Raw genomic sequence first — 56,616 nt, 5'->3', positions numbered from 1 at the left:
CTGTGCCCGCGTAGAGCCCGGGCAGGGAGCCCGGGACGGCGCGCACCGCCTGCGGGCCGTCGGCCGGCGAGGAGTCGCCGGGCCGGGGCGCGCCGGTGACGGGCGGTGCGAGGGCCGTGGAGCCCGTGAAGGGGTCGGGGCCCTGGTCCGCGGCGGGCTGGAGGAAGACCTCCGCGCCCGCCCGCGGGTCCGCCTCACCGCTGCCGCCGCAGCCGGCGACGCAGAGCGCCGCCGCGAGCGTGCAGGCCGTGGCGAGGGTTCGGGTGGCTGTGCGCACCTCGTCCTCCCACCTCATTCCGGACAATTCGCCACTATTGTTTGCTTCACCCTCTTGGGTTACGCAAGCGGAAGACGGATAAGCGGACAGTGACGGGAGGTTCGGCGCGCGACAGGATGACACGACGACAACGGGAGCGAGGAGCGCACGGCCGTGGACTGGTTCACCGCACCCGGGTACTGGCTGAGCCGGCTGGTCCTCCAGCGGGCTCTGGCCGGGCTGTACCTGGTGGCCTTCTTGACGGCGGCCCTCCAGTTCCGCGCGCTGATGGGCGAACGGGGCATGCTGCCCGTCCCCCGCCACCTCGAACGGGTGCGCTTCCGGCAGGCTCCGAGCCTGTTCCAACTGCACTACTCCGACCGCTTCTTCGCGGCCTGCGCCTGGACCGGCTGCGCGGTCTCGGCGGCGCTGCTCGCCGGGGCGGACTCCCGGCTCCCGCTCTGGGCGGGGATGGTGCTGTGGCTCGTTCCCTGGGCCCTGTACCTCTCGATCGTCAACGTCGGCCAGACCTGGTACGCCTTCGGCTGGGAGTCCCTGCTGCTGGAGGTCGGCTTCCTGGCGGTCTTCCTGGGCAACGACGAGGTGGCCCCGCCCCTCGTGATCCTCCTCCTGCTGCGCTGGATCCTGTTCCGGGTGGAGTTCGGCGCGGGTCTGATCAAGATGCGTGGGGACGCCTGCTGGCGGAAGCTGACCTGCCTGGACTTCCACCATGAGACGCAGCCGATGCCGGGCCCCCTGAGCTGGTTCTTCCACCATCTCCCACGGCCCCTGCACCGGGTCGAGGTGGCGGCCAACCACGTCACCCAACTCGTCGTGCCGGTCCTGCTGTTCACCCCTCAGCCGGTCGCCACGGCCGCCGCGTCGCTGATGGTCGTCACCCAGCTGTGGCTGGTGCTGTCGGGCAACTTCGCCTGGCTGAACTGGATCACCATCGTGCTCGCCGTCTCCGCGCTGGAACTCCCGGCCGGCGCACCGTCGTCCGTGCCGGCCGCGCCGCTCTGGTACGAGATCCTGGTCCTCGCGGTCGCCGCCGCGCTGCTCGCCCTCAGCTACCGCCCGGTCCGCAACATGCTCTCCCGCCGCCAGGTCATGAACCGCTCCTTCGACCCCCTCCACCTGGTCAACACCTACGGCGCGTTCGGCAGCGTCAGCCGGCTGCGCCACGAGGTGGTGATCGAGGGCACGGACGAGTCCGTACCGCGCGAGGACTCCGACTGGCGGGAGTACGAGTTCAAGGGCAAGCCGGGCGACCCGCACCGCTGGCCGCGCCAGTTCGCCCCGTACCACCTCCGCCTGGACTGGCTGATGTGGTTCGCCGCCCTCTCCCCCTCCTACGCCGGCGCCTGGTTCGGCGTCCTGGTCGAGCGCCTCCTCGAGAACGACCGCGCCACCCTGCGCCTGCTGCGCCGCTGCCCCTTCCCGCCCGATGCCCCGCCCCGCTACATCCGCGCCCGCCTCTTCCGCTACGAGTACACGAGCTGGCGCGAGCTGCGGCGGACCGGGGCCTGCTGGGAGCGGACGTTCGTACGGGAGTACCTGCCGCCCACCCGGCTGGCGGGGGCGGCTCAGAGGTCGTAGACGCGGGCGGCGGTGGTCCCGAACAGCCGTGTGCGCTCGGCCGGGCTGAGCCCGTCCGTCAACTCCCTTGCGATGCGGAGCACTTCGCCGTACGACGCCCGCTCCGTGCACACCGGCCAGTCCGAGCCGAACATCAGGCGGGAGGGGCCGAAGGCCTCCAGGGCGATGTCCGCGCAGGGGCGCAGGTCGGTGACCGTCCAGGTGGGGGACGCCTCGGTGAGGAGGCCGGAGAGTTTGGCGGCCGTGTTGGGCAGGGCCGCGAGGGCGTGGAGGTCCCGGGACCAGGGCTCGAGGGCGCCGGTGGCGAGCGGGGGTTTGCCCAAGTGGTCGAGGACGAAGGTCAGTTCGGGCAGGCTCGCGGCCGCCTCGGTGCAGGCCGGGAGGTGGCGGGGGAGGACGATCAGGTCGTAGACGAGCCCCGCCGCGGCCACGGCCGCCAGGCCGCGGCGCACGTCCGGGCGCAGCAGCCAGTCGGGGTCCGGTTCGGCCTGGACCTGGTGACGGATGCCCTTGAGGTGGCGGCCGCCGGGGAGTTCGCGCAGCCGGGCGAGTTCGTCGGCGACGTCCGGGCGGGTGAGGTCGGTCCAGCCGACCACTCCCGCTATCAGGTCGTGGGAGGCGGCCAGGGCCAGGAACTCCGGGGTCTCCGCGGGGACGGTGACCGTCTGGACGAGGACCGTGCGGTCGACTCCGGCCGCCCGCGCCCCGGGCTCGAGGTCGGCGAGCGTGAAGTCACGGCGGATCGGGCTGTGCTCGGGGATCCAGTCCTGGTCGCGGACCGACAGGTCCCAGACGTGATGGTGGGCGTCGACGGTCACGGCAGCTCCCAGACCACCGGCAGGCCGGCTGCCGCGCCCTCGCCGGAGTAGTCGTGCACCACCTCCAGCAGCTCCGCCATACGTGCCTGCCAGGCGACGTTGACCGGGAGCTTCTCCAGCCCGGCGAGGAGGCGGGCGTAGTCCTCGCAGTCCAGGAGGTGGAAGAGGTCGGTGCCGCTGCGCCAGATCGTCCAGGAGGTGGCGCCGGCCGCGCGGATCGCGGCCGTGAGCTCCTCGGGGACCTCGCGGTGGGCGGCCTCGTACGCGGCGACACGGTCCGCGCGGACCTTGGTGTGCAGGGCGACTCTCAACACGGCTCCTCGGCGGGGACGGGGGCGTCGGGGTGCAGGAGGCCGGTGGCGCGCAGTTCCTGCCAGAAACCGTCCGCCACCGGTGCGGTGAACTGCTCGGCGCAGTCGCGGACTTCGGCCGCCGAGCGGGCCCCGACCAGGACGCTCACGACTGCCGGATGCGCGGCGCAGAAGGCGAGGGCGGCGGCGCGCAGGGTCGTGCCGTGCCGGTCGGCGAGGCCCTTCAGGCGCAGGGCGCGCTCGACCAGCTCGGGCGGCGCCTGCGTGTAGTTGTACGTCGCTCCCGGCCTCGGGTCGGCCAGCAGGCCGGAGTTGAAGGCGCCGCCGACGACGACCGAGGTGCCGCGCTCCCGTGCGGCGGGCAGCAGGTCGCTGAGGGCGCGCTGGTCGAGCAGGGTGTAGCGGCCGGCGCACAGCACCATGTCGACGTCGGTGTCACGGACGAAGCGGGTGAGCATCTCGGCCTGGTTCATGCCGGCTCCGATCGCGCCGACGACGCCTTCCGAGCGCAGCTTCTCCAGCGCCGGATAGCCCTCGTGGAAGGCCTGTTCGGCGTGGTCGTCGGGGTCGTGGAGGTAGACGGCGTCGACGCGGTCGAGACCGAGCCGGGTCAGGCTCTCCTCCAGGCAGCGGCGTACGCCGTCGGCGCTGAAGTCCCACACGCGGCGGTGCGTGGCGGGCACGGCGAAGCCGTTGGCGAGGTCGTCGCCGCCCGCGCCGGACGGCTCCAGCCGGCGGCCGACCTTGGTGGAGATCGTGTAGGCGCCGCGGGGGTGTGCGCGCAGGGCCGCGCCCAGCCGTCGTTCGGACAGGCCGATGCCGTAGTGCGGCGCCGTGTCGAAGTAGCGCATCCCCGCCGCCCATGCGGCGTCGATCGCCTCGTTGGCCTGTTCGTCGCTCACCGCGGTGTAGAGGCTCCCGATGCCGGCCGCGCCGAGGCCCAGCGGGCCGACCTCGACGCCGCTCCGGCCGAGCCGGCTCACTGTCCCACCGGCCTCAGGCGCAGGCCCTGCATGCCGCCGTCCACGGCGAGGGAGGTGCCGGTGGTGGCGCCGGACAGGGGACTCGCCAAGTAGGCGATGGCACCGGCGACTTCATCGGCCGAGACGAGCCGGCCGGTGGGCTGGCGGGCCTGCAGGGCGGCGCGTTCGGCGGCGGGGTCGGCGGCCTGGGCCAGCAGCCGGCCGATCCAGGGGGTGTCCACCGTGCCGGGGTTGACGCAGTTGACGCGGATGCCCTCGCGGACGTGGTCGGCGGCCATGGCGAGGGTCAGCGCGTGCACGGCGCCCTTGGACGCGCTGTACAGCGCCCGCTGCGGCAGGCCCGCGGTGGCGGCGATGGAGCAGGTGTTGACGATCGCCGCGTGCCGTGAGGCGCGCAGCTGCGGGAGGGCGGCGCGGGTGACCCGCACCATGCCGAGCACGTTGACGTCCAGGACACGGTGCCATTCGGCCTCGTCGTTGTCCTCGACGGTGCCCTGGGCGCCGATGCCCGCGTTGTTGACCAGTACATCGAGTCCGCCGAGTTCGGCGACCGCGGCGGCCACCGCCGCGCGTACGGAGGCGTCGTCGGTGACATCGGCGCGGTGGGCGAGCAGCGGCTTCTCCACCGAGGAGGGGTCGAGGTCGAGGACGGCGACCTGGGCGCCGCGGGCGGCGAGGAGTTCGGCGGTGGCCCGTCCGATCCCGGACGCCCCGCCCGTCACCAGAGCCTTCAGGCCCTCGAAGTCCGTCATGCCGCCCGTCCTTTCTTCGCGTCGCGGTCGGCGGCCCAGAAGGCGCCGTCGGGGAAGGAGTACCGCGCGATCGACTCGGGCCGCATGGCGGCCGAGAAGCCCGGCGCGGTGGGTGCCGTGTAGTGAGCCTCGCGGATCACCACCGGATCGAGGAAGTGGTCGTGCAGATGGTCGACGTACTCGATGACCCGGTTCTCGACCGAGCCGGAGATGCCGATGTAGTCGAACATCGACAGGTGCTGGACGAGTTCGCACAGGCCGACGCCGCCCGCGTGCGGGCAGACCGGTACCCCGAACTTGGCCGCGAGCAGCAGGATGGCGAGGTTCTCGTTGACGCCGCCGACGCGGGCGGCGTCGATCTGGACGATGTCGAGGGCGCCGGCCTGGAGCATCTGCTTGAAGACGATGCGGTTGTGCACGTGCTCGCCGCTGGCGACCTTGACGGGGGCGACGGCCGCACGGATCGCGGCGTGCCCGAGGACGTCGTCGGGGCTGGTCGGCTCCTCGATCCAGTACGGGTCGAACTCGGTGAGCGCCTTCGTCCAGCGGATCGCCTCGGCGACGTCCCAGCGCTGGTTGGCGTCGATGGCCATGCGGATGTCCGGGCCGATGACCGAGCGGGCGACGCGGCAGCGCCGTACGTCGTCCTCCAGGTCCGCGCCGACCTTCAGCTTGATCTGCCGGAAGCCGTCGGCGACGGCCTGGGCGGCGAGCCGGGTGAGCTTGTCGTCGCTGTAGCCGAGCCAGCCGGCCGAGGTGGTGTAGGCGGGGTAGCCGCGCTCCAGCAGCCGGGCGGTCCGCTCGGCGGCGCCCTGCCGGCCGCGGCGCAGGATCTCCAGCGCCTCGTCGGGTGTCAGCGCGTCCGTCAGATACCTGAAGTCGATCTGCCGGACGAGCCATTCGGGGTCGGCGTCGGCGAGCAGCCGCCACAGGGGCTTCCCGGCACGCCTGGCCGCCAGGTCCCACACGGCGTTGACGACCGCGCCGATCGCCATGTGCATCACGCCCTTCTCGGGGCCCAGCCAGCGCAGTTGGCTGTCGCCGATCAGGTCCCGGTAGAGGGTTCCCGGGTCGGCGCACACCTCCTCGACGGACCGTCCGACCAGGTGGTGGCGCAGCGCCTGGATCGCGGCGACCTGGACCTCGTTGCCCCGCCCGATGGTGAAGGTGTAGCCGTGTCCCTCCGGCCCGTCCGCGCCCTCGTCGGATTCGGTGCGCAGCACCACGTACGCGGCCGAGTAGTCGGGGTCCGGATTCATCGCGTCGGAGCCGTCGAGCTCGCGCGAGGTCGGGAAGCGGATGTCGTGGGTGTCTACCGCGGCGATACGGCAGGCGGGGCGGGGCGTCGGGGACACGGATGGCCTTTCGGTCGGGGGCAGGGGCGGTCAGTCCTGGGCGCGGCCCGTGGTCACCCGGGCGAGGATGAGCGCGAGCAGGATGATTCCGCCGTAGATGGCGTCGATCCAGAACGACGGCACCTGGGCCATGGTGAGCATCGTCTTGACCACGCCCAGCAGGAGGACGCCGGTCAGGGCGCCGAACATGGTGCCCTTGCCGCCGTCGAGGCTGATCCCGCCGATCACCGCGGCGGCGAACACCGTGAAGATCATGTTCTGGCCCTGGTTGGCGCCGATCGCGCCGACGTAGCCCGTGTACATCAGGCCGCCGATCGAGGCGAGGACGCCGGCGACGACGTAGACGCCGAGGCGGACGCGGTCGACGCGGATGCCGGCGGCGCGGGCCGCCTCCAGGTTGCCGCCGATCGCGTACAGCGAGCGGCCCACACGGTGGTACTTGAGCACCAGCCCGGCGACGGCGAAGGCGGCGGCCGCCACCCACACGGAGAGTGGGATGCGCAGGAACGTGGTGGTGGCCAGCGAGAAGAACGAGTCGGGCATGCCGAACAGCGTCTTGCCCTTGGTGGCACCGACGAGGAGCCCGCGCAGGATGATCAGCATGGCGAGCGTGACGATGAACGCGTTGAGCCTCACCTTCACCACGAGGACGCCGTTGAAGGCACCGATGACCGCGCCCACCAGGGGAATGGCCAACAGGGCCAGCCCGGCGGGGAGTTCGGAGCCCCAGCCGGCCTGCGCGGCCGGCAGGACCAGGAGGGCGGCCACGGCCGGCGCAATGCCGACCACCGACTCCAGCGACAGGTCGAACTTGCCGGTGATCAGCACCAGCGACTCGGCGAGCACCACCATGGCCAGCGACGCCGACGAGGCCAGGATGGAGATCAGCGTGGCCTCGGTGAAGAAGGAGTCGTTCAGCACCGCACCGAGCAGGAGCAGCAGCAACAGCGCCGGAACCAGGGCCAGTTCGCGGGCGCGCCGCACCAGCACGGCCCGCGCCGACCGGACGTCCGGCACGCTGACCGCCTTCACCGGCGGCGCCTTGGTGTCAGCCATGGTGGTCCACTCCTTCGATGGAGGCGATCAGCTCGTGGTCGCGCCAGCCGGCCGGGTGTTCGGCGACGACACGGCCGTGGAAGAGGACGAGGACGCGGTCGCAGCGCCGCAGGTCGTCGAGTTCGTCGGAGACGACCAGCACGGCGGTGCCGTCCTCGCGGGCGCTGTCCACGCGGGCCAGCAGCGACTCCTTGGACTTCACGTCCACGCCTGCGGTGGGGTTGATCAGGACGAGCAGCCGCGGGTCGGAGGCGAGGGCGCGGGCCATGACGACCTTCTGCGCGTTGCCGCCCGACAGGTCGGACACCGGCTGGCCGGGGCCCTCGGCATGGATGTCGAGGCGGTCGATCAGCTCGGCGGCGACGCTGCGCCTGCGGTCGCCGCCGACGAACCCGAAGCGCCCCAGCCGGTCGAGGACGCTCATGGTGGCGTTGTCGCCGATGGTCATGCCGGCGATCAGGCCCTGGTCGTGACGGTCCCGCGGGACGCAGCCGACACCGGCCGCCAGCGCGGCACGGACGTCGCCGAACGGCAGGTCCCTGCCGTCGAGTCGGGCGGTTCCGCCGGTCGGTGTGTGCAGCCCCGCGAAGGCCTCCGCCAGCTCGATCTTGCCGCTGGCGGAGGAGCCGGCGAGCCCGACGACCTCACCGCGCCGGACCGTCAGGTCGATGTTCTCGTACGCCTGCGCGGTGAGCCCGCGGGCGTCGAGCAGGACGGGCGCGCCGTCGTCGACGGCCGCCTCCCGCACGCCCTGCCCGGCGATGGTCTCGATGGACTCCCCCGCCATGGCCTCGATCAGGGCCGTCCTGGGCAGGTCGGCGACCGGGGACGTGGTGATCCAGCGGGCGTCGCGCAGCACGGTGACGGTCTGGCAGACCTCGTAGACCTCCTGGAGGTGGTGCGAGATGAACAGGAAGGTGACGCCCGAGTCCTGCAGCGCGCGCATCCGGTCGAAGAGCCGCTCGATCTCGCGGTTGTCGAGCTGGGCGGTGGGCTCGTCGAGGATGATGAAGCGGGCGCCGAAGCTCAACGCCCGTGCGATCTCCACCATTTGGCGGTCCTCGACCTTGAGGTCGGCCGTGCGTGCCTCCGGGTCGACGCGCACGTCCCAGGTGCCGAGGAGCTCGGCCGCCTCGCTCCTCAGGCGGCGCCAGCTGATGAAGCCGCGGTGCAGCGGCTGGCGGTTGATGAAGAGGTTCTCCGCGACCGTCAGCTCCGGTACGACCGTGGGGTGCTGGTAGACGCAGGCGACCTTGCGGCGCCAGGCGTCCCGGTCGGCGAGCGGGGGCGCGGGCTCGCCGTCGAAGCGGACCGTGCCCGCGTCCGGCGCCTCCAGGCCGGTGAGGACGCGGACCAGGGTCGACTTGCCGGCGCCGTTGCGGCCGACGAGTGCGTGGGACTCGCCGGCCAGCACGGTGAGCCGGCCGTCCGCGAGGGCGGTGGTGGGGCCGTAGCGCCGGACGACGTCCCGCGCCTCGGCGAGCGGCGCCGACTGGCTGTCCTGAATGCTCATTTGACCGTGTTGCCCCAGAGCTTGGGGTCGTCGACGTTGGACTTGGTGACCAGCGGGGCGGGCAGCTGGTCCTCCAGGATGCCGCCGGGCAGCTTGACGATCGTCGAGTCGTGGTCGGTCGGGCCCGGCTCGAAGGTCTTCCCCGCCATCGCCGCCTTGATGTAGTACATGCCGTACTTGGCGTAGGCGTCGGCGGGCTGGGAGACGGTCGCGTCGATCTGGCCCTTGCGGATGGCGTCGTACTCCTGCGGGATGCCGTCGTTGGAGACGATGACGATGTGGCCCTTCTGGCCCGCGGTCTTGAGCAGGTTCTTCGACTTCAGGGTCTGCAGGGTGGGGGCGAGGTAGACGCCGCCGGCCTGCAGGTAGATGCCCTTGATGTCGGGGTTGGCGTTGAGCAGCGTGTCGAGCTTGGAGGCCGCGGCGTCGGACTCCCACTTGGCGGGGATCTCCAGGACCTTGAGCCCCGGGTACTTCTTCTTCACGCAGGAGCGGAAGGCCTCGGAGCGGTCGCGGCCGTTGACCGAGGCGAGGTCGCCCATGATCTGCACGACCTTGCCGCTGGTGACGTGCGCGCCGAGGTAGTCGCAGGCCTTGGTGCCGTAGGCGACGTTGTCGGCGCGCACGACCATGGCGACCTTGCCCTTGTCGGGTGCCACGTCGACGGCGACGACCGGTACGCCCTTGCGGTCGGCCTGGTCGAGACCGGCCTCGATGGCGGCGCTGTCCAGGGGGGCCACGACCAGGCCCTTCACGCCCTGGTTGAGCTGGTTGTTGATGTCCGTGATCTGCTGCGAGGGGTCGCTGTTGGAGTTGACCGTCTTCAGCGCGTCGACGCCTTCGGACTTGGCCATCTTCGGCACGTAGTCGTTGTACGACTGCCAGAACGGCGAGGTCAGCAGGGGCAGGATCACGCCCACCTTGCCGCTGCCGCCGCCTCCCGCGGCGCCGGCGGAGCCACCGGTGTCCTTGGTGCTGCCGCACGCGGCGAGCGCGAGCGAGGCGCAGGCGGCGACGGCCGCCACGCCGAGGATGTTGGACCTGTTCCGTTTCCGCACTGTCCTGCCGGGCATCTTGGCGGCTCCTCGTTGAGCGGGTTCGAGCAGATGACGGCATACTTATCAGACCACTTCCCCGATACAACACCCCTGTACCCCATATTTTGCGGCTCCGGACCCATAGTGGTCTGACCACTCCGCTGGTTAGACTGCGGCGGACCCGGTGACTGGAGGCGTGGCGTGGACGAGACAGCTCCGCAGAAGGGCACCGTGACGCAGCGGGCCATGGAGCAGATCAAGGCGATGATCGCGGAGGGGCGCCTGGAGCCCGGCCAGCGGCTGCCCACCGAGCGCGACCTCGCGGCCCGGCTGGGCATCTCCCGCAGCTCGATGCGCGAGGCGATCCGCGCGCTGACGGTGCTCGGCGTGCTGGAGGCCCGGCACGGCTCCGGCATCTACGTCACCCAGCTGGAGGCCGGCGACCTGCTGGAGACCTTCGGCGTGGTCGCCGACCTCTCCCGCGGCCCGCGCCTGGTGGAGCTCCTGGAGGTGCGGCGCGTCCTGGAGTCGACGGCGACCGCGCTGGCCGCCGCCCGCATCACGCCGGACCGGCTCGCCGAGGTAGAGAAGCACCTCACGGCGATGAACGCCACCGACGACCCCGAGGAGATCCTCGCCCACGACCTCGCCTTCCACCGCGAGATCGCGGCCGCCGCGGGCAACGACACCATGGCGGCCATCCTGGAGGGCCTGTCCTCGCGCACCTTCCGCGCCCGGGTCTGGCGCGGCTACCAGGAGGAGGGCGCCTTCGAGCGCACCCGCCGCGAACACGCGGCCATCCACCGCGCGCTGGTCGCCCACGACCCGGAGGCGGCCCGCGCGGCGGCGGCCGCACACGTCGGTGAGGTCGAGCAGTGGTTGAGGACGCAGCTGGGCTCGTGAGCCCGGGAAGGGGCCGACACGCCTGACGGCGGCCGTGCGGGGCCGGGCCCCGCACGGCCGCCTCGGCGGACCGTCAGGCCCTGGCCAGCCGGAGGGTGACCAGTTCGAAGGGGCGCAGCGCCAGGCGGATCGCGGTGCCGTCCCACTGCGGTGCGGCCGCGTCGGTGAGCGGGCGCTCCAGCAGGTCGGTCACGTCAGCTCCGGCCAGCGGGAATCCGGCCGTGAGCGTGGCCCGGGTGCGGGACCCGTGCGCCTCGTGCAGGCGGACGACCACGTCGCCGCTGCCGTCGTCGGCCAGCTTGACGGCCGTGACCACGACCGCGTCCCGGTCGACGGCCACCAGCGGCGCCACCTCACCCGCGCCCGTCGCCCGGCGCTCGGGCAGGTTGATCCGCCAGCCCTCGCGCACCGCGTCCGCGATGCCCGCGCCCGGCACCAGCGCATGCCGGAAACGGTGGACGCCCTGGTCCGTCTCGGGGTCCGGGAAGCGCGGGGCACGCAGCAGGGACACCCGCACGGTCGTGGTCGTACCCCGGTCGCCGTCGGTGCGTACGCCGCGGGTCACGTCGTGGCCGTACGTCGAGTCGTTGACGAGGGACACGCCCCAGCCGGGCTCCTCGACGTGCACGAAGCGGTGGTTGCACGCCTCGAACTTGGCCGCCTCCCACGAGGTGTTGGTGTGGGTGGGCCGGTAGAAGTGCCCGAACTGGGTCTCCGACGCGTACCGTTCGGCGTGCACGTCGAGCGGGAAGGCCAGTTTCAGGAACTTCTCCGTCTCGTGCCAGTCCACCTCGGTGTCCAGCACCAGCCGCCGCTCCCCCGGCGCGAGCGACAGCACCTGCGTGACGAGCGAGGCGCCGAAGGACCGCACGACCCGCACCGACGCGCCGTCCGCGCCGGGGGTCACCTCGTCGGCGTCCGTCAGGTCGGTGACGGTGTTGCGGTAGAACTCGTCCACGTCCCAGGCGTCCCACATGTTCGGGAAGTCCGGGTGGAGCTGGAGGACGCCTGCCGCCCGGCCCGGGGCGATCGTCTCCCGGTCGGCCGCGAGGTCGTAGGCCGAGACGACGAGGCCGCGGGCGTCGATCCCGATCCGCAGCAGACCGTTGTCCAGGACGTGGCCGCCGCCCTCACGCGCGGTGAGCACCGTCCGGCCGTCGGCGCCCGGTGCGGCGGCACCGCCCGAGGGGACGCCGGCGCGGGCGTGCGGGGCCGAGTTGAACACCAGCGGCGTCGAGCCCTCACCGGCCAGGGCGCGCTGGGCCGCCTCGATGATCCCGGTCAGCTCCCCGGCGAGGCGCGCGTAGGTGGCGCGGGCCTCGCGGTGCACCCAGGCGATGGACGAGCCGGGCAGGATGTCGTGGAACTGGTGCAGCAGCACCGTCTTCCAGATGCGGTCCAGCTCCTCGTAGGGGTAGGCGAATCCGGTGCGTACGGCCGCGGTCGCCGCCCACAGCTCGGCCTCCCTGAGGAGGTGCTCGCTGCGCCGGTTGCCCTGCTTGGTGCCGGCCTGGCTGGTGAGGGTGGCGCGGTGGAGTTCGAGGTAGAGCTCGCCCACCCAGACGGGCGGTTCGGGGTACTCGGCCTCGGCCTCGGCGAAGAAGGCCGCCGGGGTCTCCCAGGCGACGGTGGCCGAGCCTTCGAGGTCGCGCAGCCGGGCCGCCTTGGCGACCATCTCACGGGTGGTGCCGCCGCCGCCGTCGCCCCAGCCGGTCGGCGCCAGGGAGTGGCGCGCCCTGCCCTTGTCCTTGAAGTTGCGCGCCGCGTGGGCGATCTCGCTGCCCTTCATGGAGCAGTTGTAGGTGTCGACGGGCGGGAAGTGGGTGAAGATCCGGGTGCCGTCGATGCCCTCCCACTGGAAGGTGTGGTGCGGGAACGTGTTCGTCTGCGACCACGAGATCTTCTGGGTGAGCAGCCGGGTGGAGCCGGCCGCGCGGATGATCTGCGGCAGGCCCGCGGCGAAACCGAAGGTGTCGGGCAGCCAGGCCTCGTCGTTCTCGATGCCGAACTCGTCGAGGAAGAACCGCTTGCCGTGCACGAACTGCCGGGCCATGGCCTCCGAGCCCGGCATGTTGGTGTCCGACTCCACCCACATGCCGCCCGCCGGCACGAACCGCCCGTCGGCGACGGCCTTCTTCACCCGCGCCCACACCTCGGGCCGGTGCTCCTTCACCCAGGCCCACTGCTGGGCCTGCGACATGGCGAAGACGAAGTCCGGCTCGTCCTCCAGCAGCGCGGTCATGTTCGCCGTCGTCCGGGCGACCTTGCGCACCGTCTCACGCAGCGGCCACAGCCACGCCGAGTCGATGTGCGCGTGACCGACCGCGCTGACGCGGTGGGCGGAGGGCACGGCGGGCGCGGCCAGCACGTCGGCCAGGTGTGAACGCGCCTCGCCCGCGCTGCCGCCCACGTCCTGGAGGTCGACCGCGTCGAGCGCCCGGTCCACCGCGCGCAGGATGTCCCAGCGGCGGGCGGACTCCACGGGCAGCTCGGCCATCAGCTCACCCAGCACCTCCAGGTCGATCACCAGCTGCCACACCGTCTCGTCGAAGACGGCGAGGTCCATCCGGGCCAGCGTGTACTGCGGCGCGTTGCCGGCGGTCTCCTTGTCGCCCAACTGGGTCGGCAGGAAGGGGTGGTAGTCGAGGATGACGGGGTTGGAGGCGGCCTCGACGTGCAGCCGCACCTCCTCCCCGCCGGCGACGGGAGCGCCGATGCGCACCCACTGGTTGCGCGGGTTGAGGCCCTTCACCGGGGTGCCGTCGGGCCGGTAGACCAGGCCCTCGCACTGGAAGCCGGGCATGTTCTCGTCGAAGCCGAGGTCGAGAACGGCCTCCACCGTCTTCCCGGCCCAGGCCTCGGGGACCGTCCCCGTGACGCGGAACCAGCTGGTCCCCCAGGGAGCACCCCACCGGGCGCCCACCTCGATCGGCCCGGGCTCGGCCGCCAGTCCCTCGGCGACCGGCACCGGCTCGCCGGGCGCCTGCCACACCGCGACCTCCAGCGGCACGGACTCGGGGTACACGGCGGGACGGATGCGCTCGTCGAGGACACGCTTGAGACGGGCTTCGACCAGGCTGCGGTCGTCATGCATGCGGGGTGCTCCAAGGGTGGGTGCCGATGGCGGGTGTTACCGGCGGTGGGTCACGGTGACGGGGTCCGACGAGGTGTACAGCTCCCCCACCGCACGCACCTCCAATCGCGGGGCGGCCGCGGTGCCGGCGGGGAGGACGGTGCTTCTGGCGGGTGTCACGAGCTGGTGCCTCCTTGTGGGGTGGGGAGGACCTGTCCGGGAGTGACGACCTCGGTGATGCCGCGTGCGGTGAGGTGGTCCTTGTCGTCCGCGAGGGTGTCCAGGACGGTCGTGGGGCGGGCGCCGTCGGCGGTCAGCCGGAAGAAGGCGTCGAAGACCTCCCCGCCGGGGGCGCAGCGTGAGCGCCGGGCCGGGTCGGCGGGGACGGCCAGAGCGGTGGTGCGGGGGGCCGGCGGTGCCAGGGTGCGGGCGCGGGCGGCGGCCCCGGCGAGCGTGCGGGCGGTGTCCTTGGGCTGCCGGTCGTTGGTCAACAGGCCGAGACCGTATTCGAGTTCGGGGAAGTCGGCGAGATCGCGGGAGACGTCGTGAGAGCACCACCAGGTGATGCCCCACAGGTCGGGGCAGTCCAGGGCGTGGGCGACGGTGGCCTCGGTGAAGGCGGCCGCGTGCTCGGGCGGGACGAGCGGGGCGGGTGCGCCGACCTCCTGGAGCCAGACGGGACGGTGCGGGTCCTCGGCCCAGGCCTTGGCGAGTTCGACGAGGTAGGCGGCGTGGTGCTCGGTCGGTACGGCGGTGCGGCCGTGGCGCTGGGCGGTGCCGTTGAAGACCCAGGAGTGCACGGCCGTGAGGGCGCCGTGGCGGGCGGCCTGGACGGGGGTGAAGGGCTGGTCGTCCTGGTACCAGGTGGCGTCGTACTCGGCGTGCAGGTGGAGCCGGCCGGGGGCGCCCTGCTCGCAGGCGGCGAGCATACGTGCCAGCCAGGCGTCGATCTGCTCCTCGGTGGCCCGGTCGGGGTCCGGGTGCGGGCCGGCGGAGAACTGGTTGACCTCGTTGCCCAGGGTCATGCCGAGGAAGGTGGGGCGGTCGGCGAGGGCGGCGGCGAGGGTGCGCAGGTAGGCGGCCTGGCCGTCGAGGACGTCGGGGTCGGTGAAGAGGTTGCGGCGGTGCCAGGTGCGGGTCCAGGCGGGCAGGTAGTCGAAGCTGCTCAGGTGGCCTTGCAGGCCGTCGACGTTGACGTCGAGGCCGCGTGCGGCGGCGTCGTCGACGAGCTGGACGAGCTGCTCGACGGCCTGCGGGCGGATCAGGGTGCGGTTGGGCTGGAAGTAGGGCCACAGCGGGAAGACCCGGATGTGGTCCAGGCCGAGGGCGGCGATGGAGTCGAGGTCGGCGCGTACGGAGTCGGGGTCGTAGTCGAGCCAGTGGTGGAACCACCCCTTGCTGGGGGTGTAGTTGACGCCGAAGCGCACGGCAGAAGGCATGCGGTGTCCTGTGTCCTTGAACTCGGGTGCGGCGGTCAGCCCTTGACGGCCCCCTCGCCCACGCCGCGGAAGAAGTACCGCTGCAGACAGGCGAAGAGGGCGATCAGCGGTGCCACGGCGATGACCGTGCCCGCGGCGACGAGGCGTTCGTCGTTGGCGAAGGTGCCGTGCAGGTAGTTGAGGCCGATGGTCAGGGTGAACTTGGAGGGGTCGCTGAGCACGATGAGCGGCCACAGGAAGTCGTCCCAGGCGCCCATGAAGGCGAAGATGGCGACGACGGCGAGGGTGCCCTTCACCGACGGCAGGGCGATGCGCAGGAACCGCTGCCAGACGTTGGCGCCGTCGACGTAGGCCGCCTCCTCGATCTCGTAGGGCAGGTTGAGGAAGGCGTTGCGCATCAGCAGCACGTTCATGGCGGCGACGCAGCCCGGCAGGACGACCCCGATCAGGGTGTTGTTGAGGCCGAGCTCCCGCATGGTGGTGAACTGGGCGATGATGATGCCCTCCACCGGCACGAGCATCGCCAGGATGAACACGAGGGTGGCGACACGGCGGCCGCGGTAGCGCAGCCGGGCCAGTGCGTAGCCGGCCAGGGCCGAGCCGACGCAGTTGGTGACGACGTTGCCCGCGGCGACCTTCAGTGAGTTGACGGCGTAGTCCCACACCGGGATGGTGTCGGCGACCCGTTCGTAGTTGTGCAGGGTGGGGTGGGCGGGCAGGAACTTCGGCGGTGAGCTGAAGATGTCCTCCGTCGGCCCTTTCAGCGAGGTGGACAGCTGCCACAGGAACGGGCCCACGGTCAGCGCCAGCACGGCCAGCAACAGCACGTAGCGCAGGGCGAGTTCCCACACCCGGATGCGGCGGCCGTGCTCGTCGGTGACCCGGGACTCCCGCGCCGGAGCCGGTGCCTGCACGGGCCGTGCCTTCTCGATGACGCTCATGTCTCCTCCCTGCGGTCGGCGCGCAGCACGAGCAGCATCAGCGCGACGGTGACGACGAAGACGACGAGGGAGAGGGCGGAGGCGTAGCCGACGCGGCCGGTGAGGCCGGTGCCGGTGCGCTGGACCAGCATCACCAGCGTGGTGTCCTCGCCGGCCGGTCCGCCGCTGGGGCCCGCCATCAGGTACACCTCGGAGAACACCTTGAAGGCGGCGACCGAGGAGAGCGCGCCGACCAGGACCATGGTGGAGCGGACGGCGGGGACGGTGACGGTGAGGAAGCGGCGCACCGCGCCCGCGCCGTCGACGGCGGCGGCCTCGTGGAGTTCACGGGGCACGTTCGCCAGCGCCGCCAGGTAAATGATCATGTAGTAGCCCAGGCCCTTCCACACCGTCACGGCCATCGCGCTCAGCAGGAGCAGCCACTGGTCGCTGAGGAAGCCGACCCGGCCGATGCCGATGCCCTCCAGCAGGGAGTTGATCAGGCCGCGTTCGTCGAGCAGCCACACCCAGATCAGCCCGACGACGACGATCGAGGCGACGACCGGGGTGTAGAAGGCGGAGCGGAAGAAGGTGATGCCGGGGATGTTCTTCTGCACCAGCAGCGCGAGCAGCAGCGGCAGGATCACCAGCGCGGGCACCACACCGATGACGTAGAGCGTGCTGTTGCGCAGCCCGATCCAGAACATGTCGTCGTGCAGCAGCTCGCGGAAGTTGGCGAGTCCCACGAACTCGCCCGGGATCAGCGTCCGGCGGTCGGTGAAGGAGTTGACCACCGTGGAGACGAACGGGTAGAGGATGAAGATGCCGGTGATCAGCAGTCCGGGGGCGGCGAACAGCCAGGGGCTGGTGGGCAGTTGGCGACGGACGCGCCGGGTGCCTCCCGCTCCCGGCGCCCGCCGTCCGGACAGGGTGGACAAGGCCATCAGGGCGTCCTATCCCTGCTGCTGGAGCAGCGTGTCGCACTGCTTGACAGCGTTGTCGAGAGCCTGCTTGGGGCTCTCCTTGCCCTGCAGCGCCTTGGCGACCTCGTTGCGCAGCGCCGTCTTCATCTGGTCGCTGAACAGCACGGGCGTGTAGTTGACCGCGTTCTTCAGGGACTTGGCGGCGGCGATGCGCACGCGGGTCTCGTCGGTGCCGTCCTCCTTGGTGAAGTACGGGTCGTCGAGGGAGCCGGCGGTGCTCGGGAAGATGGCGACCTTCTTCGCGAACGACATCTGGTGCTCGGCGTCGGTGACGAAGTGCGCGAAGGCGACGGCGGCGGGCGTGTGCTTGGTCTTGGAGTTGACCATCACGCCCATCACGTACATGTTGACGTGGCCGGTGCTGGTGATCTGGTCGGTGATGCCGATGTTCTTGTACAGGTTGGGCGCCTGCTTCTTGAAGTTGCCGAGGTCCAGGGCGCTGCCGGGGTTCATGGCGACGGCCTCGGTGAGGAACTTCTTGCCCGAGGACTCGGGGGTGGCGGTCAGCGCCTGCGGGTCGAGCGCCTTCGCGTCGTACAACTCCTTGTACCTGGTGAGCAGTTCGACGCCCTTGGCGTCGTTGAAGGCGAAGCCGGTGCCCTGCTTGTCCATCAGCTCGACGCCGTAGCGGCCGAAGTCCTCGATGGTGGGGATGTTGGCGAGGGTGGCGACCTTGCCGTCGCTCTTCTTCGCCATCTGCAGGGCGTCGTCGAAGAGGTCGCCGTACGTCTTCGGCGGCTGCGCGGGGTCGAGTCCGGCCTTCCTGAACAGGGACTTGTTGTAGAACAGCGGCCCGGTGTTGAGGTACCAGGGGAAGGCGTACGTGCCGGTCATGCCCGGTATCTGGTGGCTGGCCCAGGCTCCGGCCAGGTACTCCTTCCTGTACTTGGCGGCGGCCTTGTCGAGGTCGAGCGCGAGGCCGGCCTTGGCGAGGGGGGCGACCAGGTCCGGGGAGACGTTGACGACGTCGGGCAGGGTGCCGCCGGCCGCGTCCGCGCTGATCTTGTCGGCGTACCCCTCGGCGGGCTGGTCGATCCACTTCACGTGGGTGCCCGGGTACTTCTTCTCGAAGTCGGCGACCAGGCCGTCGAAGTAGGGCTTGAAGTTGGCCTTCAGGTTCCAGGTCTGGAAGGTGATGTCGCCCTCGATCTTGCCGGAGGCGTCGGACGATCCGCTGTCGTCGCCGCCGGAACCGCAGGCGCTCAGCGGCAGGACGAGGGCGGCGACGGCGACGGCGGCGACGAAGGTTCTGCGGGATGTGGGCACGGTGACACGGCTCCCTCGGAGTGTCGTTGGCGGTGACGCCAGGGACCATGCCCGGGGCGTTCACCAGAAGTCAATGGATTGGCCTCCACTAAAGAAATTCATTCCTCATTAGTGCAGGTCAGAGCCATCGTGATCGAGAACTTGCACTTCATCACTAATGCGCTTTACCGTTCTCACGCTCAAGCGCATTAGCTCCGACTGCCGAGAAAAAGGTGAGCCAGGTGCCAGCCAGGCGTTCCCCGGCCCGCCGGCCGACGATGAAGGACATCGCGCAGCGCGCCGGTGTCTCCGAGAGCGCCGTCTCCTTCGCGCTCAACGGGCGCCCGGGTGTCTCCGAGGTCACCCGCGACCGGGTGCGCAGGGTCGCCGAGCAGCTGGGCTGGCGGCCCAGCGCGGCGGCGCGCCAGCTGTCCGGGGAGGGCGCGGCCACGGTCGGCTTCGTGCTGGCCCGGCCCGCCGACACCCTCGGCGTGGACTCCTTCTTCCTCCAGCTCGTCTCGGGCATACAGGAGGTGCTGGCGGAGCGTCATCTCGGCCTGCTGTTCCAGGTGGTGGAGGACGTCGCCGACGAGTGCGCGGTCTACCGCCGCTGGTGGGCCGAGCACCGCGTGGACGGCGTCCTCGTCGTCGACCCGCGCACCGACGACCCGCGCCCCGACCTGCTGGACGAACTCGGCCTGCCCGCCGTGGTGATCGGCGGCGCGCCCGACGAGCGCCACCCCGGCCTGTCGACGGTGTGGGCGGACGACGCGGGCGCGATGGCCTCCGTCGTCGACGAGCTGTACCGGCTGGGCCACCGCCGCATCGTGCACATCGCGGGCCTGCCGGACCTGGCCCACACCGAGCGCCGGGTGCGCACGCTGCGCGCCGAGGCCGGACGGCGCGGCCTGCGCGAGGTGGAGTCGGTGACCACCGACTACTCCGACGCGGAGGGCGCGGCCGTCACCCGCCGCGTCCTGGGCCGGCCCGCTCCCCCGACCGCCCTGATCTACGACAACGACGTGATGGCCGTCGCGGGCGTCGCCACCGCGGCCGAACTCGGTTTCACCGTGCCGGCGGACGTGTCGGTGGTGGCCTGGGAGGACTCGGCCCTGTGCCGCATGGTCCGGCCCCGGCTGTCCGCCCTCTCCCGGGACAGCGTGGAGTTCGGCCGCACGGCGGCCCGGGAGCTGACCGCGCTGCTGGACGGGGGCCCGGCGCGCACGGTGCGGGTGCCGGTGCCCCGGGTGATCGTGCGGGAGAGTACGGGGGTGGCACGGGGGGCATGAGCCAGCCGAGGGCCCGGACGATCGGTCGGCCCGCACAGCGACGAAGGTGAGAGCATCCGCCCCATGGACGAGGCAGACGGTCGCGGGACCCGATGGTGGGCGGCGCTGCGCCGGACCCCGGTGGCCGTCTGGGACGACGACGTCACGGACTGGGCCGCCGCGCTGACGTACTACGCCGTGCTGGCCCTGTTCCCGGTGCTGCTGGTGATCCTCTCCATCGTGGGGCTGACCATGCCGACCGCGCGGCCGGAGGTCATCAACCGGATGACGCAGGCCGCCCCGGTCGCCTCGCAGCCCCTGCTGCGCAGCACCCTGCAGCAGCTGGCCGGACAGTCCACGGCCGCGTGGACGCTGGTCTTCCTCGGCGGGGCGGGGGCCCTGTGGTCGGGCTCCAGCTATCTGAGCGTCTTCCGCCGGGCACTGCACTCCATGCACCGGGTCAGCGCGCACCGCCCCGTCTGGCGTACGGCTCCGCGCATCATCGTCACGGCCCTGGTGCTGATCTCCCTGCTGCTCACGTCCACGCTCACGCTGTTCCTCACCGGCAGCCTGGCCCGGCGGCTGAGCCGGGCGCTGGATCTGGGCAGCGGGCCGCAGGCGGCCTGGGACGCGCTGCGCTGGCCGGTGGTGGCCGTGGCCGCCGTGGCCATGGTGCTCGTCCTGTACCGCTCGGGCCCCGCCTCGTCCCGCCCGGTACGCCGGATGGCACCGGGCGGGACCTTGGCCGTACTGCTTCTGCTGGCCGTCTCGGTCGGGTTCGCCGTCTACACGTCCCACATCGGCGCCTACCACCGGCTGTACGGCTCACTGGCAGGCGTCGTGATCTTCCTGATCTGGCTGTGGCTGTCCAACCTGGCCCTGCTGATGGGCGCCCAGTTCAACGCGGAGCTGGCGAAGGCGGTGCCGCGGGTGCCGGCCGAACGGCCCGTACCGGTGACGGAACCGTTCTAGCGCTGCTTGCGACCCGGCTCTCCGGGTACAGCGTTGGAATATGAGGTGTGCCCGCAGGACCGGATCGTACGGAAAGTGATGCCTTCGTGACTCTTCCCGGCGGCGCCGACGACCGCGCGGAGGGCTTGGGCGACGTTCCGAGCGCCGATGCGCGAGAGATCGCCGACGCGGTGGAGCGCCTTGCGAACCTGTGGTCCGTGGCCGCCCAGGAGGCGGCCGTACGGCTGTCCCTGCACCAGCTGCGGGCGCTACGGGCGCTGGAGACGGCACCGGAGCTGAATCTCACCGGCCTGGCGGAGCGGCTGGACATCGGGCTTCCCACCGCCAGCCGGCTGTGCAACCGGCTGGAGGCCGCGGGGATGCTGGAGCGCGCGCTGCACCCCGGCAACCGCCGTGAGGTGCAGCTGACCCTCACGGGTCAGGGGCGCCGTGTGCTCAAGGACGTGGCGCGCCGACGCACGGAGGCCCTGGCCGGCGTCCTGGCCTCGATGGCGCCCGCTGAGAGGTCGGCCCTGGTCAGCGGCATGAAGGCCGTGCTGTCCACGCCGGACGAGGCGTTCTCGCGGCCGCCGTGGGAGCCGTAGGTCAGCGGTCGGGGCGCTCCTGCCGGGGCGCACCGGCTGCGCGGCCCGTCCAGTCGAGGCAGACCACGGAGGCGTCGGCGACGAGGTCCTGGCTGCCGACGTGCTCGATCAGCCCGGCGACCACCGAGCGCGCCGCCTCGTGCGGGGAGGTCTCGCGGGTCGCGCCCAGGATCTGGCGCAGGACGCCCTCCCCGAACATCTCCCCGCCCGCCGAGCGGGGGCTGTGCACGCCGGTGCTGAGGACGACCAGGCGGTCGCCCGGCTCGACCCGGAAGGTCTGCTCCTCGTAGGGGGTCTCCTCGAACATGCCCAGCGGCATCTGGGCCTCCAGCGCGACGTGTTCGACCGTGGTGCCGCGCTGCCGGTACAGCTGCGGGGACCCGGCGTCCACGGCGGACACCGACCCCGTGGCGAGGTCGAAGCGCAGCAGCAGGGTGGAGGCGTACTTCTTGCCGCCGTACTGGGAGAAGAGGGCCTGGTCGGCGAGGCAGGCCTGCTCGGCGAGGTCGACGCCGGCGCGGCGGGCGTTGCGCAGTGCGCCGACCGTGAGGCCGGTGAGCAGGGAGGCGTCGATGCCCTCGCCCATGCCGTCGGTGACGCTGAGCGTGAGGTGGTCGGCGGTCGTGGACCAGTCGAAGTTGTCCCCGCCGATGGCGTAGGCCGGCTCCAGATGGGCGCCGATGACGAATTCGTCGCGGGCGCATCCCCGGCCCGGGAGGAGCTGCCACTGCATCTCGGCGGCGAGGGTGAGCCGGCGGGTGCGGCGGGCCTGGAGGTAGAGGTCGGTGTCCCGGGAGGCCGTGGCCAGCTCGTGCCCCAGTGCGGTGGCGAAGTCGCCGAGCCGGAGCACCGAGGCCGGGTCGGCGGCGGTGTCGGGCACGTGCACCGAGAGCACGCCGAAGCGGTCGCCGCGGACGGTGATGGGCAGGTGCACCAGTTCCGTGGCCGGGTCGGCGGTGACCTCCAGCACCGGCTTCTGGGTGGTGAAGGCGGTGCCGGCGGGGCCGTCGTGGGCGGAGACCGGGTCGCCGGTGTCCGGAAGGTGGGTGACCGGCTGAAGCACCGAGAGCGCGTAGTCGGCGAGGAGGAGCGTCACGTCCACCGCGCCGAAGCGCTCCGCCAGCAGCCGACCGGCGGTGGCCACCAGGGCGTGGGGCGGGGCCGCCCGCAACTGGGCTTCCACGGACGGGACGGCGTCAGAGCTGTTCACGAAGTCTCCATCCTCTCCCCTTGCCGCCTCCACGCTATCGCGCGGGGCCGCGGTGCCGGGACGGGGTGGATCGCTGCGCCCGGCGCCCGGCTCACCCCTCCCCCGGACGAGGGGCGGGCACGCCGGCGATCCAGGCGGTGACGGTGACGACCGTGCCCCGGCCGGGGGCGGAATCGACGGAGAACTCGTCCATCAGCCGCTTGGCTCCGCCCAGTCCCATCCCGAGGCCGCCCCCGCTGGTGTAGCCGTCGGCCAGCGCCTGCTCGACGTCGGCGATACCGGGGCCGGAGTCGGCGAAGGCGAGCCGGAGCCCCCGCCGCGGGCCGTTGGCCACCGGGGTGATCCGCACCTGGCCCCCGCCGCCGTGGACCAGGGTGTTGCGGGCCAGCTCGCTGGCCGCGGTGACCAGCTTGGTCTGCTGCACGAGCCCGAAGCCGAGCTCGGCCGCGACCTGCCGCACCTGATGACGCAGCCAGGCGAGATCCGCGTCCGAGCCGATCGGCAGGCTCGTCGTGGTCGCGGGGTCGGACGCCGGCGTCACACGCCCCCCTCGGGACGGCCCGGGACCGGCTGCCGCAGCAGCTCGAAGGCGCGCTCGACGTCGAGCGTGGTCGCCAGGCCGGGCAGCGTCAGGCCGAGCTCGACCAGGGTGATCGCCACCGCCGGCCGCATTCCGCACAGGACGGTACGGGCGGCCAGCAGCCGGGCGTCGGCCGCGATCTCGGCGATGATCCGCCCCAGGAACGAGTCCACGATCTCGACGCCGGAGACGTCGATGACCACACCGGTCGCCGCGCTGCCGGCCACCCGGCGGGCGACGTCCTGCTGGAGGCGCTCGGCCGTGCCGTCGTGCAGCTCCCCCCGCAGGGAGACCAGCAGGACGTCCCCCAGCGCCAGGACCGGCACCGTGGCGACCTCGGCCGGAAGCGGGGCGGTCATCGCGGGTTCGCACCCGCCGCGCGGTGGGAGACCTCGACGCCCTGCCGGGTGAGCGCGTAGGCCAGGGCGTCGGCCAGCGAGCCGCGGGTGAGCACCGGGCTCAGGTCGATGCCCAGGTGCACGATGGTCTGCGCGATGGCCGGGCGGATGCCGGAGACGATGCACTCGGCCCCCATCAGCCGGGCCGCGGCGACGGTCTTCATCAGATGCTGCGCCACGAGCGAGTCGACCGTGGGCACGCCGGTGATGTCGAGGATCGCGTGGCGGGCCCGCCGCTCCACGATCGCCTGGAGCAGCGATTCCATGACGACCTGGCTGCGGGCGCTGTCCAGCGTGCCGATCAGCGGCACGGCGACGACGCCGTCCCACAGGCTGATCACGGGGGTGGCCACCTCGAGGAGCTGCAGCCGCTGCCGCGCGATCAGCTCCTCGCCGGCGGTGAGCGTCGTCTGCATGACCACCAGACGCAGTGTCCCCATCAGGACGGTCAGGGCCAGCAGAGCCTCCTGCGCCTCGCCGCCGGCCGGCCCGCGGCTCTCGTGGCGCAGCAGCTCGCAGGCCGCCACCCGCAGCGCCGCGGCCTCGTCCGCGATCTGGGCGGGGCCGGCTCCGCCACGGGCCCGGGAGGCGGCCATACGGCCCAGCTGCTCGCGCACCGAGTCGAACCCGGGCGCCGCGACGTCCTCCGGCCGGCCGCTGGACGCCACCTCGCGCACGGCGTCCACGACGGCCTTGCCCGCCTCCACGGCCTCGTCGCGGGAGACGGTGAAGACCGTGCGGAACAGAGGCGTGTCCGCCCACCGCTGGGCGATCTGCTCACGGCACCGCTCCAGGAAGGCCGCCACCTCCCGCGCCGCCGCCTCGGCCGCTACCTGCTCCGACACCCTGCATCGACTCCCTTCTTCGGCAATGACCGTTGCGCCACGTCCGGCACACTGCGGCAATTATTGCCGCATGGCAAGTATTGCTGATGAGCGAGCCGTGCGAACGACACCGCATCGGCACCTCCGCGGCTCGCGCCGCCGGCTCAGTGCCCGCGCCAGTCCAGGCAGACCACGAGCGCGTCGTCCTGCGGGGCGGACTGACCGCGATGGCCGGTCAGCTCCCGCAGCAGGGCCCGGGGCACCTCGGCGGCGGGCAGCAGACGGGTGGACGTGATCGCCCGGGCCAGGGCGGCGTCCCCGTAGGCCTCGCCCTTGGGCGAGGCGACGGCGTACACCCCGTCGCTGACGAAGACCAGCCGGTCGCCGGGCTCGACCTGGAACTCCTGGGCCACGTAGTCGGTCTCCTCGAACATCCCCAGCGGGAGCTGCGCGTCGAAGGCGACCCGCTCGACCACGCCCTCACGCAGCCGCAGCAGCTGCGGCGAGCCCGCGTCCACGACCTTCACCCGGCCCGTGGACAGCTCGAAGTCCAGCATCAGCACCGAGAGGTAGGAGCGGCCCCGGTAATGCGCGTAGACCGCCTGATCGGCCAGGGCGGCCTGGTCGTCGATGGCGATGCCCGCCCGCCGGGCGTTGCGCAGCGCGTTGATGGCGAGGTTCGTCAGCAGGGAGGCCTCTATGCCCTCTCCCATGCCGTTGGTGACGTAGAGCATCAGCCGGTCCGCGTCGGCGGACCAGTCGAAGTTGTCCCCGAAGATCGCGTAGGCCGGCTCCAGCTGGGCCCCGAGGTCGTACTCGGGCCGGGAGCAGGAGCGGCCGGGCAGGAGCTGCCACTGCATCTCGGCGGCCAGCGTCAGCCGGTCCTTGCGCCGCGCCCGCAGGTAGAGGTCCGTGTCACGCTCGGCCACGAGCACCTCGTGCGCGAGCACCTCGGCGACGTCCGCGAGCTCGCCCAGCAGGTTCCGTACGGCTTCGCGGTCCCGCATGGTGACCGACAGCACGCCCAGCCGGTCACCGCGCACGGTCACCGGCAGATGGACGCGCACCCCGTCGCGGACCCCCTCCAGGAACGGCTCCTGGGCGCCGAAGGCACGGCCGGCGGGGCTGTTGTGCACCGACACCGCCTCCGCGGTACGGGGCAGCTCGGACACCGGCTGCAGGACGGTCAGGCCGTAGTCGGCCAGGAACAGCTCGACGGACCGCGCCGCGTACTCCTCGACGAGCACGCGGCTCACGGCGTCGAGCAACTCATGGGGGGCCGCCCTGCGCAGGGCGCGCTCGGCGGTCACAAATCTGTTCACGATGGGAGATACACCATTCCTTCGTCGGACACACACGTGACGGGCCCGGGCGGCGGGCCGGCCCGGGCCGAGCCGCACCGGCCGTGCGAGCCATCTCTTGCCGCTTCGGGCACCTAGTACGCTGACGACCGTCCCAGTACCTGCGAGAGTGTGACGGTGACTGTCTTCCGCCCCCGCCCCGAGCCCGCCGAGGTCGCACGCATGACCTTGACGACGGTGGAGCTGCTGGAAGTGCTGTGGGGCAGGGCCTCGACCGCGCCGGCCTCCCCGTCCCAGCTGCGCGTGCTGTTCATGGTGGAGCACCAGGACGGCATCAATCTGCGCACCCTCGCGGACTCCCTCGCCTCCACTCCCCCGTCCACCAGCAGGCTCTGCGACCGGCTGGTGGCCGCCGGCTTCCTCGAGCGCGTCGTCAGCCCCGCCGACCGGCGCGAGGTGCGACTGCACCTCAGCAGCCACGGCCGCGCCTTCCTCGACGACCTGCGAGCGCGCCGGGAGCGGGAGTTGCAGGCGGTGCTGGAGCTGATGCCCGCCGCCAAGCGGACCGCGCTCCTGGAGGGGCTGGAGGCGTTCTGCGACACCGCGGCGCTGCAGATACACGACACCGCCTCGCACGCCTCTCGGGATCGGACGGCCTGAACACCGGGCCGGACCGCCGAGCGGCCCGACACGACGGGGCCCGGACGGCCGGCGCAGGCAGCCGCCTCCGCCCACCGCGACATCGCAGATCCTTCCCCGTGCAGTACGACTCGCCTACTTTGTTGCCTCACGGCCATAGTTGTCAAACGGCAACTGTTGTGCCGCGGCCTGTCCCGTCCCGGGTACCCCGGAACGCCCGGAGCCGGCTGTGGGGAACCTCTCGGACAGGAGCAGGCCCGGCCGCCCGCGGCCGGGCACGGCACCGCGGTGCGGCCGCGGGCGGACCCGGCGCCGCAGGGCTCTCAGCCGGTGGTGAGCATGCCCTCGCGCAGACCCGCCAGGAGGCGGGCGAGCAGCCGGGAGACGTGCATCTGGGAGACGCCGAGACGCTCGCCTATCTCGGCCTGGGTGAGTTCGTCGACGAACCGCCAGTGAATGATCTTGCGGTCGCGCTCGCCGAGTTCGGCGATCATCGGCGCGAGGGCGTGGAAGTCCTCGACCAGGCCGAGCGCGGCGTCCTCGTCGCCGATGAAGTCCGCGAGCGCGGCCTCGCCGTCCTCGCTGCCGTTGATCGCCGCGTCCAGCGACGCGGACTTGTAGCCGTTGGAGGCGAGTTGGGCCTCGACGACCTCGTCCTCGGGGAGGCTCATCAGCTCGGAGAGCTCCTTGGTCGTCGGGGTGCGGCCCAGCCGGCTGCGCAGTTCCTCGCCGGCGCGGGCGAGCTGGAAGCGGGCCTCCTGGAGCCGGCGCGGGACGTGCACGGCCCAGGTGGTGTCGCGGAAGAACCGCTTGATCTCACCGACGATGTAGGGGACGGCGAAGGAGGTGAACTCGACCTCGCGGGTCAGCTCGAACCGGTCGATCGCCTTGATGAGGCCGATCATGCCGACCTGGACGATGTCCTCCATCTCCTCCGGCCCGCGGCTGCGGAAGCGGCCGGCCGCGAAGCGGACGAGGGACATGTTCATCTCGATCAGCGTGTTGCGTGCGTACTGGTACTCCCGCGTACCCTCCTCCAGCACCGACAGCTGGTCGAAGAACAGCTTCGACAGCTCCCGCGCGTCCTTGGGCGCGACCTTCGAGGGGTCCTCGATCACCGGCACGTCCACCGTCTGCTCCGCAGCCTGCGCGGTCGTCGCCGTCATCTTGCGCCCCTCCCGGTGGGTTCAGTCCTGGCTCCGCCGGACCCGGAGTCCGGCAAGCACCCGGATACCCCGGTCGCCGAGCGGCATTCCTCGGCGTCGCTCCGCCGCCGCCCGGCTCCGGGTGCCGCGGGGTCCCTTCCTCAGTAGCGGGCGGTGCTCTGCAGCAGCGGCGGGTACACCGGGCCGGCGACGCCGTCCACCGTGGCGCCCGCGTACTTGAGCATGCGCCCGACCTGCTGGTTGAGGTCGTAGGGGAGGTTCAGGACGGGCGCCGAGACCTCGTTCAGCGTCGCGGTCTGCTCCGCCGTCAGTTCCACGTCGAGACCGGCGAGGTTGGACTCGAGATGACCCAGGGTGCGCGGGCCGATGAGGGTGGAGCTGACACCGGGCCGGTGCTGCACCCAGGACAGCGCGACGGCCGCCGGACTCGCGCCGACCTCCGCGGCGACGGCCGCGAGCGCCTCGATCACCGTGAACTGGGCCTCGCCGGGGCGCCCGAGGACGGCCGACCGCCTGGTGTCCGCGGGATCGGCCTGCCCACGGCGGTACCTGCCCGACAGGCAGCCGCTCTTGAGCGGGCTCCACGGCAGCACGCCCATGCCGGCGTCCTGCGCGAGCGGGACCAACTCGCCCTCGAAGGTGCGTTCCAGGAGGACCCTGCCCGCGATCACACCGATCCAGTACCAGAAGCAGATCCGTCTCCAGGAGGCCCGGCTGCGCCTGATGAGCAGCACCGAGGACGTCGCGACCGTCGGCTTCGCGGTCGGCTACGACAGCGCGTCCCAGTTCAGCCGCGAGTACCGCCGCCACTTCGGCCTTCCGCCGGGCCAGGACGCGGCCCGGCTGCGCGCCGAACCCGACGCCGCCGCGCCGGACTCCCGGGACCTTCGCTTGCGGGTCACAGCCTGAACAGCGCCCAGACGATCTTCCCGCCGTCCGCACGCGGGTTCCAGCCCCAGCCGTCGCTCAGCGCCGACACGACCTGGAGTCCGCGTCCCGACTCCGCGAGGTCCTCCGCCTCCACGGCCACCGGGGCCCGATCGCTCTCGTCGGTGACCCCGCACACCGCGCAGGACCAGCGGTCCCAGTAGGCGAGCCACAGCGCCGGCTGCAACTCGGCCTCGGCGCCCGGGGCCCGGCCGTAGCGGAGCGCGTTGCTCACCAGCTCCGAGACGGTGACCGTGACGTCGTCGATGCGGTCGCGGCCGACGCGGTCGGCGAGGGTCGTCCTGATGAAGTCGCGGGCGATGTGCGCGGATTGGGGCAGGGGCGGCACGACGAGGACCGAGCAGCGGGTGGGACCGTGACCGTCTTCGGAGGGGGGTGCGAGGGGGAAGGTGATCCCGGGTCCGGGTCGGCCTATGTGATCCACGGCTTGGCACAGCCACCGCCAAGTCGCCTCGATACGTGGGGGGTCGCCCGGTTCTGCGACTTGCTCTGCGGACATCGCGACCCCTGGGACCCCTGCGGAGATGACTGACGAGCGCTACACCTGTGCGAAGTATCGTGCTACGCCCGCAAGTCCGTACGCAAGTGCATCGGCAATTACCGCTGCAATTGCAGACGATCTTGCGGGTGGTGCGGGCCGGGCGCTATCGTCCCCGCATCACCCGCGGATGCAATTGAGGATGCAATTGCAGAGCCGGCAGCGCGACTTCATCTCAAAGAGGGTTCAGATGCAGCACGTGAGCAACGGCATACCTGCCACCCAGCTGAGAGGGGCGATCTGGCGCAAGAGCCATCACAGCAACCCCGAGGGCAACTGCGTCGAACTCGCCGCACTCCCCGACGGAAGTGTCGCCGTGCGCAACTCCCGTCACCCCGAAGGTCCGGCCCTCGTCTACACCGGCGCCGAGATCTCCGCCTTCGTCCGCGGCGTGAAGGACGGCGACTTCGACGGCCTACTCCCCGGTCGTTGAGGTTTCGCACACCCGCGGGCGGCCGGAAGGCGCAGGTCAACGGCGTGCGCCTTCCGGCCACTTCACGCACCGCAGCCGTTCGGCGCCACGGTGCTACCCTCCTTGGTTGAGTCCCGGAAAAAAATGCTGACGCAGCCGGCTCGGCGGCCGAGGGGATGACCATGACCGCAGTTCGACCCGATCCGATCGCCACGGGCTCCGACGTCCTCAGCCTCCGGCGCGGCGGGCCCACCGTGCAGCGCATCATGCTGGGCACACGCCTGCGCCGGCTGCGGGAGTCCCTCAACATCAGCCGGGACACGGCCGCTTCGGCGATACGCGCCTCGGACGCCAAGCTGTGCCGCATGGAGCTCGGCCGCGTCGGCTTCAAGCAGCGCGACGTCGCCGACCTGCTCACCCTCTACGGCGTCCATGATCCCGACGCGCGCCAGGAGTACCTGGAGTCGGTGCAGCGGGCCAACGAGCCCGGCTGGTGGCGTGCGTACGGAGACGCCTTCCCCAGCTGGTTCGAGCAGCATCTGGGCCTGGAGGAGGCGGCCTCCCTCATCCGCACCTACGAAATCCAGTTCATCCCCGGCCTGTTGCAGACCGCCGCCTACGCCGAGGCCGTCATCCGCCTCGGCCACCCCATCAGCTCGCCGGAGTCGATCCAGCGCCGCGTCGAGCTGCGCATGGCCCGGCAGGACCTCCTCTCCCGGCCGGACGCGCCGAAGCTGTGGGTCGTGGTCGACGAGGCCGCGCTGCGCCGCCCGCTCGGCGGGACCGCCGTCATGCGCGACCAGCTCGAACACCTCGTCGAGGTCGCCGGCCGGCCCAACGTCACGCTTCAGGTGCTGCCCTTCCACGTCGGCGGCCACGCGGCGGCCGGCGGCCCGGTCACCGTGCTGCGCTTCCCCGTGCCCGACCTGCCCGACGTCGTCTACCTCGAGCAGCTCTCCAGCGCCCTGTACCTGGACAAGCCCGAGGAGGTCGACCACTACCTCGCGGTCATGGACCGCCTCAGCCTGGTCGCCTCCCCCGCCGTGGACTCGGTGTCCTTCCTGGAACAGGTCCTCCGGCAGACCTGAGCCCGGCCCGGCACAACACCGGTGCCGCGCATGTACGCCGACCACCGCCTCAGCACGTCGGGCGGCCTGGCCTCCCCCGGCGTCGACGCACTGCGCTGGGTACGTGCTGCGGCGGGCCGCCGCCGGGGACCACGACGGCGGCCGCTGATCACACCGGCGTGGGCGGGTTGTCCATCAGGTCCTCGGCGTGCTCGCCGGTGACCAGGTAGACCACCCGCTGGGCGATGGAGACGGCGTGGTCGGCGAAGCGCTCGTAGTAGCGGCCGACCAGGGTGACGTCGACGGCCGTCTCCACACCGTGGTGCCAGCGGTCGTCCATCAGGTGCTGGAAGATCAGGCGGTGCAGCTCGTCCATCCGGTCGTCGTCGCGCTCCAACTGCAGTGCGGCCTCGACGTCCTGAGTCATGATCACCTCGGCGGCCTGCGCCATCAGCCGCTGGGCCAGCTGGCCCATCTCCAGGATCGTCCGGCGCAGATCGCGCGGCACCGCCTGGTCGGGATGGCGGCGCCGGGCCACGGTCGCCACGTGCTGGGCCAGGACTCCGCAGCGCTCGAGGTCGGCGCTCATCCGCAGTGAGGTGACGACCACCCGAAGGTCGGTGGCCACGGGCTGCTGCCGGGCCAGCACGGTGATCGTCTTCTCCTCCATCTCCCGCTGCATCGCCTCGACCTTCTCCTCGGTCGAGATCACGCTCTCCGCGAGGCGCAGATCGGCGTCCAGCAGAGCACTCGTCGCCCGCCCCATGGCGGACCCCACCAGGTTCGCCATGTCCACCAGGGCCTCGCTGATCAATTCCAGCTCCTTGTGGTAGGTCTCTCGCATCCGTCCCTCACCGTCCCGTCCCCAGCCTGCCTGCACCGACTGCCAGATTCGCACATGGTGCGCCGGACGTCTCCAGGGAGTCCCACGCCCCCGGGAGACGGTCACCGGAGCGCCGGCGCCCTGGTGACCGCCCGCTCTGCGGTCACCCCTGGATCCGTGAACGGTACAACTGAAAACGATCGAGCCGTACGGCCCCGCGCGCCGCCGTGATCCGCAGCCGCCACCGGCGGGCCCGGACGGGCGCCGGCAGGAGCAGGATGCGGCTCGCGCCGACCGTTCCGGCCCGGGCGACCTCCCTCCAGGCCCCGTCGCGGTACGCCTCGACCACACAGCCCTCGATCCGCTGACCGTGCCGGATGTCCTCCGCCAGCCGGATCCGGTCCACCTCGCGACCGGCCCCGAGGTCGACGGTGCGCTCGCGGGAGGAGCCGGTGACCCGTGCCCCGCGCGCCAGGTCCTCGGGCAGCTCGTCCTCGATCCGCGCACGGAACGCGCGCAGCCGTGCGACGTCGGTGGCGTGCAGCCGGCCGTCCGTGTCCGGCGGGACGTTCAGCAGGAGCACCGCGTTGCGGCCCACGGATCCGAAGTAGATCTCCGTCAACGTGTCCACGCTCTTGGGCAGTTGGTCCGCGTGGTAGAACCAGCCGTCGCGGATGGACACGTCGCACTCGGCGGGCCACCACTGCAGGTAGTCGGTGGCCGGCTGTGCCGTGACCAGCGCGTCCCGGCTGCCCTCGTCGGGAGTGTCGTAGGACAGGGCCCAGTCGGTGCGGCCGTACCGGTTCTCCTTGACCGGGACGACGCTCCACTCGTTCTCCCGCGCGAGGCCGCTCTCGTTGCCGACCCAGCGCAGGTCGGGTCCGGTGACGGCGATCGCCGCGTCCGGGGCGAGCGCGCGGACCAGGGTGTACCAGCTGTCCCAGTCGTAGTCCTCCACCGTGCCCGGCGGGATACGGCCCTGGGCGCCGTCGAACCACACCTCGTCCACCGGCCCGTACTCGGTGAGCACCTCGTGGAGCGTGTTGAGCATGTGGGCGCCGTAGTCGGTGGCGTCGAGGCGGTAGAACCGGTCCGGGGTGCGGTCGTCGCCCTCGACCAGGGTCGGGATGGTGCGTGCGGTGCGGGCGCTGCCGTTGGCGTACACGCCGTGCAGGTACTGGTTCTCGTCGGCGGGCGAGACGTAGACGCCGACCTTGAGGCCGTGGCGGCGCATGGAGGCGGCGAAGGAGCGCAGCACGTCGCCGCGGCCGCCCCGCCAGCTGCTGGACGCCACTGTGTGGCCGGTGTAGCGGGAGGGGTAGAGGACGAAGCCGTCGTGGTGCTTGACGGTGAGGATGGCGAGCTGGAAGCCGCCGTCGCGCAGGGCGCGGGCCCACTGGTCGGTGTCGAGGCCGGTGGGCTGGAAGACGTCCGGGTCCTCGTCGCCGGTGCCCCACTCCAGGCCGGTGAAGGTGTTCACGCCGAAGTGCAGGAACGCGGTCCGTCCGAGGGACTGCCAGGCGATCTGCCGTGCGGTGGGGCGGACCTGGGAGGCCTTGCGGACCAGGTCGTTCGGGGTGTCGTCGGGGCTGACGGGGATGCGGGAGCGGTCGGCCGGGACGGCCGTCGCGGCGGCGGCCGCGGGCAGGCCGGGTGCGCCGAGGGCGGTGGCCGAGGCGACGGCCGAGGTGACGAAGAGGCGTCTGGAGAGGGCCATGTGATCGGAGTCCTCGGAGTCGGAAGGGAATTCGGGAGGGATTCCGGAGGGGTTCCGGAGGGGTTCAGTGGGCGGTGAGGTGCCAGACGGCGGGCGGGCGCCGGTCCGGCGGGTACTGCACGAGACGGCCGTCGTCGCTCACGCTCAGCGCCATCTGCGTGATCGCGTCGACGAGTCGGTAGCCGCCGGACGCGCGGACGAGCTGCCAGCGCTGGACGGTGCTGGTGGCGTCGCACGTCTTCCAGCTCGCCGCCAGTCCGGGCTGGAGCGGAGCGTTGAGGGTGAGCTTGCCGCCGCTCATCTCCAGGCATCCGCCGGCGCTCCGGACGCTCGCGTAGCCGTCGGCGGTACGGGTGACCCGGGCGTCGAAGGAGCGCCCCGCCGTACGGAAGGTGTAGGTGCCGTCCGCCACCGGCAGCCGGGTGAGGTCGCGCCATCCGGGCGCGTGTCCGACGGCCGTGCCGCGCGCCGTGAAGTCGTCGTAGGTGGCGTCGGGGTGCGGGTCGCCCCAGGTGGCCTGCGCGATGTGCCGCAGGGCGGGCCAGAGTTCGACGGCGACCTCGTTCTCCGTCTCGCCGCGGCCGTTGTCCGGCCACAGGCTGATCTTCGCGCCGGTGATCCCCTTGCCGGAGGTCACCTTCTCGCCCTCGAAGCTGCGCGGGTCCCAGCTCTGGTCGTACAGGGCCCTGGTGTCGCTGTGGAAGCCGCCGCGGACCAGGTAGAGCGAGTAGGCGGCGTTCATCAACGGGTAGCCCTGGGCGAGGAGCCGGCTGGGCCTGGTGGCCACGTTCAGCCAGTGCTCGACCGTGGTACCGGCGGCGACCGGCACGGTGTTGGCCCCGGTCAGGCCGTCGTTCCAGATGCGCAGCCGCTTGCCCTTGCCCGCGGCGTAGGCGTGCACGCGGTTGACGAAGTCGATGTAGGCGTCCTGCGGGGTGGCGCTCGCGCCGTACCTGTCCTGGGCGTGGCGCAGCATCTGCGGGTACTTGGCGTAGTCGGAGCCGAGCATGTACTCGTCGGCGCCCATGTGCCAGGAACCGGCCGTGAACACCTGGGCGTACTCGTCCATCAGGCCCGTGTAGTAGTCGAAGGCCGCCTGCTGGGTGACGTCGAGCCGGGCGGGCTGCTTGGTGCCGTCGGAGTCGGTCAGCTGGAGATCCGGGCGGTTCTCGATCCACGGGTCCATGTGCCCCGGGGAGTTGATCTCCGGGATGATCTCGACGTGGTACTTCTCGCCGAGGGCGACCAGCCGGCGGATCTCGTCCTTGGTGTAGTAGCCCCAGGTGTTGGCCTCGGGGTGGGCGTCGCTCTTCACCTTCAGCTCCACCAGCAGCTGGTTGAGCTTGTCGTACGCCATCTCGCGGACGAGGTTCTCCAGCCAGGGCAGCGTGATGTGGATGTAGCAGGCGCACACGCCGACGCCGCGTTCCCGGTAGCGCGGGACGTCGGTGGTGCGTCCGGCGGGGATCCGGTCGCCCTGGGCGAGGAGCTGGAGGACGGTGCGGGTGCCGTAGAAGGCGCCGGTCTCGGTGGCGCCGGTCACCGTCAGCCGGGTGCCGGCGTGGAGTTCGTAGCCCTCGGCGCCGAGGGAGCTCCTGGACGGCCGGACGTCGATCACGATGTCACCGGCGCGGGCGCCGCCGCGCACGACCGGGACGCTGCCGTGGCCCGCCGCCTTCAGATCACCGGCGAGGGTGCCGGCGACCCGGCGCTCGGCCGCGCCGGCGGCGACCAGCCGCACCCCTGCGCCGTAGCGGTAACTTCCCTGCTGCGCCGTCCAGTCGGTGAGCGCGGGCACGGTGAGCGGCGCCGGGTCCCGGCCGCCTCGCGCGAGGGCCGGCGTCGGCGCCGTCAGCAGCGTCAGCGCCGCCACCACCCCGAGCAGCCGCAGCAGTCCCTTCCTGAACTCAGCCATGCCACTCCACCTTGAACACCCACACGTGCCGTCCCGCCCTGCGGGCCGACCGGGGCACGTCGATCACCAGCGCGCCCTTGCCGACCGTCCAGTCCAGCGGCCGGTCGTGGCCGAGCATCGTCACCCTGTCCCCGGGCCGGATCGGCACCGGCGCCTCCACGGTGAGCCTGGCGCCCGGTTCGGTCAGGGAGTGGATGTAGAAGGCCTGGTCCTGGCGGATCGTGAAGCGCAGGTCGTCGCCGAGCTGGGCCATGCGCGACCAGTACGTCGTGTCGTAGATCGCCTCCCCGTTGACCGCGAGCCAGGCGCCGGTCTCGCGCAGCCTGCTCTGCATGACCTCCGGGATGGTGCCGTCGGCGCGCGGGCCGATGTCGAGCAGGAAGTTGCCGTTCTTGGAGACGATGTCGACGAGGCTGTGCACGACCTCCTCGGCGCTCATGTAGGAGGCGTCCGGGGTCGCCCGGTTGTAGCCGTAGCTGAACGGGTCGAGGCCGCGGCTGGACTCCCACTTGGCGACGACGGTGTTGTCGTACGTCGTGTACTCGGGTGTCGTGAAGTCGTGGAAGGCGATGCCCGAGCGGTTGTTGACCGTGACGTCGACCGGACGGGCCCGGTTCTTGGCGTGGTTGAAGTACTCGGCGAGGACGTGGAGGCTGTCGTTCGCGCCGCCGATGTCGCACCAGATGATCTCCGGGTCGTAGCCGTGGATCAGTTCGAGCATCTGCGGGGCCTGGAAGTCCTTCACGTAGTCCTTGCCCGCGGTGTACCCGGTGTAGGGCACCGGCTCCAGCGTGTACGGGTTGCGCGGGGCGTGCCCCATCCACGGGTTGTCCGGGTTGAACCACTCGGGCATCGAGAAGTACAGGCCGCGGTGGAGTTCGGGCGTGTACCGGCGGGACGCGGCGAACAGCTCCTTGACCAGGTCCCGTTCGGGGCCGAGCTTGACGGCGTTGCGGTCGGAGACCTTGGTGTCCCACAGGGCGAAGCCCTCGTGGTGCTTGGAGGTCAGCACGTGGTACTGGGCGCCCGCGTCCCGGAACAGCTCCACCCACGCGCGCGGGTCGAACTTCTCGGCGGTGAAGCGCGGGATGAAGTCGTCGTAGGCGAAGTCGGCGCCGTAGGTGTCACGGTGGTAGGCGTACGTCGGGTTGGACGGGTCCTGCATCTGGTCCCAGTACCACTCGGCGTACTGCACGCCGACCGGCGCCCAGGCGGGCACCGAGTAGACGCCCCAGTGGATGAAGATGCCGAACTTGGCGCCGTTGAACCAGTACGGCGCCTGGTGGCCGGCCAGGGAGGTCTCGGTGGCCTCGTAGTCGGCCGTGCCCAGGGTCAGCGTGCGTGGGGCGGTGGCGGCCCGGGCTCCCCGTCCGCGGACGGTCACCGCGCCGTCCTGCCGGGTGCCGGGGGCGGTGCCCGCGCGGTTGCGGATGCCGACGCGGACGCGTGCCTGCTCGCCGGGGTCGAGGCGCCGTATGCGGGCGGGTTCGACGGTGCGGGCGCCGGGGACGTCGACGTGGACGGTCACCCCGTCGGCGGCCAGGATCGCGGCGGTGCCCGCGTTGACGACGGTGGCCTCGACGCTCTGGGCGCCGGTGGACTCCAGGAGGGAGGCGGTGGAGCGGGCGTCGCGCAGGGCCAGCGCCCGTCCCTGGGCGGCGGGTTGGAGGGAGAGCGCGAAGACGTGCAGCGAGGTCTTGTTCTCCTGCGCCGGGTTGGTGACCGGCAGGGTCAGGGCGACGGCCTCGCGCGCCGGGTCCAGCCAGACCTCCGAGGTGCCGATGCCGACGCTGTGCTCGTCCTTGGTGCCGTCCGGCTTGTAGCGGTACGGCGCCGAGAGCGGGCCGCCCGTGGCGTACCAGTCGGCGCCGCCGAGGCCGGCGGTGCCGGTCGAGCCGTCCGCGTAGTGCACGGTGGCCGTGCCGGAGGCGTCGCCGTAGCTGCCGGCGGTGAGGAACACGGCCGACAGGTAGCGGCCCTTGGGCAGGTCGAGGCGCTGGCCGAGGGCGACGACGTTGTTCCTGGCGCCCGCCGTGGCGGCCGGGAAGTCGAAGGCGACGCCGTCGACCTCGACGCGGCCGGCGGGGAGCTCCTCGCCGGGGAAGGTGTAGCCGGAGCCGTCGAAGTCGCCGCCGCGGGCGGTGGCGGTGTCGAGGCCGTCGTTGTCGTAGAGCGTGTCGAGCGGGACGGGGACCGGGTCGGGGACGGGGGTCCACCGGGGTGACGGGGACGTGCCGTCGCCGGTGGAGGCGGCGTGCGCCGCGCCGGGCAGCGCGAGGGGCAGGCCGGCCGCGGCGGCGGCCGCGGCGGCCGCACCGAGGACCTGACGTCTTGGATACGGACTCATGTTCATGAGCGGCTCCCAATTCATCGGATGTCTGATGATTGAGCGGGCCCAGAAGCCTGTCAATGGGGCCAGGATCAGCCAGAGTTGGGCCAGTCATCGGATGAGCTGCGGCCCTGAGGGCGGTGACCGAAAGATCCTCGCCAAAAGTCCAACAACAGCGCCGCGAATGTCCAAGGGCAGGGGCTCTCGACGTGCGGCCCGACGCGGGGCAGAGTGCTCTGCGTACTGACGAGTAAGCCCAGGCTTCGCATCCCCGAGGAGCACCCGTGACCAGCTGGGTCGGCCGGACCGCCGCCGAGATCGCCGCCGCCGTACGCGAGAAGCGGGCCACGCCGCGTGAGGTGGTGGCCGAGCACCTGGACCGGATCGAGCGGCTCGACGCGCGCGTGGGCGCGTTCCGGGTGGTGCGGGCCAGGGCGGCGCTCGCCGAGGCCGACGCGGTGGCCGACCGTGGCGATCTGGCCGAACTGCCCCTGGCCGGCGTGCCCGTGGCGGTCAAGGACAACCTCGCCGTACGCGGTGAGTCGAACCGGATCGGCTCCGCGGCGACACCCGTCACGCCCGCCGGGAAGGACCATGTCACGGTCGCCCGGCTGCGGGCGGCCGGCGCGGTGGTCGTGGGCCTGACCAACGTGCCCGAGCTGTGCGTCTTCGGCACCACCGAGGGCGTGCACGGCACCGCCCGCAACCCCTGGGACCCGACCCGCACCGCGGGCGGCTCCTCGGGCGGCAGCGCGGCCGCGGTCGCCGCCGGCCTGGTGCCGATCGCGCTGGGCAACGACGGCATGGGCTCGCTGCGCATTCCGGCCGCCAACTGCGGCCTGGTCACCATCAAGCCGGGGCACGGCGTGGTCCCGGCGGGCATCGGCGAGGGCGACTGGTTCGGCATGTCCGAGAACGGCCCGCTCGCCACGACCGTCGAGGACACGCGCCTGATGCTGACGGTCCTCGCGGACACCGACGCGATCCGGCCGTCCGAACCGGCCATGCGGAAGATCGCCGTCTCGCTGCGCAGTCCGCTGCCGGGCGTCACGATCAGCGCCCCGTACGCGGCCGCGGCCCGTGACGCGGGCGGCGTCCTGATCAAGGCCGGCCACCAGGTCCGCCGCGCGGACCCGCCCTACCCGCTGTCCCTGAGCACGACGTCCCTGACCCACTGGACGGCCGGCACGGCGGTCGACGCCAAGGACCTCGACCCGCGGCTGCTCGCCCGGCGCACCCGCGTCCACGCCGCCGTCGGCCGCCGCTTCGTCAACCGTGTCCGCACCGGCGACAGCCGCGAGCGGCTGCGCCGCCGCATGGAGCCGTTCCTCACCGAGTACGACGTCCTGCTCACCCCGGCCCTGGCCCGCCGCTCCCCCAGGTCGGTGGCCTGGCACGAGCGGGGCTGGCTGCCCAACCTGCTCGCCAACACCCGCTACTCCCCGCTGACCCCGCCCTGGAACCTCACCGGCTGGCCCGCCATGGCCGTCCCCTTCGGCACCCTTCCCTCCGGCGCCCCCACCGCCGTCCAGCTGGTGGGCCGCCCGGGCTCGGAGGCGATGCTGCTGGAGATCGCCGAGCAGCTGGAGAGGCTGCACCCGTGGGAGCGGACGGCCCCGATGGACCAGACCCCGGACGAGCGCCGTAAATCCGGCTGAAGTCCGGCCCGCTCCCGTGCTTGCATGGGCACATGCCGTCCACCGACCGACTGCTCGCCTTCGCGGCGCTGTCCTTGCTGCTGATCGTGGTTCCCGGGCCGAGCGTGCTGTTCGTGGTCGGGCGGGCGCTGGCGCAGGGGCGGCGGGCCGCGCTGACGACCGTCGCCGGGAACACGCTCGGGGCGTATCTGCTCGTCGTCGCCGTGGCGGTGGGCATCGGGTCGCTCGTCGAGCGCTCGGTGCTGGTCTTCACCGCGCTGAAGCTGGCCGGCGCCGCCTACCTGGTGCATCTCGGGGTCAAGGCGTGGCGGGCGCGCGGTTCGCTGCGGGCGGTGTTCGCGGGCGAGGCGGCGGCCCACGGCGGACTGCGCACGTTCTGGGAGGGGTTCGCGGTCGGGGTGACCAACCCCAAGACGATCGTGTTCTTCGCGGCCGTGCTGCCGCAGTTCGTCGACCGTGACACGGGACATGTCACGGTGCAGATGCTGCTGCTGGGCGTGGTGTTCAACGGCATCGCGCTCGCCTGCGACAGCGCCTGGGGCCTGGCGGCGTCCACCGCACGCGACTGGTTCGCCCGCTCCCCGCGCCGGCTGTCGATGGTGGGCGGGGCCGGCGGGCTGACGATGATCGGCCTGGGCCTGACCGTGGCCGTCACCGGCCGCAAGGACTGAACCTCCGGGACCGAGCCGCAAGAGCCGGGCCGGAGGGACCGGGCGGGCTACAGCGCCCGGTGCATCACGTGCAGTCCCACCCGCCCGTAGCGCGGATGCTCGTAGGCGTCCGGCACCGTGCCCAGGATGGTGAAGCCGAGCGAGAGCCACAGCTTGACGGCCGGGTTGGTCTCGACGACGGCGTTGAAGACCATCGCCTCGAAGCCGTCGGCCCTGGCCGCGGCCAGGACGTGTGCGGCCAGGGCGCGGCCGAGACCGCGGCCGGCCCGGTCGGGGTCGACCATGAAGCCGGCGTTGGCGATGTGGGCCGCGGGGCCGCCGTAGTTGGGCGTGACGTAGGCGGAGGCGACGACGGCGCCGGTGTCGTCCTCGGCGACGTAGACCCGTTTGGCGGGGTTCATCCACAGGGCCCGGGCGGCCTCCTCGGAGGTGTCCGGGTCCCAGGCGTAGGTCTCGCCGGCGGCGACGATGCGGTGCCAGAAAGGCCAGATCCGCGGCCAGTCGTCGGCCGCGGCTTCTCTGATCTGCATGGGCGTGAGTCTGGCACGCCCATGCGGTCGGCGATCGCGAGGGTCCTGCCGGGTGGCTCAGTCCACGCTGGGCAGGATGTGGGGCTCGGCCAGGTCGTCCTCGTAACCTGCCAGGCGGATCGGTGCGGAGCGGGCCCACACGTCCAGGCTGCCGATCTCACCGGGCCGCCGGCCGGCGCGCTCCGTGCGTTCCTTGGGGCGCTGTTCGCGATTCGTCTTCTCTGGTGTCACCGCGCACTCCTTATGTGTCGGGTCACCCTCGGGGCATGCCAGCCACTGTGCGGCCCGGCGCCTGACGCCCGCTCAGGTGTGAGTCGAAAGCAGTTCGGACGCGGTGGCGCCTGCAACTCGTCTGAGAACAGGCCGCTGTGAACCGGCTTGCCCCGGGACGGACGTGGGTGTGGGTGGGACCCGGTGGAGCTGTCCGTCCGCTCCAGATTAACCAAATGAGCGGAGGACCGCTCTATGGGGCTGAAAACTTGGGCTCAATGTCCTAGGTTATTCGGTTTCAGCCCTCTCTCATGTCACTCGTTCGGCCTACAGACGTACCGAAAGGCCAACACCCGTTCCATGCTGGGTCGGAGAGACACGTCCGGGAGGGGGACGTCATGGCGTCGGTGACCTTCGACAGAGCCACCCGGTACTTCCCGGGGATGGACCGGCCGGCCGTGGACTCGCTCGACCTCGAGATCGAGGACGGTGAGTTCATGGTCCTCCTCGGCCCTTCCGGGTGCGGTAAGTCGACCTGCCTGCGCATGCTCGCCGGGCTGGAGGACGTCGACTCGGGTTCGGTCCTCATCGGCGTCCGGGACGTCACCCATCTTCCGCCCGCGGACCGGGACATCGCGATGGTGTTCCAGGACTACGCGCTGTTCCCGCATTTGTCGGCTGCCGACAACATCGGGTTCGCCCTGAAGATCGCCCGCATGGCCAGGCCGCGGGCGAGGCAGCGGGTGCACCACGCCGCCGCCGTCCTCGACATCGAGCAGTACCTCGGCCGGCTGCCCGGCACGCTCGCGGGCGGCGAGCGGCAGCGGGTCGCGACGGGGCGCGCGCTGGTACGCGACCCGCGGGTCTACCTGATGGACGAGCCGCTGTCGAACCTCGACGCCCGGCTGCGGGCCCGGACCCGGGCGCAGATCGTCCGGATGCAGCACCACCTCGGCATCACCACGGTGTACGTCACTCACGACCAGCTGGAGGCGATGGCGGTCGGCGACCGTCTCGCGGTGCTCGAGGACGGGCTGCTGCAGCAGGTGGGCACGCCGAGGGAGGTCTACGCGCACCCGGCCAACACCTTCGTGGCCGGCTTCGTCGGCTCGCCCGCGATGAACCTCTTCCGCCTCCCGCTGTCCGCGGCCGGGGCCCGGCTCGGCGCCCTGGACATCCCACTGGCCCGCGGCACGCTGCGGGCGGCCGGCGCCCGCGAGATCGTGCTCGGAGTGCGGCCCGAGCAGTTCCAGTTCCTCTCCCGCGAGGACCGCGAGACCCCCGGCCTCGACCTCGTCGTCGACGCGGTCGAGGACACCGGCGCCGTCGTCTACCTGCATACCAGCGCGGGCTCCGGCCCGGACCGCACCGAGATCGTCGTCCGCCTCCCCGGACGCCCCACCTACGGCAAGGGGGCCGCGCTGCGGGTCGCGGTCCGCGCCGGGGACGTGCACTGCTTCTCCGCGCGGACGGGAGAGCGGCTGCCCGAGGACACGGCGCCCGCGAAATGAGCCCCGCCCCGGCGCACCGGACAGGCCGCGCAGTTCAGGTCCCGTTGGCTCAATCGCAAGGCGGCCATGATCTGCTGACGGACGGCAACGGCTTGTCCGGCGGGAGGACTGACGCATGGAGCTGCGCAGTGTCGAAGAGCTGATGGATCTGCTGTACGCCTGCCGGGGCTCATGGGACGCCCCGGGCCTGAGGCGCGGCCGGGTCGACCTGCACCAGCACGCGCTGCAGACCGCCGCGCTGCTGCGGCGCCGCCGCCCCGCCGACAAGGAACTCCAGGTGGCGGGCCTGGTGCATGCCATCGGCCCGCTGCTGCGGCCGGGTGACGCGGCCGCCCACCCCGCCGGTGCGGCCGACGCGGTGCGCGGCCTGCTCGGCGAGCGCGTCGCCCGGCTGGTCCGCGAGCACCACAGCCGCGGCGGGGCCGCCGACGAGGACCAGGCCCGCCTGCGGCAGGCGGACGAGGAGGGCCGGACTCCCGGTGTCGACGCGGGGGTACTGGAGGACTGGCGCACGGTCCTGGACCTGGTCGCCGCACGCAACTCCCGTCTCGGGGCTGTCGACTGACGGCCCGTCATGAGACGGTACGGCGATGACGTCGTCGTACGGGCTGAAGGGCAGGGCCGCCGTCGTCACCGGGGCGACGCGCGGTATCGGGCGGGCGATCGCCGGGCGGCTGGCCGAGGCGGGCGCGCGGGTCTGCGTGACCGCGCGGGATCCGGCCGAGGTGCGGCGCACGGCCGCGGAGCTGGACGGCGTGGGGCTGGCCGGCGACGTCGGGGACCCGGCCCATCCGCGGGCGGTCACGGAGCTGGCACTGGGCGCCTTCGGCCGGATCGACGTGGTGGTCAACAACGCGGCCACGAACCAGCCGTACGGACCGCTCATGGACGTCGACCCGGCGAACTGGCGGGAGGCGTTCGCGGTGAACGTCGAGGCGCCGCTGCGGCTGGTGCAGTGCGCGTGGCGCGCGTGGATGGGTGAGCACGGCGGCGCGGTGGTGAACGTCTGCACCGAGGGCGCGGGGCACGCCGGGCCGAACGTGGGTGCCTACGGGACGAGCAAGGCGGCTCTGCTGCACCTGACCGCCCAGCTCGCGGGGGAGCTGGCGCCGAAGGTGCGGGTCAACTCGGTCTCCCCCGGGCTGGTGCGCACCGAGATGGCGCGGTTCGTGTGGGAGCCGGGCGGGGAGAAGGTGGCGGCGGGGCTGCCGCTGGGCCGGATCGGTGAACCGGACGACGTCGCGCGGGCCGTGCTGTGGCTGGCCTCGGACGCCGCGGAATGGGTGACCGGCGCGGATCTGCTGGTGGACGGGGGGACACGCGTCAGGACGGCGTACCCCGGGCCGGGGTACGCCGTCGGTGACTTTCTTCGCTCATACGCACCACCTCGCTCCTGACGGCGGCTACGGCTCCCTCATGGGAACAGCGCGATGCCCAGCGCGATGATCAGGATGATGAACACGATGACGGCTACCGTGCCCCACGTCCGGGGGTGCTTGAACGGATCTCCCGTGGAGCCGCCGCGGGGCCGGTCCTCCGGCAGCGCGGACGGGTCCGTGCGGTCGTTCGCGTAGAACTGCTCATCGGTGGGGTAGCGGTTGCGCGGATCGTTCTGTGCTCGCGGATCGATGTTCTGCGGACTACCCATGATCACTCCCTGACGCGGTTGTCAGCAGGAGCCGGGGTCCCGACGGGCGCCGGGCCACGCGCACGGCCGTGGATCACCACTTTCCGGGCGCGTAGTCCTTCAAGAAGACGCCGTACAGGTCCTCGCCCTGTTCTCCGCGCACAATCGGATCGTAAACCCGGGCGGCGCCGTCGACCAGGTCGAGCGGTGCGTGGAAGCCCTCCTCGGCCAGCCGCAGCTTGTCGTAGTGCGGGCGCTCGTCGGTGATCCAGCCGGTGTCGACGGACGTCATCAGGATGCCGTCGGTCTGGAACATCTCCTGGGCGCTGGTCCGGGTGACCATGTTCATGGCGGCCTTGGCGGCGTTGGTGTTCGGGTGGCCGGCGCCCTTGTAGCCGCGGCCGAAGACGCCCTCCATGGCGGAGACGTTCACGACGTAGGAACGCCCGCTCGCCGCCTTCTTCGCGGCGTCGGCCATCGCTGGCCGCAGCGCGCTGATCAGGATGAACGGCGAGGTGTAGTTGCACAGCTGGGTCTCCAGCAGCTCCACCGGCGAGATCTGGTCGATGGTCTGCACCCAGGTGTTGCTGTCGACGACGTCGGGGACGAGCCCTCCGGCGTCGATGGCGGTGCCGTCGAGGTGCCGGGCGACGCTGGCGTTGCCCGCGACCAGCGCGAGGCCGGCGACCTGCTGCGCGTCCAGGCCGCTGGTGCCCAGGGGCAGCGCGGCCAGGCCGTCGACCGCGCCGGAGTTGAAGGCGCCGATGACGTGGTGGGCGGGCAGCTCCCCGGCGGGCAGCGGGGCGCTCTCGCCGTCGACGAGGGCGGCGTAGGCGGCGGGCAGCCGGCGTACGGTCTGCGTCGCGTTGTTGATCAGGATGTCGAGCGGTCCGGCCGCGGCGACCTGCTCGCCGAGGGCCACGGCCTGCGCCGGGTCGCGCAGGTCGATGCCGACGACCTCCAGCCGGTGGATCCACTCCGCCGCGTCGTCCATGGCCTTGAAGCGGCGGATGGCGTCCTTGGGGAAGCGCGTGGTGATCGTGGTGTGGGCGCCGTCGCGCAGCAGCCGCAGCGCGATGTACATGCCGATCTTGGCGCGGCCGCCGGTCAGCAGGGCCCGCTTGCCGGTGAGGTCGGCGCGCACGTCCCGCTTGACGCGGTTGACCCGGGCGCAGTCCGGACACAGCTGGTGGTAGAAGTAGTCGACCTCCACGTACCGGGACTTGCAGGTGTAGCAGGAGCGCGGGCGCTGGAGTATCCCCGCGATCTTGCCCTCGCCGGTGGCCGACGAGGGCAGCAGTCCCTCGGTCTCGTCGTCGATGCGCTGGGCGGAGCCGGTCGCCGTGGCCTCCGTGACCGCCTTGTCGTGGGCCGTCTTGGCGGCCCGGCGCTCCTGGCGGCGGCGCTGCTTGACGGTGCGGTAGACGCCCGCGGTGGCCCGGCGCACGGCGACCGCGTCCGGGTGGTCGACCTCCAGCTCGTCGAGCTCCGCCAGCACGCCGAGGCAGACGGCGAGCCGTTCGGGGTCGATGCCGGGCCCGAAGACGATCTCGTCCGTGATCGCCGAGCCGTTGTCTGTCACCGTCATGGCCGCTGCCGTTCCCTGGTCTTCCTCGCGGCGCTCCGGTCGCGCCCGCTTTCGAACGGCGAATTTTAACGGAGCGCCGGACCGGTCCACCAAACCCGGACCCTCAGGAGCCGCAGGCGGTGATCAGGGCCTGTACCTCCTCGGTGAGGGCGGCGGCCAGCACGTCCAGGTCGGGTACCGCCTTGGCGTCGGCGACCAGGCCGTAGTGGACCCGGCCGCGGTAGGTGGAGACCGCCACCGCCAGCGACTGGCCGCGGGCCAGCGGGGCGAAGGGGTAGACCTCGGTGACCGGGTTGCCGCCGAGCTTCAGGCCGATGCCGGGCAGCGGCACGCTGGTGACCAGGATGTCGAACCACAGCCGGGCGGCCTGGCTGACCAGCGGTCCGCCGAGCCGGTGGCCGAGCGCGGGCACGTGGTCGGCGAGCAGGGCGACGGCACCCGCGCCGCGGTTGGGGCCGGCGTCCTTGTTGCGGTCCATCGCGGTGCGGACCGCGTCGAACCGGCCGAGCGGGTCGGGGTCGTCCACGGGGAGCCGTATCAGGTAGCCGGAGAGCCGGTTGCCCTGCGGGTGGGCGGTGCGCGGGCGGCGCTTGGAGACGGGGATGAGCGCGCGGGGCGCGACGCCGTCGCTGCCGTCGCCGCGCTCGTCGAGCCAGCGGCGCAGGGCGCCGGCGACGACGGCGATCAGGACGTCGTTGACCGTGCCGCCCTGGGTCTTGCGCACGCGCTGCACGTCGTCGAGGTCGATGACGACGCCCGCGGTGCGGCGGGTGCCGGTGGCCTCGGAGGTGAACGCCGACGAGGAGCGCATGCCGAGGCTGGAGACGGCCACGGAGGCGCCGATGTCGAGGGCGCGGCCCACGTCGGACAGCGCGCCCCGGACCAGGCCGGGCAGCCTGCGCACGTCGGGCAGCAGGCCGCGCCGGGGCTCCTCGGGGCGGGGCCTGCGCTCCGGCAGGTCCATCGGGTCCAGGACGGCGGCGGCGAGCGTCAGCGCCCGCAGGCCGTCGGCCAGGGCGTGGTGGAACTTGAAGAGCACCGCGAAGGAGGCGCCGTCCTCGCCCGGCAGCACATGGGCCTCCCACGGCGGACGGCCGCGCACCAGCGAGCGCTCCATGAGCCGGCCGGCCTCGGCGTGGAAGTCGGCGGTGGGCGCGTGCAGCACGACGTGGTTGAGCGGGTCGAAGCCGGGGTCGGGCTCACGGCTGGCGCTGCCGAAGGACATCGGCCTGAGCGGCGAGGGCTGCCACAGGTCCCGGATCCGCATCCGCAGTCCGGGGACCGCCGCGGCCCGCGAGGCGAGCAGGTCGGCGGCGTGGGCGCCGGCCGTGGGCGAGTGCGCCGAGAACACCCCGAGGGCGCCCAGGTGCATGGGGTGCTCGGCGGACTCGATGTTCCAGAACGCCAGGTCGAGTGGAGCGAGCAGGTCAGTGGTCAATGGCTTGCCTCACGTCGACGGACGGGTGAGCCAGCAGTCAACCTCTCCGGGGAGATTACGGTCAAGTACGATCAGGCTACGCACAGTTAACAGCAGATTAAGTCCCGTCCCCCTGTTGAGGGACGGGACTCATGTGACTCCTGAGGTCAATTCAGCGCCGGTGGCGCCGCCTTCGGTGACGTACCCCACTCGGACGGCTGCGGGCCGACCGTGAAGTCGAGCGAGCGCAGGGAGCGCAGCGAACCGGTCGTCAGATAGGTCCGGTCGTAGGTCTTCCCGTCCGTCCGGGCCGACTGGACGTACCGGTCGGTCCCGGAGGTGCCCCGCGCGGTGATCGTCAGGGAGCCGTGCGGGTAGTAGCGCCGGTCCAGGGTGAGGTCGACACGGTCGAAGACCGGCGTGGACAGCCCCCAGGTGTCGTAGCCGGGCTGCACCGGGAAGACGCCGATCGACGACAGCACGTTCCAGGCGGACATGGTGCCGAGGTCGTCGTTGCCGGTCATGCCGGTCGGCGTGTCCGTGAACAGGGTCAGCGCCGCGTGCACGACGTCGGTCGTCTTCCACGGCTGCCCGGTGGACAGGTAGGTGTACGGGGCGATGAGGTCGGGTTCGTTCTGCGGGTTGTACTTGTCGGCGTTGTAGTAGTCGTAGGGCCCGTTGACCCACACCTCGCGGGCCGTCCTCGCGGGGTCGGCCAGCAGCTGGTCGTAGGCGAAGAACGAGTCCAGCCGGTCGTTCGCGGCCCGCTCGCCGCCGATCAGGGAGACCATGCCCGGCAGGTCCTGCGGCACCAGCCACTGGTACTGCCAGGACGTGCCCTCGTGGAAGCCCTCGCTCCGCGCCGGGTCGGCCGGGCCGGTGAAGGCGCCGGAGGCGTCACGGGCGCGGAAGAAGCCGGTCGAGGGGTCGAAGACGTGGCGGTAGCTCTGGGCACGGGCGGCGTAGCGTACGGCGTCGGCGCGGTGCCCGAGCTCGCGGGCCATCTGGGCGAGCATGGCGTCCGACAGGGCGTACTCCAGGGTCGCCGAGGCGCCGTGGTCGTAGTCCGAGTCGCCGGGCTTCACGTGCGGGCGGTCCTTGATGTACGGCGCGAAGCCCTCGGCGATGTACTCCTCGTTCGCCTCCCGGCCCACCGCGGGCGAGTCCGCGGGCGGCACCCCGTCGGCGTTCCGCTTCAGGGCGCGGTACGCCCGCTCCTCGTAGCCCCGCAGCAGGCCCTGCTGGTAGGCGTTGGTCAGGAACGGGGTGACCGGGTCACCGGTCATGATGTTCGTCTCGACGGTGCCGTAGCCCCACTTGGGCAGCCAGCCGCTCTCCTCGGAGATCTTGATCACCGAGATCGCCATGTCGCGGGCCTCGCGCGGCGCGAGCAGCGACAGCAGCTGCGACTGGGTGCGGTAGGTGTCCCACAGCGACCAGTTCTGGTAGTACGTGAAGCCCCTGGTCCGGTGGATCCGCTGGTCCCAGCCGGTGTAGCGGCCGTCGGCGTCGCTGCCGACGTTCGGCGCCAGGAAGGACCGGTACAGCGACGAGTAGAAGGTCCGCCGCAGACCGTCGTCACCGCCCCGCGCGCGCACGTCGTCCAGACGGTCCTCCCACGCCCGGTCCGCCCCGCGGCGTACGGCGTCGAAGGAACGGCCGCCCTCGGCACGGAGGTTGAGCGCGGCACCGTGCGCGTCGACGTACGACAGGGCCGTGGTCGCCTCGACCGTGCGGTCCTCGGTGGTGTCGAAGCGGACGTAGGCGCCGCCGGAGCCGGTCTTCGCGCCCGCGGTCACCGTCGAGCCGTCCCAGGTGCCGTACGTGGTGAAGGGACGGTCGAATCGGGTGATCGTGTAGACGGTGTACGGCTTGGTGTCCTGGCAGAAGCCGCGGCCGGTGATGGCCGTGCGCACGGTGCGGCTGTCCAGGACCTCGACCTTGGAGGACACCCCGGTGTGCAGCGACTGGGCCGCGTTGAGCAGGACGTTGGCCTTGTCGGTGGCCGGGAAGGTGTAGCGCTGTACGCCGGTGCGCGCGGTCGCGGTGAGTTCGGCCCGGATGCCGGTCCTCAGGCCGACCTCGTAGTAGCCGGGGCTCGCCTTCTCGTCGTCGTGGCCGAACCCGGCCGCGTACGTCGCGTAGTCCGTCTGCGTGACGTCACCCGTCGTCGGCAGCACCGGCAGGTCTCCGCCCAGACCGCAGCCGACACCGGACAGATGGACCAGGGAGAAGCCGCGGATGTGGTCCTGCGCGTAGTCGTAACCGGTGTTGTGGCCCGTGTCCGGCGAGAACTGCACCATGCCGAAGGGCACGGCCGCGCCGGGATAGGTGTTGCCCTCGTTCTCGGTCCCGATGAACGGGTTCACCAGGCCGGTGAGGTGGGTGGCACCCGGAGCGGCGGCCTGGGCGGCGGCGGGGACGCTCGTCGGGCCGGCCGCGCCGAGCAGCAGGGCGAGTAACAGCGCCGGCCGGCGTCTGCGGCGGGGGAAGTGCACGGAACCTCCCATAACAACGTTGTCATGAACAGCAGTTGGCATGACAACACGGATTCCGCTTCCCCGTCCAGGGACATGACAAGTCAGAAGGGCCGAGGGCCGCCACCCGCCGCGGGTGGCGGCCCTGTGTCTACGACACCACCTGTCCCTTGCCCAGCGCGATCACCCCGCCCTTGGAGACGGTGTAGAGCTCCGCGTCCCGCTCCGGGTTGACCCCGATCGTGGCGCCCGGGGGCACCTCGACGTTCTTGTCGAGGACCGCTCCGCGCACCACCGCGCCGCGTCCGATGTGGACGTTGTCGTGCAGGATCGAGCCCTGGACGACGGCCCCGGGGTCGACGCGGACGCCGGGCGACAGGACGGAGCGGGTGACCTGGCCGCGGATGAGGCAGCCCGCGCTGATGATGGACTCGCTGGCCATCCCGCCCGCGTTGAAGCGGGCCGGGGAGAGCTGGTTGGAGTGGGTGTAGATGGGCCACTGCCGGTTGTAGAGGTTGAAGGCGGGCCGCTCGGCGATCAGGTCCATGTGGGCGTCGTAGTACGCGTCCATCGTGCCCACGTCGCGCCAGTAGCCCTGGTCGCGGGTGGTCTCGCCGGGCACGTGGTTGGCGCTGAAGTCGTAGAGCTGCGCCTCGCCGCGGTCGGTGAGCTGGGGCAGGATCGAACCGCCCATGTCGTGGACGGAGTCCCCGTCCTCGGCGTCCCGCTGGAGCGCCTCGATGAGCGCCTTGGTGGTGAAGATGTAGTTGCCCATGGAGGCGAAGACGCAGTCCGGGTCGTCCGCCAGGCCGGGCGGGTCGGCGGGCTTCTCCAGGAAGCGCTCGACCGACAGGCCGTCCGTGCCCGGGGAGATCACGCCGAACTGCGAGGACTCCGAGCGCGGGACCCGGATGCCGGCGACCGTGACACCCGCGCCGCTCTCGATGTGCTGGGCGAGCATCTGGCGCGGGTCCATGCGGTACACGTGGTCGGCACCGAACACCGCGACGTACTCGGGCCCCTCGTCGTAGACGAGGTTCAGGGACTGCAGGATGGCGTCCGCGCTGCCCAGGTACCAGCGCGGGCCGAGCCGCTGCTGGGCCGGGACCGGCGTGACGTAGTTGCCGAGCAGGCTGGACATCCGCCAGGTGGTGGTGATGTGCCGGTCCAGCGAGTGCGACTTGTACTGCGTGAGGACGCAGACGCGCAGGATGTCGCCGTTGACGAGGTTGGACAGGACGAAGTCGACGAGGCGGTACGTGCCGCCGAAGGTGACCGCTGGTTTGGCGCGGTCCGCGGTCAGGGGCATCAGGCGTTTGCCTTCTCCGCCCGCCAGCACGATCCCGAGCACCGAAGGTCCGCCACGACGCATGACCGCTCCCCTCACCGTGGATGATCCATGCTTGCCCCTGCCCAGGGCGGTGTAAGCCTGTTCGAACAACTACCGCCGTTCTGTTCATCCAGTCCTGTTCGAGGCGTCCAGTCCTGTGCGGGGGTCACCTCTGGTCCGGTTTGAGGACCTCCTCGTACAGACGCACCGTGCGGCGGGCCACCGCGTCCCAGCCGAACTCCTCCACCGCGCGCTCCCGGCCGGCCTCGCCCATCCGCCGGGCGGTCTCCGGGTCGCCGATCACGGAGTCCAGGGCCTGCGCGAGGGAGTCCTCGAAGCCCTCGTCCACGTCGACGAGCAGACCGGTACGGCCGTCGTCGACGACCTCGGGGATGCCGCCCACCCGGGAGGCCACGACGGGCGTCCCGCAGGCCATGGCCTCGAGGTTGACGATGCCGAGCGGTTCGTAGACCGACGGGCAGACGAACGCCGCCGCGTGCGTCAGCAGCTGGATCACCTCGGGGCGCGGCAGCATCTGCGGGATCCAGTGCACGCCTTCGCGCGTGCGGCTGAGGTCCTCGTACAGCTCACGGAACTCCCGGTCGATCTCCGGTGTGTCGGGCGCCCCCGCGCACAGCACGACCTGCGCCGACGGGTCGATGTCCCGCACCGCGCGCAGCAGATGGGGCACACCCTTCTGCCGGGTGATGCGGCCGACGAACAGGACGAAGGGGCGCTTGGTGTCCAGGCCGATGCGCTCCAGCACGTCGGTGCCGTGGTCGGGGCGGTACAGCGTGGTGTCGATGCCGTTGTGCACGATGTGGACCCGGGCGGGCTCCAGCGCCGGGTAGCAGCCGAGGATGTCCTCGCGCATGGCGCCGGAGACGGCGATCACCGCGTCGGCGGACTCGATCGCGGTGCGCTCGGCCCAGCTGGACAGCGCGTATCCGCCACCGAGCTGTTCGGCCTTCCAGGGCCGCAGGGGCTCCAGCGAGTGCGCGGTCATCACGTGCGGGATGCCGTACAGCATCTTGGCGAGGTGGCCGCCGAGGTTGGCGTACCAGGTGTGGGAGTGCACGAGTTCGCGGCCTTCGACAGCCGCCGTCATCGCGAGGTCGACGGAGAAGGTGCGCAGCGCGTCGTTGGCGGTGTCCAGGGCGGCCCAGGGGCGGTGGCGCACGACGCCCACGCCGCGGCCCTCGCCCCAGCAGTGCACCTCCAGATCGACCAGGGAGCTCAGCTCCCGGGCGAGGAACTCCACGTGGACGCCCGCGCCGCCGTAGACGTCCGGCGGGTACTCCCGGGTCAGCAGTCCCACTCGCACCCGCAACCCCCAGCTCTCGGCGACCGGTTCCCTCATGGTCACCCAGATGCGTCGCGTGCGGAAGAGCGCGGCGGCCGGAGGAAGCAACAGTCGCCGCACACACCTCCGCCGGGCACGCGGTAGTAGAGGCAGCAGCTGCGGCGCCGGAAGGCGGTTCCGGTGAGGGTGCCGGTGGCGGACAGCAGGGGGTGGCCGAGGAGTTGGGCGGTCAGGGCGCGGGTGCGCAGGGCGGAGCCGTCCCGGCCGTGCCGGACCGCCCACTGCTCCAGCTGCCGGGCGGCGCCCGCCAGCGCCGAGGCCGCGTTGCCCCGCAGCAGGCCGGCCGCGATGCGGTGGCGGGCGCGCAGGGCCGCCGCCAGCGGCTCGAGATGGCCGACCAGCACGGTGTCCGCGACGCTCGCGGCGTGGGCGGGCAGCGCGCGGACCTCGGACAGCCACAGGTCGTCGGGGGCGGTGGCGCCGGGGTCCCAGTGCAGCAGCGCGGGATCGAGGTCGGGGACACGGTCGCAGAGGACGGCGCAGCCCAGCGTCACCGACCACAGACGGGCCGCGAGTCCCAGGTGGGCCACGGAGGCGGCGATCCGCGCCTCGGGGGCGCGCAGGGTCCGGGCGACCTTTTCGACCCGAAAAGTAATAGGATCTGATTGAGTGCCGGGTTCCGCGGCCGATCCGGCGGCCGGTTCAGTCCCGGGTCCGGCACCGGAGGACTGGTCCCCGTACGCGCGGGCGAGCGTCGGCAACGGCCCCTGCGGCGCCGCGCCGGTGCGCAGTGCGAAGAAGCCGCCGAGCGGTTCGAGGGCGGTGAGATCCTGGTCGAGCTCCACGAAGGGCAGTAGTACCCGATCCGCGAAAAGCAGTGGATCCCCGGGGGGTCCAGGGGTTCCCCTTGGGGGGTCTCCACCCGTTGTCGCCCACCTTGGGGAGGACGGCGCCCGATTCGTACTCCATCGGCAGTAGGACCCATTGACTGCTCAGGGACGACGACGGGAAGAGATCGACACGGCATCGTGTTGCACATGAAGGCCGACCGTTCGCCGCGCGGGGCGCACCGCCCCCGCCACACGCAGAGGAGCAGCTCATGAGTGCCCTCGCGTTGTCCGTCCTGCTGTCGCTCGTCTCCGCCGTGGCGTACGCGGGCGGGGCGATCGTGCAGGAGCACGTGGCGGTGTCCTCCGGCCAGCAGTACGCGCCGCTGCGCCGGCCCACCTGGTGGGCCGCGGTGGCGCTCAACGGCCTGGGCGGGCTGCTCCACGTGGTGGCGCTGGCGTACGGACCCCTCAGCCTGGTGCAGCCGCTCGGCGCGCTGACGATCGTGTTCGCGCTGCCGATGGCGGCGCTGTTCGTGGGCCGCAAGGCCGGTGCCACCGCCTGGCGGGGCGCGATCATGGCGACCGTGGGCCTGGCCGGTCTGCTCTCCCTGGTGGGCGCCTCCGAGTCGCAGTCGCTGTCCACGGCCCAGCGGATCGCCGTGGCGGTCGTCTCCGGCGGTGCCGTCGTGGCACTGATGGTCGCGGGCCGGGCCGCGCACCGGCACCCGGCGGTGCGCAGCATGCTCATCGCCACCGCGTCCGGCATAGCGTTCGGCATGTCCTCCGTGTTCACCAAGACCGTCGCGGTCGACTGGACCGGCGGCGTGTCCGCGGCGGACCTGCCCTTCCTGGCCGTGATCGGCGTCTTCGCCACGGCCGGCATGCTGCTGTCCCAGGCCTCCTACCGCGGCGCCGGTCTCGCGGCCCCGCTGGCCACGCTGACCGTCGTGAACCCGGTGGTCGCGGCCGCCGTCGGCATCACGATGTTCGGCGAGACCTTCCGCTACGGCACGACGGGCACCGCGCTGGCGCTCAGCTGCGGCGTGGTGGCGGCGGGTGGCCTGATCCTGCTGACGACGGAGCGCATCGCGCGCACCGCCGCCGAGAGCGCGCCGGAGCCCCAGGCGCTGCCGGAACCGGTGGAGCCCGTGGAGCCCGCGGCCGCGGGACCTGCCGGGCGGCCCACGTCCGTCGAGGAGCTGCTCGCCACGATCCCGGAGCAGCCGGCGGACGTGCCGCACGAGGAGGCGCTGGTCCCCGCCCAGGCGGGCCCGGCCGTCTTCGCGGTGGCCTACGACCGGGACGAAGCCCCGGCGGCCGACCCGGCCCGCTACCGCTTCTACGGCCCCTTCTACGGCGGCTCGTACGTCCCGATGCCGGATGTCGACCGGCATCGCGAACGCGTCAAATCCTGACGCCCCCGGCCCTGAGATAGGCCACAGGGTCGATGTCGGAACCGAAACCGGGCCCCGTCCGCACCTCGAAGTGCAGATGCGGGCCCGTGGCGTTGCCGGTCGCACCGGAGCGGCCGATGCGCTGCCCGCCGCCGACGCCCTGGCCCGCCTTCACGGAGATCGCCGACAGATGGGCGTACTGGCTGTAGCGGCCGTCGGCGTGCCGGATGACCACCTGGTAGCCGTAGGAGCCGCCCCAGCCGGAGGAGACGACCCGGCCCGCGGCGATCGCCTTGACGGTCGTGCCGGTGGGGACGGGGAAGTCGACACCGGTGTGGTAGCCCTTGGACCAGGAGGAGCCGGCCTCGTGGTAGGGGGTGCCGGTGGATCCGGGGACCGGGGCGACGAGCGGGTGGCTGCCGGTGCCGGCCTTCTTCTCGGTGGCCGACGACGCCTTCTGCGGCGTGGTCCGGTGGCCCTTGGAGGGCGCGGAGTGCGCGGAGGAGGTGTCGCTCGTCCCGGTCGTGCGCGGGGCGGCGGTCCTGCCGTGCAGGTTCAGCCGCTGGCCCGGCAGGATCAGGTCGGGGTCCGCGCCGATCGTTGCGCGGTTCGCGGCGTACAGCCGGTGCCAGCCGCCGTGCACGTGCTCCGTCTCGGCGATCTCGGAGAGGCTGTCCCCGCGCACCACGGTGTACATCTCCGCGCTGCCCGCCCGCGACTGGGGCGTCCGGTGCGGCTGCACGTCCTGCACCGAGGTCTTCCTGGCGCCGGTGCCGGCGCTCCGGGTGCCCGCGCCGGGGTGGACGTCCGCGGTGGGGCCGCCGCGGGTCAGTCCCGCCTTGACGGAGCACACCGGCCAGGCGTGCGGCCCCTGTCCGTCCAGGACCTTCTCGGCCACCGCGATCTGCTGGTCCTTGCCGGCCAGATCCGCTCGCGCGGCGTACGTCGTGCCGCCGTACGCCTCCCAGGTGGACTGGGTGAACTGGAGTCCGCCGTAGAAGCCGTTGCCGGTGTTGATGCTCCAGTTGCCGGTCGACTCGCAGGCGGCGACCTTGTTCCAGGTGGACACGTCGGCGGCATGGGCGGTGCCGGTGCCGATCAGCGGGATCGCCATGCCGGCGCCGCCGGCGGTGACGGTGAGTGAGGCACGGTTGATCCTGTTCGGCTGATACCGGCGGTGCCGGCCGCGTAGGGCCATGAAGATCCCCCTCGACATGCGTCAGGAGGGCCAAAAGTAAGCGCCGCGAACAGGCCATGACAAGGCGGCAATCGGCCGCTCTGAACACACAAGCACCCAGACATTCACGCCAGTTGCACGCCGGCTGAGGCACGTGGGGCCGGTGGTGCGTATCTGCCTGCGGCGCGTCGGCCACCCCGGACATGCGCCCTGCGTACCGGCAAGTCAGGATGGTCGGTGGGGCGATACTGACGGGCACGACCGGCTACCACCGACAACGGATCCTTAGGAGCCATACCGAATGAGCACTTCAGCCCAGATCGGCGTCACGGGACTGGCGGTCATGGGCCGCAACCTCGCCCGTAACTTCGCGCGCAACGGCTACACGGTCGCCTTGCACAACCGGACGGCGGCGCGTACGCACGCCCTGGTCGAGGAGTTCGGGCACGAGGGCGACTTCGTCGCGGCCGAGACCGCCAAGGAGTTCGTGGCGGCGCTGGAGCGGCCGCGGCGCCTGGTCATCATGGTCAAGGCCGGTGAGCCCACCGACGCGGTGATCCACGAGTTCGCGCCGCTGCTGGAGCCCGGCGACATGATCATCGACGGTGGCAACGCGCACTTCGCCGACACCCGCCGCCGGGAGCGCGAACTGCGCGAGCAGGGCATCCACTTCGTCGGCATGGGGGTCTCCGGCGGCGAGGAGGGCGCGCTCAACGGCCCGAGCATCATGCCGGGCGGCCCCAAGGAGTCCTACGACTCGCTCGGCCCGATGCTGGAGAAGATCTCGGCGAAGGCGAAGGACGGCTCACCCTGCGTGACGCACGTCGGTCCCGACGGCGCCGGCCACTTCGTGAAGATGGTCCACAACGGCATCGAGTACGCCGACATGCAGCTGATCGGCGAGGCGTACCAGCTTCTGCGTGACGTCGCCGGGTACTCCCCCGCGCAGATCGCCGAGATCTTCCGCACCTGGAACACGGGCCGTCTCGACTCCTATCTGATCGAGATCACCGCCGAGGTGCTGTCCCATGTGGACGCCGCGACCGGCAAGCCGTTCGTGGACGTGGTGACGGACCAGGCGGAGCAGAAGGGCACCGGCCGCTGGACCGTGCAGATCGCCCTCGACCTCGGCGTCCCGGTCTCCGGCATCGCGGAGGCGGTCTTCGCCCGCTCCCTGTCCGGGCACGCGGCCCTGCGCGAGGCGTCCCGCAACCTGGCCGGCCCCAAGGCGACCCCCCTCTCCGAGTCCGAGGCCGCGGCCTTCGCCGACCGCGTGGAGCAGGCGCTGTACGCGTCGAAGATCGTCTCCTACACGCAGGGCTTCCACGAGGTCCAGGCCGGCAGCGACGAGTACGACTGGGACATCGACCTGGGCGCGGTCTCCGCGATCTGGCGCGGCGGCTGCATCATCCGCGCGGCCTTCCTGGACCGTATCCGCGCCGCCTACGACGCCCGCGCCGAACTGCCCAGCCTGCTGTCCGACGACGCCTTCGCCCAGGAGATCGCGGCCGCGCAGGACGACTGGCGCGAGGTGCTGATCGCCGCGACCCGCCAGGGCGTGCCGACGCCGGGCTTCGCGGCGGCGCTGGCGTACTACGACGCGCTGCGCGCCGAGCGGCTGCCCGCGGCGCTGACACAGGGGCAGCGGGACTTCTTCGGGGCGCACACGTATCGGCGGGTGGACCAGGACGGCTCGTTCCACACGCTGTGGGGTGGGGACCGCTCCGAGGTGTCCGCCTAGGTTCCGCGACGGCGCGGGGACATTCCTCGGCGGCTGATCACGCGGTTCCCTCGCCTCTTGAAGGGGCGTTTCTTGAAGGGGCCTTGCGGTGGGCGGTGTTCGCACACTCGCCCACCGCCTGCGTCATCGGTCCGTCTACCTCAGCGGCGGACCCGGTTCCGGATTCGGGACCGGCTCCGGGCCCGGGGGGACCGGGGACGGTGAGGGGTCCGGGGGCG

At 72.0% G+C, this 56,616-nt stretch carries 51 protein-coding genes and 1 pseudogene (1 of these 52 cut by a window edge); 16 read left to right on the top strand and 36 right to left on the bottom strand.

Annotated features, from left to right (window positions below; all coding sequences use genetic code 11):
* Positions 1-277, bottom strand: partial view of a DUF6777 domain-containing protein gene (locus ACIRPX_RS09270; RefSeq protein WP_404190540.1) — the 5' portion only. Its footprint begins 902 nt before the window's first position; the window shows 277 of its 1,179 coding nt (coding positions 1-277); the start codon lies at positions 275-277; the stop codon falls past the left edge of the window.
* 153 nt (positions 278-430) lie between these two features.
* Here ACIRPX_RS09270 and ACIRPX_RS09265 point away from each other — a divergent pair, with 153 nt between their 5' ends.
* Positions 431-1,855, top strand: coding sequence for a lipase maturation factor family protein (locus ACIRPX_RS09265; protein WP_404190537.1), 1,425 nt, complete (start codon positions 431-433; stop codon positions 1,853-1,855).
* Here the strand turns inward: ACIRPX_RS09265 and ACIRPX_RS09260 are convergent.
* From ACIRPX_RS09260 to ACIRPX_RS09225, 8 genes are read right to left on the bottom strand one after another with little or no spacing between them, the layout of a single operon-like run.
* The gene (locus ACIRPX_RS09260) at positions 1,843-2,673 is read right to left on the bottom strand and encodes an amidohydrolase family protein (RefSeq protein WP_404190534.1); all 831 of its coding nucleotides are present in this window, start codon (positions 2,671-2,673) and stop codon (positions 1,843-1,845) included. The two genes, ACIRPX_RS09265 and ACIRPX_RS09260, sit on opposite strands and share 13 nt — an antisense overlap.
* On the bottom strand, positions 2,670-2,984 hold the full coding sequence (locus tag ACIRPX_RS09255; RefSeq protein ID WP_404191201.1) for an L-rhamnose mutarotase: 315 nt from the start codon (positions 2,982-2,984) through the stop codon (positions 2,670-2,672). The genes ACIRPX_RS09260 and ACIRPX_RS09255 overlap by 4 nt, the downstream gene beginning before the upstream one ends.
* Complete coding sequence (locus tag ACIRPX_RS09250; RefSeq protein ID WP_404190531.1) at positions 2,981-3,967, bottom strand: aldo/keto reductase; 987 nt, start codon at positions 3,965-3,967, stop codon at positions 2,981-2,983. The genes ACIRPX_RS09255 and ACIRPX_RS09250 overlap by 4 nt, the downstream gene beginning before the upstream one ends.
* Positions 3,964-4,719 (bottom strand): SDR family NAD(P)-dependent oxidoreductase, encoded by a 756-nt coding sequence (locus tag ACIRPX_RS09245; protein ID WP_404190529.1) that lies wholly within the window; start codon positions 4,717-4,719, stop codon positions 3,964-3,966. The genes ACIRPX_RS09250 and ACIRPX_RS09245 overlap by 4 nt, the downstream gene beginning before the upstream one ends.
* Positions 4,716-6,074, bottom strand: a complete 1,359-nt coding sequence (locus ACIRPX_RS09240) for an L-fuconate dehydratase (protein WP_404190526.1) — start codon at positions 6,072-6,074, stop codon at positions 4,716-4,718. Before ACIRPX_RS09240 ends, ACIRPX_RS09245 begins: the two co-directional genes overlap by 4 nt.
* 30 nt (positions 6,075-6,104) lie before the next feature.
* The gene (locus tag ACIRPX_RS09235) at positions 6,105-7,130 is read right to left on the bottom strand and encodes an ABC transporter permease (protein WP_404190523.1); all 1,026 of its coding nucleotides are present in this window, start codon (positions 7,128-7,130) and stop codon (positions 6,105-6,107) included.
* Positions 7,123-8,643, bottom strand: coding sequence for a sugar ABC transporter ATP-binding protein (locus ACIRPX_RS09230; protein ID WP_404190520.1), 1,521 nt, complete (start codon positions 8,641-8,643; stop codon positions 7,123-7,125). Before ACIRPX_RS09230 ends, ACIRPX_RS09235 begins: the two co-directional genes overlap by 8 nt.
* The gene (locus ACIRPX_RS09225; protein WP_404190518.1) at positions 8,640-9,716 is read right to left on the bottom strand and encodes a sugar ABC transporter substrate-binding protein; all 1,077 of its coding nucleotides are present in this window, start codon (positions 9,714-9,716) and stop codon (positions 8,640-8,642) included. The genes ACIRPX_RS09230 and ACIRPX_RS09225 overlap by 4 nt, the downstream gene beginning before the upstream one ends.
* Positions 9,717-9,881: 165 nt before the next feature.
* Here ACIRPX_RS09225 and ACIRPX_RS09220 point away from each other — a divergent pair, with 165 nt between their 5' ends.
* Positions 9,882-10,583, top strand: a complete 702-nt coding sequence (locus ACIRPX_RS09220; RefSeq protein ID WP_404190515.1) for a FadR/GntR family transcriptional regulator — start codon at positions 9,882-9,884, stop codon at positions 10,581-10,583.
* 73 nt (positions 10,584-10,656) lie between these two features.
* Here the strand turns inward: ACIRPX_RS09220 and ACIRPX_RS09215 are convergent, their stop codons facing one another.
* The 5 genes from ACIRPX_RS09215 to ACIRPX_RS09195 form a co-directional block, all read right to left on the bottom strand.
* Positions 10,657-13,677 (bottom strand): alpha-mannosidase, encoded by a 3,021-nt coding sequence (locus ACIRPX_RS09215; RefSeq protein WP_404190512.1) that lies wholly within the window; start codon positions 13,675-13,677, stop codon positions 10,657-10,659.
* Between the two features lie 155 nt (positions 13,678-13,832).
* Positions 13,833-15,095: a glycosyl hydrolase gene (locus ACIRPX_RS09210; RefSeq protein WP_404190510.1), complete on the bottom strand. Its 1,263-nt coding sequence runs from the start codon at positions 15,093-15,095 to the stop codon at positions 13,833-13,835.
* Between the two features lie 35 nt (positions 15,096-15,130).
* On the bottom strand, positions 15,131-16,036 hold the full coding sequence (locus ACIRPX_RS09205; protein ID WP_404190507.1) for a carbohydrate ABC transporter permease: 906 nt from the start codon (positions 16,034-16,036) through the stop codon (positions 15,131-15,133).
* Positions 16,033-16,959, bottom strand: a complete 927-nt coding sequence (locus tag ACIRPX_RS09200; protein WP_404190505.1) for a carbohydrate ABC transporter permease — start codon at positions 16,957-16,959, stop codon at positions 16,033-16,035. Before ACIRPX_RS09200 ends, ACIRPX_RS09205 begins: the two co-directional genes overlap by 4 nt.
* A 9-nt stretch (positions 16,960-16,968) precedes the next feature.
* Positions 16,969-18,264, bottom strand: a complete 1,296-nt coding sequence (locus ACIRPX_RS09195) for an ABC transporter substrate-binding protein (protein WP_404190503.1) — start codon at positions 18,262-18,264, stop codon at positions 16,969-16,971.
* Between the two features lie 221 nt (positions 18,265-18,485).
* Between ACIRPX_RS09195 and ACIRPX_RS09190 the strand changes: the two genes are divergently transcribed.
* The 3 genes from ACIRPX_RS09190 (at position 18,486) to ACIRPX_RS09180 (ending at position 21,067) form a co-directional block, all read left to right on the top strand.
* Entirely contained in the window at positions 18,486-19,532 is a 1,047-nt protein-coding gene (locus ACIRPX_RS09190) for a LacI family DNA-binding transcriptional regulator (RefSeq protein ID WP_404190501.1), read from the top strand.
* A gap of 63 nt (positions 19,533-19,595) precedes the next feature.
* Positions 19,596-20,483, top strand: a complete 888-nt coding sequence (locus tag ACIRPX_RS09185; RefSeq protein WP_404190498.1) for a YihY/virulence factor BrkB family protein — start codon at positions 19,596-19,598, stop codon at positions 20,481-20,483.
* Between the two features lie 86 nt (positions 20,484-20,569).
* Complete coding sequence (locus ACIRPX_RS09180) at positions 20,570-21,067, top strand: MarR family winged helix-turn-helix transcriptional regulator (protein ID WP_404190495.1); 498 nt, start codon at positions 20,570-20,572, stop codon at positions 21,065-21,067.
* A gap of 1 nt (position 21,068) precedes the next feature.
* On the opposite strand, the gene ACIRPX_RS09175 is transcribed toward ACIRPX_RS09180, so the two are convergent.
* From ACIRPX_RS09175 to ACIRPX_RS09155, 5 genes are all read right to left on the bottom strand, one after another.
* On the bottom strand, positions 21,069-22,277 hold the full coding sequence (locus ACIRPX_RS09175; protein ID WP_404190492.1) for a PP2C family protein-serine/threonine phosphatase: 1,209 nt from the start codon (positions 22,275-22,277) through the stop codon (positions 21,069-21,071).
* Positions 22,278-22,368: 91 nt separating this feature from the next.
* Positions 22,369-22,818, bottom strand: coding sequence for an anti-sigma regulatory factor (locus tag ACIRPX_RS09170; protein WP_404190489.1), 450 nt, complete (start codon positions 22,816-22,818; stop codon positions 22,369-22,371).
* On the bottom strand, positions 22,815-23,216 hold the full coding sequence (locus tag ACIRPX_RS09165) for an STAS domain-containing protein (RefSeq protein ID WP_404190486.1): 402 nt from the start codon (positions 23,214-23,216) through the stop codon (positions 22,815-22,817). Before ACIRPX_RS09165 ends, ACIRPX_RS09170 begins: the two co-directional genes overlap by 4 nt.
* Positions 23,213-24,100, bottom strand: coding sequence for an STAS domain-containing protein (locus tag ACIRPX_RS09160; RefSeq protein WP_404190484.1), 888 nt, complete (start codon positions 24,098-24,100; stop codon positions 23,213-23,215). Before ACIRPX_RS09160 ends, ACIRPX_RS09165 begins: the two co-directional genes overlap by 4 nt.
* A 143-nt stretch (positions 24,101-24,243) precedes the next feature.
* Positions 24,244-25,401: a PP2C family protein-serine/threonine phosphatase gene (locus tag ACIRPX_RS09155; protein WP_404190482.1), complete on the bottom strand. Its 1,158-nt coding sequence runs from the start codon at positions 25,399-25,401 to the stop codon at positions 24,244-24,246.
* Positions 25,402-25,602: 201 nt separating this feature from the next.
* Between ACIRPX_RS09155 and ACIRPX_RS09150 the strand changes: the two genes are divergently transcribed.
* A complete protein-coding gene (locus ACIRPX_RS09150; RefSeq protein ID WP_404190479.1) occupies positions 25,603-26,040 on the top strand; it encodes a MarR family winged helix-turn-helix transcriptional regulator in 438 nt (145 codons plus the stop codon).
* Positions 26,041-26,342: 302 nt separating this feature from the next.
* Here the strand turns inward: ACIRPX_RS09150 and ACIRPX_RS09145 are convergent, their stop codons facing one another.
* Both ACIRPX_RS09145 and ACIRPX_RS09140 read right to left on the bottom strand, forming a co-directional pair.
* Entirely contained in the window at positions 26,343-27,185 is an 843-nt protein-coding gene (locus tag ACIRPX_RS09145; protein WP_404190477.1) for an RNA polymerase sigma factor SigF, read from the bottom strand.
* Positions 27,186-27,325: 140 nt separating this feature from the next.
* Entirely contained in the window at positions 27,326-27,784 is a 459-nt protein-coding gene (locus ACIRPX_RS09140) for an aldo/keto reductase (protein ID WP_404191199.1), read from the bottom strand.
* A 64-nt stretch (positions 27,785-27,848) separates the two neighbouring features.
* Here ACIRPX_RS09140 and ACIRPX_RS09135 point away from each other — a divergent pair.
* A pseudogene (locus ACIRPX_RS09135) lies at positions 27,849-28,094 on the top strand (helix-turn-helix domain-containing protein); the annotation flags it as partial.
* Here the strand turns inward: ACIRPX_RS09135 and ACIRPX_RS09130 are convergent.
* On the bottom strand, positions 28,084-28,461 hold the full coding sequence (locus tag ACIRPX_RS09130; protein ID WP_404190474.1) for an ATP-binding protein: 378 nt from the start codon (positions 28,459-28,461) through the stop codon (positions 28,084-28,086). The pseudogene ACIRPX_RS09135 and the gene ACIRPX_RS09130 sit on opposite strands and share 11 nt — an antisense overlap.
* Before the next feature lie 400 nt (positions 28,462-28,861).
* Between ACIRPX_RS09130 and ACIRPX_RS09125 the strand changes: the two genes are divergently transcribed.
* Together ACIRPX_RS09125 and ACIRPX_RS09120 are read left to right on the top strand one after the other, a co-directional pair.
* The gene (locus ACIRPX_RS09125; RefSeq protein WP_404190473.1) at positions 28,862-29,104 is read left to right on the top strand and encodes a DUF397 domain-containing protein; all 243 of its coding nucleotides are present in this window, start codon (positions 28,862-28,864) and stop codon (positions 29,102-29,104) included.
* Positions 29,105-29,265: 161 nt separating this feature from the next.
* Positions 29,266-30,171, top strand: coding sequence for a helix-turn-helix domain-containing protein (locus ACIRPX_RS09120; RefSeq protein ID WP_404190471.1), 906 nt, complete (start codon positions 29,266-29,268; stop codon positions 30,169-30,171).
* A gap of 148 nt (positions 30,172-30,319) precedes the next feature.
* Here ACIRPX_RS09120 and phoU read toward each other — a convergent pair whose 3' ends face one another.
* The 4 genes from phoU to ACIRPX_RS09100 form a co-directional block, all read right to left on the bottom strand.
* Positions 30,320-30,994 (bottom strand): phosphate signaling complex protein PhoU, encoded by a 675-nt coding sequence (gene phoU, locus ACIRPX_RS09115; protein WP_404190468.1) that lies wholly within the window; start codon positions 30,992-30,994, stop codon positions 30,320-30,322.
* 142 nt (positions 30,995-31,136) lie between these two features.
* Positions 31,137-32,690: an alpha-L-fucosidase gene (locus ACIRPX_RS09110; RefSeq protein WP_404190465.1), complete on the bottom strand. Its 1,554-nt coding sequence runs from the start codon at positions 32,688-32,690 to the stop codon at positions 31,137-31,139.
* A 64-nt stretch (positions 32,691-32,754) separates the two neighbouring features.
* A complete protein-coding gene (locus ACIRPX_RS09105; protein ID WP_404190462.1) occupies positions 32,755-34,605 on the bottom strand; it encodes a family 20 glycosylhydrolase in 1,851 nt (616 codons plus the stop codon).
* Positions 34,598-36,952, bottom strand: coding sequence for an alpha-L-fucosidase (locus ACIRPX_RS09100; protein ID WP_404191196.1), 2,355 nt, complete (start codon positions 36,950-36,952; stop codon positions 34,598-34,600). The genes ACIRPX_RS09105 and ACIRPX_RS09100 overlap by 8 nt, the downstream gene beginning before the upstream one ends.
* A gap of 266 nt (positions 36,953-37,218) precedes the next feature.
* Here ACIRPX_RS09100 and ACIRPX_RS09095 point away from each other — a divergent pair, with 266 nt between their 5' ends.
* Both ACIRPX_RS09095 and ACIRPX_RS09090 read left to right on the top strand, forming a co-directional pair.
* A complete protein-coding gene (locus ACIRPX_RS09095) occupies positions 37,219-38,592 on the top strand; it encodes an amidase (protein ID WP_404190459.1) in 1,374 nt (457 codons plus the stop codon).
* A gap of 32 nt (positions 38,593-38,624) precedes the next feature.
* A complete protein-coding gene (locus ACIRPX_RS09090) occupies positions 38,625-39,263 on the top strand; it encodes a LysE family translocator (RefSeq protein WP_404190456.1) in 639 nt (212 codons plus the stop codon).
* A 47-nt stretch (positions 39,264-39,310) separates the two neighbouring features.
* On the opposite strand, the gene ACIRPX_RS09085 is transcribed toward ACIRPX_RS09090, so the two are convergent.
* Entirely contained in the window at positions 39,311-39,793 is a 483-nt protein-coding gene (locus ACIRPX_RS09085) for a GNAT family N-acetyltransferase (protein ID WP_404190453.1), read from the bottom strand.
* A gap of 57 nt (positions 39,794-39,850) precedes the next feature.
* Entirely contained in the window at positions 39,851-40,024 is a 174-nt protein-coding gene (locus ACIRPX_RS09080; RefSeq protein WP_107082809.1) for a hypothetical protein, read from the bottom strand.
* 377 nt (positions 40,025-40,401) lie between these two features.
* Between ACIRPX_RS09080 and ACIRPX_RS09075 the strand changes: the two genes are divergently transcribed.
* The 3 genes from ACIRPX_RS09075 (at position 40,402) to ACIRPX_RS09065 (ending at position 42,911) form a co-directional block, all read left to right on the top strand.
* Positions 40,402-41,514 (top strand): ABC transporter ATP-binding protein, encoded by a 1,113-nt coding sequence (locus ACIRPX_RS09075; RefSeq protein WP_404190450.1) that lies wholly within the window; start codon positions 40,402-40,404, stop codon positions 41,512-41,514.
* 115 nt (positions 41,515-41,629) lie between these two features.
* Positions 41,630-42,079, top strand: coding sequence for a hypothetical protein (locus ACIRPX_RS09070; protein ID WP_404190447.1), 450 nt, complete (start codon positions 41,630-41,632; stop codon positions 42,077-42,079).
* Between the two features lie 25 nt (positions 42,080-42,104).
* Positions 42,105-42,911 (top strand): SDR family oxidoreductase, encoded by an 807-nt coding sequence (locus ACIRPX_RS09065; protein WP_404190445.1) that lies wholly within the window; start codon positions 42,105-42,107, stop codon positions 42,909-42,911.
* 17 nt (positions 42,912-42,928) lie between these two features.
* Here the strand turns inward: ACIRPX_RS09065 and ACIRPX_RS09060 are convergent, their stop codons facing one another.
* From ACIRPX_RS09060 to ACIRPX_RS09030, 7 genes are all read right to left on the bottom strand, one after another.
* A complete protein-coding gene (locus ACIRPX_RS09060) occupies positions 42,929-43,162 on the bottom strand; it encodes a hypothetical protein (RefSeq protein ID WP_404190442.1) in 234 nt (77 codons plus the stop codon).
* A gap of 73 nt (positions 43,163-43,235) precedes the next feature.
* Entirely contained in the window at positions 43,236-44,729 is a 1,494-nt protein-coding gene (locus ACIRPX_RS09055; RefSeq protein WP_404190439.1) for an SDR family NAD(P)-dependent oxidoreductase, read from the bottom strand.
* Between the two features lie 103 nt (positions 44,730-44,832).
* Positions 44,833-46,167: a wax ester/triacylglycerol synthase family O-acyltransferase gene (locus ACIRPX_RS09050; protein ID WP_404190436.1), complete on the bottom strand. Its 1,335-nt coding sequence runs from the start codon at positions 46,165-46,167 to the stop codon at positions 44,833-44,835.
* Positions 46,168-46,313: 146 nt separating this feature from the next.
* The gene (locus tag ACIRPX_RS09045) at positions 46,314-48,644 is read right to left on the bottom strand and encodes a GH92 family glycosyl hydrolase (protein WP_404190433.1); all 2,331 of its coding nucleotides are present in this window, start codon (positions 48,642-48,644) and stop codon (positions 46,314-46,316) included.
* A gap of 130 nt (positions 48,645-48,774) precedes the next feature.
* Positions 48,775-49,995 (bottom strand): glucose-1-phosphate adenylyltransferase, encoded by a 1,221-nt coding sequence (glgC, locus tag ACIRPX_RS09040; protein WP_404190431.1) that lies wholly within the window; start codon positions 49,993-49,995, stop codon positions 48,775-48,777.
* 124 nt (positions 49,996-50,119) lie between these two features.
* Positions 50,120-51,277: a glycogen synthase gene (gene glgA, locus ACIRPX_RS09035; protein WP_404191193.1), complete on the bottom strand. Its 1,158-nt coding sequence runs from the start codon at positions 51,275-51,277 to the stop codon at positions 50,120-50,122.
* A 38-nt stretch (positions 51,278-51,315) separates the two neighbouring features.
* The gene (locus ACIRPX_RS09030; protein WP_404190428.1) at positions 51,316-52,101 is read right to left on the bottom strand and encodes a (2Fe-2S)-binding protein; all 786 of its coding nucleotides are present in this window, start codon (positions 52,099-52,101) and stop codon (positions 51,316-51,318) included.
* Positions 52,102-52,355: 254 nt separating this feature from the next.
* Between ACIRPX_RS09030 and ACIRPX_RS09025 the strand changes: the two genes are divergently transcribed.
* A complete protein-coding gene (locus ACIRPX_RS09025) occupies positions 52,356-53,501 on the top strand; it encodes a DMT family transporter (protein ID WP_404190426.1) in 1,146 nt (381 codons plus the stop codon).
* Here ACIRPX_RS09025 and ACIRPX_RS09020 read toward each other — a convergent pair.
* Entirely contained in the window at positions 53,491-54,678 is a 1,188-nt protein-coding gene (locus ACIRPX_RS09020) for a transglycosylase family protein (protein WP_404190424.1), read from the bottom strand. The two genes, ACIRPX_RS09025 and ACIRPX_RS09020, sit on opposite strands and share 11 nt — an antisense overlap.
* Before the next feature lie 280 nt (positions 54,679-54,958).
* Here ACIRPX_RS09020 and gndA point away from each other — a divergent pair, with 280 nt between their 5' ends.
* Positions 54,959-56,398, top strand: coding sequence for an NADP-dependent phosphogluconate dehydrogenase (gene gndA / locus ACIRPX_RS09015; protein ID WP_404190421.1), 1,440 nt, complete (start codon positions 54,959-54,961; stop codon positions 56,396-56,398).
* Positions 56,399-56,616: the final 218 nt, after the last annotated feature.

This window comes from Streptomyces sp. NPDC101225 (assembly GCF_044767585.1).
In the GTDB taxonomy this organism is placed as follows: domain Bacteria; phylum Actinomycetota; class Actinomycetes; order Streptomycetales; family Streptomycetaceae; genus Streptomyces.
Note: the sequence above shows the minus strand (reverse complement) of the source record. Positions and strands in the feature narration are given on the sequence as shown.

Bases quoted from the DNA above. Each gene is read 5' to 3' on its own strand.
- ACIRPX_RS09245 (WP_404190529.1), bottom strand. From the start codon at position 4,719: ATGACGGACTTCGAGGGCCTGAAGGCTCTGGTGACGGGCGGGGCGTCC.
- ACIRPX_RS09235 (WP_404190523.1), bottom strand. From the start codon at position 7,130: ATGGCTGACACCAAGGCGCCGCCGGTGAAGGCGGTCAGCGTGCCGGAC.
- ACIRPX_RS09230 (WP_404190520.1), bottom strand. From the start codon at position 8,643: ATGAGCATTCAGGACAGCCAGTCGGCGCCGCTCGCCGAGGCGCGGGAC.
- ACIRPX_RS09225 (WP_404190518.1), bottom strand. From the start codon at position 9,716: ATGCCCGGCAGGACAGTGCGGAAACGGAACAGGTCCAACATCCTCGGC.
- ACIRPX_RS09215 (WP_404190512.1), bottom strand. From the start codon at position 13,677: ATGCATGACGACCGCAGCCTGGTCGAAGCCCGTCTCAAGCGTGTCCTC.
- ACIRPX_RS09210 (WP_404190510.1), bottom strand. From the start codon at position 15,095: ATGCCTTCTGCCGTGCGCTTCGGCGTCAACTACACCCCCAGCAAGGGG.
- ACIRPX_RS09205 (WP_404190507.1), bottom strand. From the start codon at position 16,036: ATGAGCGTCATCGAGAAGGCACGGCCCGTGCAGGCACCGGCTCCGGCG.
- ACIRPX_RS09200 (WP_404190505.1), bottom strand. From the start codon at position 16,959: ATGGCCTTGTCCACCCTGTCCGGACGGCGGGCGCCGGGAGCGGGAGGC.
- ACIRPX_RS09185 (WP_404190498.1), top strand. From the start codon at position 19,596: ATGGACGAGGCAGACGGTCGCGGGACCCGATGGTGGGCGGCGCTGCGC.
- ACIRPX_RS09165 (WP_404190486.1), bottom strand. From the start codon at position 23,216: ATGACCGCCCCGCTTCCGGCCGAGGTCGCCACGGTGCCGGTCCTGGCG.
- ACIRPX_RS09150 (WP_404190479.1), top strand. From the start codon at position 25,603: ATGACCTTGACGACGGTGGAGCTGCTGGAAGTGCTGTGGGGCAGGGCC.
- ACIRPX_RS09145 (WP_404190477.1), bottom strand. From the start codon at position 27,185: ATGACGGCGACGACCGCGCAGGCTGCGGAGCAGACGGTGGACGTGCCG.
- ACIRPX_RS09140 (WP_404191199.1), bottom strand. From the start codon at position 27,784: ATGGGCGTGCTGCCGTGGAGCCCGCTCAAGAGCGGCTGCCTGTCGGGC.
- ACIRPX_RS09125 (WP_404190473.1), top strand. From the start codon at position 28,862: ATGCAGCACGTGAGCAACGGCATACCTGCCACCCAGCTGAGAGGGGCG.
- ACIRPX_RS09120 (WP_404190471.1), top strand. From the start codon at position 29,266: ATGACCGCAGTTCGACCCGATCCGATCGCCACGGGCTCCGACGTCCTC.
- phoU (WP_404190468.1), bottom strand. From the start codon at position 30,994: ATGCGAGAGACCTACCACAAGGAGCTGGAATTGATCAGCGAGGCCCTG.
- ACIRPX_RS09110 (WP_404190465.1), bottom strand. From the start codon at position 32,690: ATGGCCCTCTCCAGACGCCTCTTCGTCACCTCGGCCGTCGCCTCGGCC.
- ACIRPX_RS09105 (WP_404190462.1), bottom strand. From the start codon at position 34,605: ATGGCTGAGTTCAGGAAGGGACTGCTGCGGCTGCTCGGGGTGGTGGCG.
- ACIRPX_RS09100 (WP_404191196.1), bottom strand. From the start codon at position 36,952: ATGAGTCCGTATCCAAGACGTCAGGTCCTCGGTGCGGCCGCCGCGGCC.
- ACIRPX_RS09090 (WP_404190456.1), top strand. From the start codon at position 38,625: ATGCCGTCCACCGACCGACTGCTCGCCTTCGCGGCGCTGTCCTTGCTG.
- ACIRPX_RS09085 (WP_404190453.1), bottom strand. From the start codon at position 39,793: ATGCAGATCAGAGAAGCCGCGGCCGACGACTGGCCGCGGATCTGGCCT.
- ACIRPX_RS09075 (WP_404190450.1), top strand. From the start codon at position 40,402: ATGGCGTCGGTGACCTTCGACAGAGCCACCCGGTACTTCCCGGGGATG.
- ACIRPX_RS09070 (WP_404190447.1), top strand. From the start codon at position 41,630: ATGGAGCTGCGCAGTGTCGAAGAGCTGATGGATCTGCTGTACGCCTGC.
- ACIRPX_RS09065 (WP_404190445.1), top strand. From the start codon at position 42,105: ATGACGTCGTCGTACGGGCTGAAGGGCAGGGCCGCCGTCGTCACCGGG.
- ACIRPX_RS09060 (WP_404190442.1), bottom strand. From the start codon at position 43,162: ATGGGTAGTCCGCAGAACATCGATCCGCGAGCACAGAACGATCCGCGC.
- ACIRPX_RS09055 (WP_404190439.1), bottom strand. From the start codon at position 44,729: ATGACGGTGACAGACAACGGCTCGGCGATCACGGACGAGATCGTCTTC.
- glgC (WP_404190431.1), bottom strand. From the start codon at position 49,995: ATGCGTCGTGGCGGACCTTCGGTGCTCGGGATCGTGCTGGCGGGCGGA.
- ACIRPX_RS09025 (WP_404190426.1), top strand. From the start codon at position 52,356: ATGAGTGCCCTCGCGTTGTCCGTCCTGCTGTCGCTCGTCTCCGCCGTG.
- ACIRPX_RS09020 (WP_404190424.1), bottom strand. From the start codon at position 54,678: ATGGCCCTACGCGGCCGGCACCGCCGGTATCAGCCGAACAGGATCAAC.
- gndA (WP_404190421.1), top strand. From the start codon at position 54,959: ATGAGCACTTCAGCCCAGATCGGCGTCACGGGACTGGCGGTCATGGGC.